Origin of the sequence: Xanthomonas chitinilytica (assembly GCF_026107455.2) — a bacterium.
Taxonomy (GTDB): Bacteria; Pseudomonadota; Gammaproteobacteria; order Xanthomonadales; family Xanthomonadaceae; genus Stenotrophomonas; species Stenotrophomonas chitinilytica.
In genome coordinates this window covers 54,508-110,564 of sequence record NZ_JAPCHY010000014.1, presented here as the reverse complement: position 1 = coordinate 110,564, position 56,057 = coordinate 54,508, and the positions used below count along the sequence as shown (strand labels likewise).

Annotated in this window: 53 protein-coding genes (2 of these 53 only partly in view); 39 read left to right on the top strand and 14 right to left on the bottom strand. The window is 68.9% G+C overall.

From position 1 onward, the window contains the following. Positions 1–285 carry the start of a segregation and condensation protein A gene (locus tag OK345_RS15320; protein ID WP_265128871.1) on the bottom strand. It extends 621 nt beyond the left edge of the window, so only the first 285 of its 906 coding nucleotides appear in the window; it begins with the start codon at positions 283–285; its stop codon lies off the left edge, out of view. A 356-nt stretch (positions 286–641) separates the two neighbouring features. On the opposite strand from OK345_RS15320, the gene OK345_RS15315 reads away from it, so the two are divergent. The 9 genes from OK345_RS15315 to OK345_RS15275 all read left to right on the top strand — a co-directional run bounded on the left by OK345_RS15315 (position 642) and on the right by OK345_RS15275 (position 13,768). Beyond that, positions 642–941: a YciI family protein gene (locus OK345_RS15315; RefSeq protein ID WP_265128883.1), complete on the top strand. Its 300-nt coding sequence runs from the start codon at positions 642–644 to the stop codon at positions 939–941. Continuing rightward, a complete protein-coding gene (locus OK345_RS15310) occupies positions 938–1,201 on the top strand; it encodes a BolA family protein (protein WP_265128870.1) in 264 nt (87 codons plus the stop codon). The genes OK345_RS15315 and OK345_RS15310 overlap by 4 nt, the downstream gene beginning before the upstream one ends. Before the next feature lie 205 nt (positions 1,202–1,406). Beyond that, entirely contained in the window at positions 1,407–2,438 is a 1,032-nt protein-coding gene (locus OK345_RS15305; RefSeq protein ID WP_265128869.1) for a LacI family DNA-binding transcriptional regulator, read from the top strand. 67 nt (positions 2,439–2,505) lie between these two features. Further along, positions 2,506–5,487 (top strand): TonB-dependent receptor, encoded by a 2,982-nt coding sequence (locus OK345_RS15300; RefSeq protein WP_265128868.1) that lies wholly within the window; start codon positions 2,506–2,508, stop codon positions 5,485–5,487. A 99-nt stretch (positions 5,488–5,586) separates the two neighbouring features. After that, complete coding sequence (locus tag OK345_RS15295; protein ID WP_425510978.1) at positions 5,587–7,215, top strand: glucoamylase family protein; 1,629 nt, start codon at positions 5,587–5,589, stop codon at positions 7,213–7,215. Between the two features lie 7 nt (positions 7,216–7,222). After that, on the top strand, positions 7,223–8,521 hold the full coding sequence (locus OK345_RS15290) for a sugar ABC transporter substrate-binding protein (protein WP_265128867.1): 1,299 nt from the start codon (positions 7,223–7,225) through the stop codon (positions 8,519–8,521). Next, on the top strand, positions 8,518–9,399 hold the full coding sequence (locus OK345_RS15285; RefSeq protein WP_265128866.1) for a carbohydrate ABC transporter permease: 882 nt from the start codon (positions 8,518–8,520) through the stop codon (positions 9,397–9,399). Before OK345_RS15290 ends, OK345_RS15285 begins: the two co-directional genes overlap by 4 nt. Positions 9,400–9,445: 46 nt before the next feature. Continuing rightward, positions 9,446–10,282 (top strand): carbohydrate ABC transporter permease, encoded by an 837-nt coding sequence (locus OK345_RS15280; protein WP_265128865.1) that lies wholly within the window; start codon positions 9,446–9,448, stop codon positions 10,280–10,282. Positions 10,283–10,660: 378 nt separating this feature from the next. After that, positions 10,661–13,768: a discoidin domain-containing protein gene (locus tag OK345_RS15275; RefSeq protein WP_265128881.1), complete on the top strand. Its 3,108-nt coding sequence runs from the start codon at positions 10,661–10,663 to the stop codon at positions 13,766–13,768. Positions 13,769–13,867: 99 nt separating this feature from the next. On the opposite strand, the gene OK345_RS15270 is transcribed toward OK345_RS15275, so the two are convergent. From OK345_RS15270 to zwf, 5 genes are all read right to left on the bottom strand, one after another. Then, positions 13,868–14,527, bottom strand: coding sequence for a bifunctional 4-hydroxy-2-oxoglutarate aldolase/2-dehydro-3-deoxy-phosphogluconate aldolase (locus OK345_RS15270; protein ID WP_265128864.1), 660 nt, complete (start codon positions 14,525–14,527; stop codon positions 13,868–13,870). Between the two features lie 65 nt (positions 14,528–14,592). Continuing rightward, complete coding sequence (gene edd, locus OK345_RS15265) at positions 14,593–16,506, bottom strand: phosphogluconate dehydratase (protein WP_265128863.1); 1,914 nt, start codon at positions 16,504–16,506, stop codon at positions 14,593–14,595. A 124-nt stretch (positions 16,507–16,630) separates the two neighbouring features. Further along, positions 16,631–17,350 carry a 6-phosphogluconolactonase gene (locus tag OK345_RS15260; RefSeq protein WP_265128862.1) on the bottom strand — a complete coding sequence of 240 codons (720 nt, stop codon included), beginning with the start codon at positions 17,348–17,350 and terminating at the stop codon, positions 16,631–16,633. After that, the gene (gene glk, locus OK345_RS15255; RefSeq protein ID WP_265128861.1) at positions 17,347–18,351 is read right to left on the bottom strand and encodes a glucokinase; all 1,005 of its coding nucleotides are present in this window, start codon (positions 18,349–18,351) and stop codon (positions 17,347–17,349) included. Before glk ends, OK345_RS15260 begins: the two co-directional genes overlap by 4 nt. After that, positions 18,348–19,790 (bottom strand): glucose-6-phosphate dehydrogenase, encoded by a 1,443-nt coding sequence (gene zwf / locus OK345_RS15250; RefSeq protein WP_265154854.1) that lies wholly within the window; start codon positions 19,788–19,790, stop codon positions 18,348–18,350. Before zwf ends, glk begins: the two co-directional genes overlap by 4 nt. 342 nt (positions 19,791–20,132) lie before the next feature. On the opposite strand from zwf, the gene OK345_RS15245 reads away from it, so the two are divergent. Then, positions 20,133–21,239 carry an ABC transporter ATP-binding protein gene (locus OK345_RS15245; RefSeq protein ID WP_265128858.1) on the top strand — a complete coding sequence of 369 codons (1,107 nt, stop codon included), beginning with the start codon at positions 20,133–20,135 and terminating at the stop codon, positions 21,237–21,239. Here the strand turns inward: OK345_RS15245 and ygfZ are convergent, their stop codons facing one another. Next, the gene (gene ygfZ / locus OK345_RS15240; RefSeq protein ID WP_265128856.1) at positions 21,240–22,109 is read right to left on the bottom strand and encodes a CAF17-like 4Fe-4S cluster assembly/insertion protein YgfZ; all 870 of its coding nucleotides are present in this window, start codon (positions 22,107–22,109) and stop codon (positions 21,240–21,242) included. Positions 22,110–22,148: 39 nt separating this feature from the next. On the opposite strand from ygfZ, the gene OK345_RS15235 reads away from it, so the two are divergent. The 11 genes from OK345_RS15235 to OK345_RS15185 all read left to right on the top strand — a co-directional run bounded on the left by OK345_RS15235 (position 22,149) and on the right by OK345_RS15185 (position 29,458). Continuing rightward, complete coding sequence (locus OK345_RS15235) at positions 22,149–22,322, top strand: DUF1674 domain-containing protein (RefSeq protein WP_265128855.1); 174 nt, start codon at positions 22,149–22,151, stop codon at positions 22,320–22,322. A gap of 56 nt (positions 22,323–22,378) precedes the next feature. Next, positions 22,379–22,771 (top strand): succinate dehydrogenase, cytochrome b556 subunit, encoded by a 393-nt coding sequence (gene sdhC, locus OK345_RS15230; protein ID WP_265128854.1) that lies wholly within the window; start codon positions 22,379–22,381, stop codon positions 22,769–22,771. Next, the gene (gene sdhD / locus OK345_RS15225) at positions 22,768–23,151 is read left to right on the top strand and encodes a succinate dehydrogenase, hydrophobic membrane anchor protein (RefSeq protein WP_265128852.1); all 384 of its coding nucleotides are present in this window, start codon (positions 22,768–22,770) and stop codon (positions 23,149–23,151) included. The genes sdhC and sdhD overlap by 4 nt, the downstream gene beginning before the upstream one ends. A 6-nt stretch (positions 23,152–23,157) precedes the next feature. Next, complete coding sequence (sdhA, locus tag OK345_RS15220) at positions 23,158–24,948, top strand: succinate dehydrogenase flavoprotein subunit (RefSeq protein ID WP_265128850.1); 1,791 nt, start codon at positions 23,158–23,160, stop codon at positions 24,946–24,948. Between the two features lie 12 nt (positions 24,949–24,960). Next, on the top strand, positions 24,961–25,161 hold the full coding sequence (locus OK345_RS15215) for a hypothetical protein (protein ID WP_265128849.1): 201 nt from the start codon (positions 24,961–24,963) through the stop codon (positions 25,159–25,161). A 16-nt stretch (positions 25,162–25,177) separates the two neighbouring features. Continuing rightward, entirely contained in the window at positions 25,178–25,963 is a 786-nt protein-coding gene (locus tag OK345_RS15210) for a succinate dehydrogenase iron-sulfur subunit (protein WP_265128848.1), read from the top strand. Positions 25,964–26,095: 132 nt separating this feature from the next. Then, positions 26,096–26,344 carry an FAD assembly factor SdhE gene (locus OK345_RS15205; protein ID WP_265128847.1) on the top strand — a complete coding sequence of 83 codons (249 nt, stop codon included), beginning with the start codon at positions 26,096–26,098 and terminating at the stop codon, positions 26,342–26,344. After that, on the top strand, positions 26,295–26,747 hold the full coding sequence (locus OK345_RS15200) for a hypothetical protein (RefSeq protein WP_265128846.1): 453 nt from the start codon (positions 26,295–26,297) through the stop codon (positions 26,745–26,747). Before OK345_RS15205 ends, OK345_RS15200 begins: the two co-directional genes overlap by 50 nt. Before the next feature lie 23 nt (positions 26,748–26,770). Continuing rightward, entirely contained in the window at positions 26,771–28,012 is a 1,242-nt protein-coding gene (locus tag OK345_RS15195; protein WP_265128845.1) for a lipoprotein-releasing ABC transporter permease subunit, read from the top strand. Further along, positions 28,005–28,895: an ATP-binding cassette domain-containing protein gene (locus tag OK345_RS15190; RefSeq protein WP_265128844.1), complete on the top strand. Its 891-nt coding sequence runs from the start codon at positions 28,005–28,007 to the stop codon at positions 28,893–28,895. Before OK345_RS15195 ends, OK345_RS15190 begins: the two co-directional genes overlap by 8 nt. 110 nt (positions 28,896–29,005) lie before the next feature. Next, positions 29,006–29,458 (top strand): DUF6491 family protein, encoded by a 453-nt coding sequence (locus tag OK345_RS15185; RefSeq protein ID WP_265128843.1) that lies wholly within the window; start codon positions 29,006–29,008, stop codon positions 29,456–29,458. Positions 29,459–29,465: 7 nt separating this feature from the next. Here OK345_RS15185 and OK345_RS15180 read toward each other — a convergent pair whose 3' ends face one another. The 3 genes from OK345_RS15180 to ftsY form a co-directional block, all read right to left on the bottom strand. After that, complete coding sequence (locus OK345_RS15180) at positions 29,466–29,744, bottom strand: oxidative damage protection protein (protein WP_265128841.1); 279 nt, start codon at positions 29,742–29,744, stop codon at positions 29,466–29,468. Positions 29,745–29,776: 32 nt separating this feature from the next. Beyond that, positions 29,777–30,835, bottom strand: coding sequence for an A/G-specific adenine glycosylase (gene mutY / locus OK345_RS15175; protein ID WP_265128840.1), 1,059 nt, complete (start codon positions 30,833–30,835; stop codon positions 29,777–29,779). Between the two features lie 102 nt (positions 30,836–30,937). After that, a complete protein-coding gene (ftsY, locus tag OK345_RS15170) occupies positions 30,938–32,182 on the bottom strand; it encodes a signal recognition particle-docking protein FtsY (protein ID WP_265128838.1) in 1,245 nt (414 codons plus the stop codon). A 100-nt stretch (positions 32,183–32,282) separates the two neighbouring features. Between ftsY and OK345_RS15165 the strand changes: the two genes are divergently transcribed. Further along, complete coding sequence (locus tag OK345_RS15165; RefSeq protein ID WP_265128837.1) at positions 32,283–32,582, top strand: hypothetical protein; 300 nt, start codon at positions 32,283–32,285, stop codon at positions 32,580–32,582. Positions 32,583–32,710: 128 nt separating this feature from the next. Here OK345_RS15165 and htpG read toward each other — a convergent pair whose 3' ends face one another. Beyond that, positions 32,711–34,612 (bottom strand): molecular chaperone HtpG, encoded by a 1,902-nt coding sequence (gene htpG, locus OK345_RS15160; RefSeq protein WP_265128836.1) that lies wholly within the window; start codon positions 34,610–34,612, stop codon positions 32,711–32,713. A 204-nt stretch (positions 34,613–34,816) separates the two neighbouring features. Here htpG and rsmD point away from each other — a divergent pair, with 204 nt between their 5' ends. The 7 genes from rsmD (at position 34,817) to OK345_RS15125 (ending at position 40,576) form a co-directional block, all read left to right on the top strand. Beyond that, positions 34,817–35,437 carry a 16S rRNA (guanine(966)-N(2))-methyltransferase RsmD gene (gene rsmD, locus OK345_RS15155; protein WP_265128834.1) on the top strand — a complete coding sequence of 207 codons (621 nt, stop codon included), beginning with the start codon at positions 34,817–34,819 and terminating at the stop codon, positions 35,435–35,437. Further along, a complete protein-coding gene (gene coaD / locus OK345_RS15150) occupies positions 35,434–35,940 on the top strand; it encodes a pantetheine-phosphate adenylyltransferase (RefSeq protein ID WP_265128832.1) in 507 nt (168 codons plus the stop codon). Before rsmD ends, coaD begins: the two co-directional genes overlap by 4 nt. Positions 35,941–35,982: 42 nt before the next feature. Continuing rightward, a complete protein-coding gene (locus OK345_RS15145; RefSeq protein ID WP_265128831.1) occupies positions 35,983–36,474 on the top strand; it encodes a hypothetical protein in 492 nt (163 codons plus the stop codon). 172 nt (positions 36,475–36,646) lie between these two features. Continuing rightward, positions 36,647–36,931 carry a YfhL family 4Fe-4S dicluster ferredoxin gene (locus OK345_RS15140; RefSeq protein WP_265128829.1) on the top strand — a complete coding sequence of 95 codons (285 nt, stop codon included), beginning with the start codon at positions 36,647–36,649 and terminating at the stop codon, positions 36,929–36,931. Next, positions 36,928–38,667, top strand: coding sequence for a gamma-glutamyltransferase (gene ggt, locus OK345_RS15135; protein WP_265128828.1), 1,740 nt, complete (start codon positions 36,928–36,930; stop codon positions 38,665–38,667). Before OK345_RS15140 ends, ggt begins: the two co-directional genes overlap by 4 nt. Positions 38,668–38,785: 118 nt before the next feature. Further along, a complete protein-coding gene (locus tag OK345_RS15130; RefSeq protein WP_265128826.1) occupies positions 38,786–39,676 on the top strand; it encodes an MBL fold metallo-hydrolase in 891 nt (296 codons plus the stop codon). Between the two features lie 435 nt (positions 39,677–40,111). Next, positions 40,112–40,576, top strand: coding sequence for an REP-associated tyrosine transposase (locus tag OK345_RS15125; RefSeq protein ID WP_265128825.1), 465 nt, complete (start codon positions 40,112–40,114; stop codon positions 40,574–40,576). A gap of 165 nt (positions 40,577–40,741) precedes the next feature. Here the strand turns inward: OK345_RS15125 and upp are convergent, their stop codons facing one another. Next, positions 40,742–41,374 (bottom strand): uracil phosphoribosyltransferase, encoded by a 633-nt coding sequence (gene upp / locus OK345_RS15120; protein WP_265128823.1) that lies wholly within the window; start codon positions 41,372–41,374, stop codon positions 40,742–40,744. 122 nt (positions 41,375–41,496) lie between these two features. Next, the gene (locus OK345_RS15115; protein WP_265128821.1) at positions 41,497–44,316 is read right to left on the bottom strand and encodes a TonB-dependent receptor; all 2,820 of its coding nucleotides are present in this window, start codon (positions 44,314–44,316) and stop codon (positions 41,497–41,499) included. Between the two features lie 182 nt (positions 44,317–44,498). On the opposite strand from OK345_RS15115, the gene OK345_RS15110 reads away from it, so the two are divergent. The 4 genes from OK345_RS15110 to OK345_RS15095 all read left to right on the top strand — a co-directional run bounded on the left by OK345_RS15110 (position 44,499) and on the right by OK345_RS15095 (position 48,224). Next, positions 44,499–45,635, top strand: coding sequence for an NHL repeat-containing protein (locus OK345_RS15110; protein WP_425510977.1), 1,137 nt, complete (start codon positions 44,499–44,501; stop codon positions 45,633–45,635). After that, the gene (locus OK345_RS15105; RefSeq protein ID WP_265128819.1) at positions 45,632–47,008 is read left to right on the top strand and encodes a purple acid phosphatase family protein; all 1,377 of its coding nucleotides are present in this window, start codon (positions 45,632–45,634) and stop codon (positions 47,006–47,008) included. Before OK345_RS15110 ends, OK345_RS15105 begins: the two co-directional genes overlap by 4 nt. 52 nt (positions 47,009–47,060) lie before the next feature. Further along, positions 47,061–47,684 (top strand): inorganic diphosphatase, encoded by a 624-nt coding sequence (locus OK345_RS15100; protein WP_265128818.1) that lies wholly within the window; start codon positions 47,061–47,063, stop codon positions 47,682–47,684. An 87-nt stretch (positions 47,685–47,771) separates the two neighbouring features. Beyond that, positions 47,772–48,224, top strand: a complete 453-nt coding sequence (locus OK345_RS15095) for a hypothetical protein (RefSeq protein WP_265128816.1) — start codon at positions 47,772–47,774, stop codon at positions 48,222–48,224. 166 nt (positions 48,225–48,390) lie between these two features. Here OK345_RS15095 and OK345_RS15090 read toward each other — a convergent pair whose 3' ends face one another. Then, on the bottom strand, positions 48,391–49,887 hold the full coding sequence (locus OK345_RS15090; RefSeq protein ID WP_265128880.1) for an aminotransferase class III-fold pyridoxal phosphate-dependent enzyme: 1,497 nt from the start codon (positions 49,885–49,887) through the stop codon (positions 48,391–48,393). A gap of 117 nt (positions 49,888–50,004) precedes the next feature. On the opposite strand from OK345_RS15090, the gene OK345_RS15085 reads away from it, so the two are divergent. From OK345_RS15085 to secF, 6 genes are all read left to right on the top strand, one after another. Further along, positions 50,005–50,436: an Lrp/AsnC family transcriptional regulator gene (locus OK345_RS15085; protein ID WP_265128815.1), complete on the top strand. Its 432-nt coding sequence runs from the start codon at positions 50,005–50,007 to the stop codon at positions 50,434–50,436. 145 nt (positions 50,437–50,581) lie between these two features. Continuing rightward, on the top strand, positions 50,582–51,616 hold the full coding sequence (gene queA / locus OK345_RS15080) for a tRNA preQ1(34) S-adenosylmethionine ribosyltransferase-isomerase QueA (RefSeq protein ID WP_265128814.1): 1,035 nt from the start codon (positions 50,582–50,584) through the stop codon (positions 51,614–51,616). Positions 51,617–51,864: 248 nt separating this feature from the next. Further along, positions 51,865–53,004, top strand: coding sequence for a tRNA guanosine(34) transglycosylase Tgt (gene tgt / locus OK345_RS15075; protein WP_265128813.1), 1,140 nt, complete (start codon positions 51,865–51,867; stop codon positions 53,002–53,004). A gap of 124 nt (positions 53,005–53,128) precedes the next feature. After that, positions 53,129–53,455 carry a preprotein translocase subunit YajC gene (gene yajC / locus OK345_RS15070; RefSeq protein WP_265128812.1) on the top strand — a complete coding sequence of 109 codons (327 nt, stop codon included), beginning with the start codon at positions 53,129–53,131 and terminating at the stop codon, positions 53,453–53,455. A 58-nt stretch (positions 53,456–53,513) separates the two neighbouring features. Continuing rightward, entirely contained in the window at positions 53,514–55,367 is a 1,854-nt protein-coding gene (secD, locus tag OK345_RS15065; protein WP_265128811.1) for a protein translocase subunit SecD, read from the top strand. A gap of 19 nt (positions 55,368–55,386) precedes the next feature. Continuing rightward, positions 55,387–56,057 carry the 5' portion of a protein translocase subunit SecF gene (secF, locus tag OK345_RS15060; RefSeq protein WP_265128810.1) on the top strand. Its footprint extends 301 nt past the window's final position, so the window shows 671 of its 972 coding nt (coding positions 1–671); the start codon lies at positions 55,387–55,389; its stop codon lies off the right edge, out of view.

The following is a 56,057-nucleotide window of genomic DNA, read 5'->3' as shown; positions in this document are numbered from 1 at the left end:
GCGCAGCTCCTGCATCACCCCGATGTACTCGACGTACTGCTTGGTGATCTCGGCGACCGGGATGTCGAGGATGTCCAGGTTCTGCCGGCGGATCAGGTACAGCAGCAGGTCGAGCGGGCCCTCGAACGCGTCGAGGATGACTTCCAGCGCATCCGGCGGGATGTACAGGTCCTGCGGGATCTGCAGCACCGGCTGCCCATGCACCACCGCCAGCGGCATTTCCTGCTGCTGCGGAAAGTGGGACTGGGTTGGCGGGTTCGCGTCCTGCGCGAGTTCGGAAGTCATCAGTCAGGTTGACATCGGGTATTGCAGTAGCCGTACACGTTCCGGATTCCCGTCCGGCAAGTGCCTGTGCCCTCGGTATTGCGAGCCACGCCGCGCCTTCGCCAGCGCGATTCCACACATCAACAACAAGGCGCGCCGCAAGGCCGCGGCAACGGAAAACGAGGAGGTCGTCTACGCGGTCCGGCAGGGGGGGGCTGCGGATCGGTCGTCGGGCGGGCTTGGACCTTTGCGCCGACGGGCCGCTACAGTCCGGCCGCGTGCAATGTTGCCAAGGGTAATGCGCCGAACCGGGCGGTGTCCAGCGTTGCGGCGCTAGAATTGGCGGGGATTCATCCATGGGACTGACGGAGCCGGCTGTGTGGTACGTGATCGAGGGCTATGACGGGGAGCAGGTGCTGGCCGCGCGGCAGGCCGCCAGGGCGGCGCATCTGGCGCGGTTGCAGGCGCTGCAGGAGCAGGGCCGGCTGCTGCTGGCCGGGCCGTGCCCGGCGATCGACGCCGAGGACCCGGGCCCGGCCGGATTCAGCGGCAGCGTGGTGATCGCCCGTTTCGACGACCTGCAGGCCGCGCGGGACTGGGCGCAGGACGATCCCTACGTGGCGGCCGGCGTGTACGCGCGGGTCGAGGTGCGGCCGTTCCGCAAGGTGCTGCCGTGAGCCGGGTCGAACGCATCCGCGCGGCGCTGGAGGCCGCCTTCGCGCCGGAACGGCTGGAAGTGGAGGACGACAGCCACCGTCATGCCGGCCATGCCGGCGCGCGCGACGGCCGCGGCCATTTCAACGTGACGATCGTCAGCCCGGCCTTTGCCGGGATGCTGCCGCTGGCCCGCCACCGTGCGGTCTATGCCGCGCTGGGGACGATGATGGAGACCGACATCCACGCGCTGTCGATCCGCGCCGAGCCGCCGCCGGCCTGAGCCGGCACCCAGCGCATGGCGGTCTTGGAGGGCGGTGGTTGCCCGGCGCTGCGGTGACTGGCAGTGGACATGCGTTGTCCCTTCGATGTCCTGTTCAGGTCGAATCGGGACATTCCGCAGTCGCTGAACGGTTGGCGAAGTGTTTACACCCTGTCGTGGAAGCGATTACATTCCGCCCCAACCCGGCCGGCAGGGCAGTATTGCGGTGGCCAAGGCAGCGATCACGATCAAGGATGTCGCCCGCGAAGCCAATGTATCCGTGGCGACCGTCTCGCGGGCGCTCAACGGCCACCACAACGTGGCCGAACCCGTGCGCCGGCACGTGCTGGCGGTGGCCGAGCGGCTGCGCTACAGCCCGCACGCGGCCGCGCGCAGCCTCAGCAGCCGTCATACCCAGACCATCGGCGTGGTGCTGCCGGACCTGCACGGGGAGTTCTTCTCCGAACTGATGCGCGGCATCGACGGCGTCGCCCGTGGCCGCCGCCAGCACCTGCTGGTGTCCAGCTACCACGGCGACCAGGAGCAGCAGGGGGCGGCACTGCGCGCCATGCGCGGCCGCGTCGATGGCCTGCTGGTGCTGTCGCCCTACGCCGGCAACCCGGATTTCCTGACCGACAACCTGCCGCCGGCGCTGCCGGTGGTGCTGATCAACACGCCGCTGGCCTATGGCCGCTACCCGCTGCTGCGGATCGACAACCACGCCGGCGCGATGGCGATGACCCGCTACCTGCTGGGTATCGGCCACCGTCGTATCGCCTTCATCCGCGGCCCGGAACAGAACCACGACGCCGACGAACGCCTGCGCGGCTTCCGCGATGCGATGGCCGCGTTCGGCGACGGGGCGCAGGCGATCGAACTGCCGGGCGGCTTCGACGAGACCTCCGGCCACCGTGCCGGGAAGACGCTGCTGGGTAGCGCGCCGCTGCCCGATGCGGTGTTCGCGGCCAACGACATGATGGCGCTCGGCTGCCTGTACGCGTTCGCCCAGGCTGGCATCCAGGTGCCTGCCGACATCGCCCTGGCGGGCTTCGACGACATCCCGCTGGCGCGCTTCGTTCACCCATCGTTGACGACGATGCAGGTGAGTATCGCGGAACTCGGCGGCCGGGCGATGTCCCATCTGTTGCAGCTCATCGACACACCCGGCGAAGGAGAAACCTTCGCCCAGACCCTCGTGCCGACCCTGGTCGCGCGCGATTCGAGCGCTGTCCAGGACAAGGCCCGCCCCGGCCATTGATGCCGGGTTGCCGTCGCAAACATGCCGGCGACCGCATGCGGTCGCCACCATCTGGGAGAGAAACCGAATGAAGCCATCCGACCACCGCCGCCTCCGCCCGGCCCGCCGACTGCTCAGCTGCGCGCTGGCCAGCTGCCTGTTGCTGGGAGCCGCGCCGGCGATGGCGCAAAGCACCGGCGCCACCATCCGCGGCCAGGTGATGCTGGACTCGGCCCCGGCCAGCGAGACCCGGGTCACCGCCACCAACCTGGCCACCGGCCTGACCCGCAGCGTGCAGAGCACCGCTTCCGGCGGCTATTCGCTGGCCGGCCTGCCGCCGGGCACCTACCGGGTGGACGTCAGCTCCGGCGGCAGCACCACGTCGCAGAACATCACCGTGCAGGTGGGCCAGGTGGCGACGCTGAACCTGGGCGTGGGCGGCGTGGCCGAGTCCGCGGCCGACGGCGCGGCCACCACGCTGGATGCGGTGCAGGTGACGGCGCAGGCGGCGGTGGAGACCAAGACCTCGGAAATCGCCACCTACGTGACCCCGCGCCAGATCGAGGCGCTGCCGCAGGGCACGCGCAACTTCCTGGCCTTCGCCGACACCGTGCCGGGCATGATCTTCGAGCAGAACCCGGCCAACGGCTCCACCAAGCTGCGTTCCGGCGCGCAGAGCGCCAACAACATCAACGTCTACATCGACGGCGTCGGCCAGAAGAACTACGTCATCAAGGGCGGCATCACCGGCCAGGACTCCAGCCGCGGCAATCCGTTCCCGCAGCTGGCCATCGGCGAGTACAAGGTCATCACCTCCAACTACAAGGCCGAATACGACCAGATCAGCTCGGCGGCGGTGACCGCGGTCACCAAGTCGGGCACCAACGATTTCTCCGGCTCGTTCTTCTGGGACTACACCAACCAGGACTGGCGCACCGCGCGCGAGAGCGAGAAGGATGCCGGCGAGAAGATCCGCTCCTCGGAGAAGCAGTACGGCGCGGCCTTCGGCGGCCCGATCATCAAGGACAAGGCGCATTTCTTCGTCAGCTACGAGGCCAAGGAATACAACACGCCGCAGGACCTGGAGCCGGGGCAGGGCTTCCTGATCGAGGAGCTGCCGCCGGAGCTGGCCGACCAGTTCCGGCCGATCGCCAGCCCGTTCAAGGAAGACCTGTACTTCGGCAAGCTGAGCTGGTCGGTCACCGACGCCAACCTGCTCGAACTGAGCTTCAAGCGCCGCGAGGAGAGCGACATCGGCAACGTCGGCGGGCAGAGCGCGCACAGCTACGGTACCGACATAGGCGTGACCGAGGACCGCTACGACCTGCGCTGGCAGTTCTCGAGCATGAACTGGCTCAACGATGCCCACCTGACCTGGGAAGAGGCGTACTGGACCATGGCGCCGGTCAACTACGGCAACGGCTATGTGCTCACCGACGGCACCGCCAACGACGGCGCGCAGATCTTCCGCATGGGCGCCGGCAACGGCGGCCTGCAGGACAAGGGCCAGGAAGGCTGGTCGTTCCAGAACGACACCACGTTCTTCGGCTGGGAAGGGCACACCCTCAAGTTCGGCGTGAAGTACAAGCAGGTCGAGCTCAATACCGTCGAACAGCAGCCCTACAACCCGCAGTTCTACTACGACATCAACGAAGGCGGCGACATCCCGTATTTCGTGCGGTTCGGCAGCCCGGTGGCCGGCACCAGCGGCGGCACGGTCACCTCGAAGAACAAACAGTTCGGCATCTACATCCAGGACGACTGGGAGGCGACCGAGCGCCTGACCCTCAACCTGGGCCTGCGCTGGGACTACGAGAAGACGCCGGCGTACATGGATTTCCGCACCGGCCAGGAGGTGCTCGATGCGCTGGCCATGCAGGATCCGCAGGCCGGCGCCGCGCCCGGGCAGACCTATGCGCAGACGCTGGCGCTGGGGGGCATCGACGTGAACCGCTTCATCAGCACCGGCAACAACCGCAAGGCGTTCAAGGACGCGTTCCAGCCGCGCCTGGGTTTCTCCTACGACCTCAGCGGCGACGAGCGCCATGTGCTGTTCGGCGGCATCGGCCGCGCCTACGACCGCAACCTGTTCGACACCCTGCAGCTGGAGCAGACCAAGGCCACCTTCCCGACCCGGCAGCTGCGCATCAACACCGCCGGCCATCCGTGCGACGTCGCCGCCGCCGACTGCGTGGACTGGACTCCGCAGCTGCTGGACCGCGACTACCTGATGGCGCAGGGCGCCTCCGACTGGGCCGGGCGCGAGGTCTGGATGTTCGACAACGACCTGAAGGTGCCGTATTCGGACCAGTTCAGCCTCGGCATCCGCAACGCGGTCCGGTTCGCCGGGCACGACTGGAACACCTCGCTCACCCTGCAGCACATCCGCTACAAGGACGGCCTGCTGCTGCTGCGCGGCAACCGCCGCGGCGACGGCTCCTATTTCGATCCGAGCGGCAGCCCCTGGGAAGGCGGCGGCGTGCCGGGCATGGGTGGGTTGATCCTGGGCATCAACGGCATCGAGTCGAAGAACAACTCGCTGCTGTTCAGCGCCGACAAGCCGTATTCGGCCGAGAGCCCGTGGAGCCTCAACATCGCCTACACCTTCACCGATGCCGAGCAGAACATCCACGAAGAGAACCCCGAGTACGGCTGGTACTACCCGCTCGGCGGCTGGTATGGCGGCGCCTGGACGCCGAAGCATCGCCTGGTGGTCAGCGGTTTCACCGACCTGCCGTGGGGCTTCAACCTGTCCGGCAAGCTGACCCTGGCCACCCCGGTCCGGCGCTGGAACGATGTGCGGCCGGCCGATGCGGGTCCCGGCAACCCGACCACCATCCGCAGCTTCCAGCCGGACGGCACCCTGGGCTTCAAGCAGTTCGACCTGTCGATCGCCAAGGTGTGGGATACCGGCAGCGACCTGAAGCTCAAGGTCCGCGCCGACATCCTCAACGTGTTCGACTGGACCAACTGGAGGAGCTACGGCATGAACTGGGACACCGGCGTGACCAACAGCTGGGACCAGTACCAGACCCGTACCTTCAAGCTGTCCTTCGGGCTTGATTGGTAAGTGCGGCGCCCGGCCACCCTTGCGCGGGTGGCCGGGAGGTTCAGCATGGAGCATTCCTCCGCGACCCCGGGTCGTGGCAGGATGTAACCGATTCCACGGATATCCGCCTTGACTCTCCGCCGCTTCCTCCACGTTCCGCTGTTGCCGCTGGCCGTCGTGGCCGGTGCCTTCCTCGCCGGCTGCCAGCAGCAGCAACCGCCCGCGGCGGAGAAGCCGCGCCCGGAGGTGATCCTGGTGGAGGCCGAGCTGCCGCCGCGACCGTTGAAGCCGGAACTGCCGCCGTTGTTCGACGACATCGAGCGGCGCACCTTCCAGTTCTTCTGGGACACCACCAACGAGGTCAACGGGCTGACACCGGACCGCTACCCCTCGCGGCCGTTCGCCAGCATCGCCTCGATCGGCTTCGCGCTGACCGCCTATCCGATCGGCATCGAGAACGGCTGGGTCAGCCGCAACCAGGCGGTGGACCGCACCCTGACCACGCTGCGGTTCTTCCGCGACGCGCCGATGGGGCCGCAGCGCACCGGCAGGACCGGCCACAAGGGCTTCTACTACCACTTCCTGGACATGCAGCAGGGGCACCGCTACGACAGCTGGGTGGAGCTTTCCAGCGTCGACACCGCGCTGCTGCTGATGGGCGTGCTGTTCGCGCAGTCGTACTACGACGGCGACGACGCGCGCGAGAAGGAGATCCGCCAGATCGCCGACGTGCTGTACCGGCGCGTGGACTGGAACTGGCTGCAGCGGCGCGCGCCGCTGGTGTCGATGGGCTGGTTCCCGGAAAGCGGCTTCATCGAGCACGACTGGATGGGCTACAACGAGGCGATGATGCTGTACATCCTCGCCCTGGGCTCGCCCACGCACCCGGTCAGCCCGGACGCGTGGACGGTGTGGGCGCGCACCTACGACAACGACTGGGGCGTGTTCCAGGGCCAGGAATACCTGGCGTTCGGGCCGCAGTTCGGCCACCAGTACAGCCATGTCTGGATCGATTTCCGCGACCTGCAGGACCAGTACATGCGCGAGCGCGGCATCGACTACTTCCTCAACAGCCGCCGCGCGACCCTGGCCCAGCGCGACTACGCCATCGACAACCCGATGAAGTGGAAGGACTACGGCGAGAACGTGTGGGGCCTGACCGCCGGCGACGGCCCGCAGAACACCACCCAGGAATACCGTGGCGAGCAGCGCCAGTTCCGCCACTATTCGGCGCGCGGCGCCGGCCTGCGCGAGAACTTCGACGACGGCACCATCGCCCCGACCGCGGCCATCGCCTCGCTGGTGTTCGCGCCGGAGGTGGTGATCCCGGCCACCCAGGAGATGCACAGGCGCTACGGCGATTTCCTGTATTCCAGCTACGGCTTCCTGGACTCGTTCAACCCCAGCTTCAACTACGACATCCCGCTGAAGACCGGACGGCTGGTGCCCGACCGCGGCTGGGTGGCCAGCGACTACATCGGCATCGACCAGGGGCCGATCCTGACGATGATCGCCAACTACCGCAACGAGTTCGTCTGGGACGTGATGAAGCGCAACAAGTACATCCGCACCGGGCTGGAGCGGGCCGGCTTCGTCGGCGGCTGGCTGACCCCGGAGGGCGAACTGCCGCCGTTGCCGCAGCGCGACGAGAAGGCCGCCTCGGCGCGGGCCGCCGGCATCGCCGAATCGCGCGCCGCCGCCGCGCAGGAACAGAAGAACGCCGCGCCGCGGCCCTCGCAGGGCAAGTAGGCGCGCGATGGCCGCCGGCTGCCGGGCCCTGCTGGTGCTGCTGCTCGCGCTGCTGGCCGCCGGCTGCGCGCGCGAGCCGCAGGGGGTGACGCTGCGGTTCTGGGCGATGGGCCGCGAGGCCGAGGTGGTGGCCGAGCTGATCCGCGAGTTCGAGCAGCAGAACCCCGGCATCCGCGTGCAGGTGCAGAACATCCCGTGGACCGCCGCGCACGAGAAGCTGCTCACCGCGTTCGCCGCCGATGGCCTGCCGGACCTCTGCCAGCTGGGCAACACCTGGATCCCGGAGTTCGCCACGCTGCAGACGCTCACGCCGCTGCAGGCGTACGTCGACGCTTCGGCCGAGGTGCGGGCCGACGACTATTTCCCCGGCATCTGGGACACCAACCTGATCGACGGCGAGCTGGTGGGCGTGCCGTGGTACGTCGACACCCGCCTGCTGTTCTACCGCAAGGACCTGCTGGCGCGCGCCGGCTTCGACCAGCCGCCGCGGACCTGGGCCGAGTGGCAGGCGATGATGGCGGCGATCAAGCGCCAGCAGGGGCCGGACCGCTACGCGGTGCTGATGCCGATCAACGAGTTCGAGCAGCAGCTGTCGTTCGCGCTGCAGCAGGACGACCCGCTGCTGCGCGATGGCGACACCCGCGGCAACTTCCGCAGCCCCGGCTTCCGCCGCGCGCTGGCGTTCTACGCCGGGATGTTCGAGCAGGGCTGGGCGCCGAAGATGTCCGAGACCCAGATCTCCAACGTGTGGGACGAGTTCTTCCGCGGCTTCAACGCGTTCTACCTGTCCGGGCCCTGGAACATCCGCGAGTTCAACCGGCGCCAACCGCCGGAACTGGCGGGGCAGTGGGGTACCGCGCCGCTGCCCGGCCCCGACGGCCCGGGCGCCGGTATCGCCGGCGGCACCAGCCTGGTGATCTTCCGTTCCTCGCCGCACAAGGACGCGGCCTGGAAACTGGTGGAGTTCCTGTCGCGCCCGGACATCCAGCAGCGCTTCCATGCGCTGATCGGCGACCTGCCGCCGCGCCGCAGTACCTGGGAGCATCCCTCGCTGGCCGGCGACCCGCTGGCGGCGGCGTTCCGCGACCAGCTGGAGCGGGTCAGGCCCACGCCGAAGGTGCTGGAGTGGGAGCGGATCGTGCAGGAGATGCGCATCGTCACCGAGCAGGTGGTGCGCGGCGGCCTGGGCCAGGACGCGGCGGTGGATGAACTCGACCGGCGGGTGGACGCGATCCTGGCCAAGCGCCGCTGGATCCGCGAACAGGAAGCCGCCGCGGCGGCCGCGCAAGAAGGAGCCGGGCGGTGAAGCGGGGCGCACTGGCCGGCTGGATCTTCGCCGGGCCGGCGCTGGTCGTCATCGGCGTGTTCTTCGGCCTGCCGGTGCTGGCGGCGCTGGCGCTGAGCCTGACCGACTTCGACCTGTACGCGCTGGCCGACCCGCAGCACCTGCGCTTCACCGGGCTGGGCAACTACCTGGACCTGCTGCGCACGCCGATGTTCTGGAAGTCGTTGTGGAACACCACGTACTTCGTGGTGGTCGGGGTGCCGCTGTCGATCGCGGTGTCGCTGGGGGCGGCGCTGCTGCTCAACGCGCCGGTGGCGCGTTTCAAGGCGTTGTTCCGCACCGCGCTGTTCGCGCCGGTGGTGACCACGCTGGTGGCGGTGGCGGTGATCTGGCGCTACCTGTTCCACACCAGCTACGGCCTGGTGAACTGGGCGCTGGCGCAGGTGGGCATCGCCCCGGTCGACTGGCTGGGCGACCCGCGCTGGGCGATGCCGACCATCATGCTGTTCGCGGTGTGGAAGAACTTCGGCTACAACATGGTGATCCTGCTGGCCGGGCTGCAGGCGATCCCGCGCGACCTGTACGAGGCTGCGCGCATCGACGGCGCCTCGCGCTGGCGGCAGTTCCTGCACATCACCCTGCCGATGCTGGGGCCGGTGCTGCTGGTGGTCGGGGTGATCACCGTGTCCGGCTACTTCCAGCTGTTCGCCGAGCCCTACGTGATGACCCGCGGCGACCCGCTGCAGAGCACGGTCAGCGTGCTGTACTTCATGTTCGAGGAAGGCTTCAAGTGGTGGAACCTGGGGCGCGCCTCGGCGGTGGCGTTCCTGTTGTTCCTGATCATCCTGGCGGTGACCGCGCTGATGCTGCGCCTGGGGCGCAGGAAGGAACTGTTGTGAGTCCCACGCAAAAGCAGCGCACAGCCATGTGCGCGGACTCTTTTCCATGAGCCGCGAGATCGGCCAGTCGCGCTGGCATGGCTGGTGGGTGCACGGCGCACTGCTGGCGCTGGCCGCGGTCAGCCTGGCGCCGCTGCTGTGGATGCTGTCGGTATCGTTCATGCCGGCCGGCGAGGCCTCGCGCTTCCCGCCGCCGCTGCTGCCCTCGGCGCTGAGCGCCGCGAACTACCAGGAACTGTTCGCGCGCACCGGCATGGCCCGCAATTTCCTCAACAGCCTGCTGGTGTCGCTGTCGATCACCGCGGGTTCGCTGCTGCTCAACACCATGGCCGGCTACGCCTTCGCCAAGCTGCGTTTCGCCGGGCGCGAGCGGCTGTTCCAGCTGCTGCTGGCGGCGCTGGTGATCCCGGCGCAGGTGGCGATGCTGCCGTTGTTCCTGCTGATGAAGCAGCTGGGGCTGGTCAACAGCTTCGGCGGGGTGATCGTGCCGGCGCTGGCCGGCGTGTTCGGCATCTTCCTGGTGCGCCAGTACGCGCGCTCGATCCCGGACGAGCTGCTGGAGGCGGCGCGCATCGACGGCGCCGGCGAGCTGCGGATCTTCTTCTGGATCGTGCTGCCGATGCTCAAGCCGGTGCTGGTGACGCTGGCCATCTTCACCTTCATGGCCGCCTGGAACGACTTCATGTGGCCGCTGATCGTGCTGACCGACCAGGAGCACTACACCCTGCCGGTGGCGCTGGCCGCGCTGTCGCGCGAACACATCATGGACGTGGAGATGATGATGGCCGGCGCGGTGGTGACGGTGGTGCCGGTGCTGCTGCTGTTCCTGCTGCTGCAGCGCTACTACATCCAGGGCCTGCTGCTGGGGAGCGTGAAGGGGTGAGCCGGCGCGCTTGCGAGGCACTGCCTCGCGCGCCGGCGAACGCCCGGCCACGGATGGCCGGGCAGGAGTTTCCGGAGCCAGCGATGTCGCGCCATGGATGGCAACATGAATAATGAGGACGTGGGAGCTTGCGAGCCACTGCCTCGCGCTGCCGCGAACGCCCGGCCGCGCCGCGGGGAAGCGAGGCGCCACCGAGGTGAACGCGTCGCCACGCGCCAAGGTTGCCGCCGCTTGGCATGGCGCGCCACACCGGCGCAGGCAACGCCGCGTTTTGCGAGAATCCGGCGATGATCGCGGAGTTGGAATGAGGTCCAGTCGATGAAAACGGGTATCGGTGCGTGGTTGCTGGCCGGCTTGCTGCTGTCGGGCGGTGCGCCCATGGCGTCGGCCACCGTGCTCGACGATTTCAACGATCCCTCGGCCTGGCAGCTGGTGGTGTCCAACCAGGTCAGCGGTTCGCTGCGCCCGGTGGCGGGCAGCGGCGGCGGCCGCGCGCTGTGCCTGGACTACAACTTCCACAATGTCTCCGGCTATGCCGGGTTGCGCCGCAGGCTGGACATCGCCTATCCGGAGAACTACCGGCTCGGTTTCGAGCTGCGCGGCGACTCGCCGGCCAACGACCTGCAGTTCAAGCTGATCGACGCCAGCGGCGACAACGTGTGGTGGGTCAACCGGCCCGGCTATTCGTTCCCGAAGGGCTGGACGCCGGTGTCCTGGCGCAAGCGGCACGTGGAGAAGGCCTGGGGGCCGGACCCGGACCCGCAGCTGCGGCGCAGCGCCGCGGTGGAGTTCACCATCTACAGCAAGGTCGGCGGCAAGGGCACGGTGTGCTTCGACAAGCTGAGGATGGAGCCGCTGCCGCCGGTGGACGGCTCGGCGCTGACCGCCACGGTGATCGCCGACACCGCCACCGCCTTGCAGCAGCGCATCGCCGACGGCCGTCCCGACACCTTCTGGATCAGCGGCGGGGTCAAGCAGCAGACCATCAGCCTGGACCTGGGCAAGGTGCGCGAATTCGGCGGCGCGGTGATCCAGTGGATGCCGAGGCTGGAAGCTTCGCGCTACGTGGTCAAGGCCTCCATCGACGGACGCGACTGGCGCAAGCTGCGCGAGGTGGTGGCCGGCGGCGGCGGCCGCGACTGGCTGGCGCTGCCGGAGACCGAGGCGCGCTACCTGCGCTTCGACCTGGTGGATGGGCCGAACTGGCGCTACGGCATCAAGGACATCAGCCTCAAGCCGCTGGAGTTCGCCGCCACGCCCAACGACTTCGTCAAGTCCATCGCGCGCGAGCTGCCGCGCGGTGCGCTGCCGCGCGGCTTCAGCGGCGAACAGCCGTACTGGACGCTGCTGGGCCTGGACGGCGGGCGCGAGCAGGGCCTGATCGGCGAGGATGGCGCGATCGAGCCGGGCAAGGGCGATTTCAGCGTCGAGCCGTTCGTGGTGGTCGACGGCAAGACCCTGGGCTGGGCCGACGTGGCCACGAGCCAGAGCCTGCAGGACCGCTACCTGCCGATCCCGACCGTGGAGTGGCGGCACGAACGGTTGCGGCTGCAGGTGACCGGCTTCGTGCAGGGCAGCCCGGAGCAGGCGCAACTGGTGGCGCGCTACCGGCTGCACAACCCGGACACGGCGCCGCACGACTACACGCTGGCGCTGGCGGTGCGTCCGTTCCAGGTCAATCCGCCCAGCCAGTTCCTCAATACCGTCGGCGGCGTCAGCCGCATCGACAATCTGTCCTTCGACGGCAACCGCGTCGAGGTCAACGGCCGGCCGCGCATCCACGCCGCGCAGGCGCCGGACGCGGCGTTCGCCAGCGCGTTCGACAGCAAGCTGGAGGTCACCCACCTGGGCGATGCGCAGCCGCCGCCCACGCGCGAGGTCAGGGACGCGACCGGGCTGGCGTCCGGCGCGATGCTCTACCGCTGGACGCTGGCCCCGGGCGAGAGCCGCGAGGTGGCGCTGGTGCTGCCGCAGACCGGGGCGTGGCAGATGTCGGCGGCGTTCGACGCCGAGAAGGCGCAGCAGCAGGTGGCGTCGATGTGGCGCGGCAAGCTCGACCGCGTGCGCCTGCGGGTACCCGAGGAAGGGCAGGCGCTGGCCGACAGCCTGCGCACGGCGCTGGCACACATGCTGATCTCGCGGGTGGGGCCGAGCCTGCAGCCGGGCACGCGCTCCTATGCGCGCAGCTGGATCCGCGACGGCGCGATGATCTCCGAGGGGCTGCTGCGGCTGGGACGCGCCGATGCGGTGCGCCAGTACGTGGACTGGTATGCGCCGTACCAGTTCGACAACGGCATGGTGCCGTGCTGCGTGGATGCGCGCGGCAGCGACCCGGTGCCGGAGAACGACAGCCACGGCGAGCTGATCTTCAACATCGCCGAGTACTGGCGCCATACCGGCGACAGCGCGTTCCTGGAGCGGATGTGGCCGCACGTGCAGGCGGCGTTCGGCTACATGGAGCAGCTGCGCCAGAGCGAGCGCAGCGAAGAGAACTTCATGCGCAACCCGGCCTTCTACGGGATGATGCCGGCCTCGATCAGCCACGAGGGCTATTCGGCCAAGCCGATGCACTCGTACTGGGACAACTTCTGGGCGCTGCGCGGCTACAAGGATGCGGTGGAGATCGCCAGCGCGCTGGGCAAGGAGGAGGTGCTCGCCGGCATGACCGCCTCGCGCGACCAGTTCCACGCCGACCTGCAGGATTCGCTGCGCGCGGCGGTGCGCCAGCACGGCATCGACTACCTGCCGGGCGCGGCGGAGCTGGGCGACTTCGATCCCACCTCGACCACCATCGCGCTGGCGCCGGGCGGCGAGCAGGGGCGGTTGCCGCAGCCGTACCTGGACAACACCTTCGAACGCTACTGGACGCAGTTCGTCGCGCGCCGCGACGGCCAGCGCGGGTGGAAGGACTACACCCCGTACGAATGGCGCAACGTCGGCGCGTTCGTGCGCCTGGGCTGGCGCGAACGGGCCTGGGAGGCGGCGCGGTTCTTCCTCGCCGACCGTGCGCCGGTGGCGTGGAACCAGTGGGCCGAGGTGGTGTCGCACACGCCGCGCCAGCCGTTCTTCGTCGGCGACCTGCCGCATGCCTGGGTGGCCTCGGACTTCGTGCGTTCGGCGCTGGACATGTTCGCCTACGAGCGCGAGGTGGACGACAGCATCGTGCTGGCCGCGGGCGTGCCCAGTGCATGGCTGGCCGGCGAGGGCATCGCGATCGAGCGGCTGCGCACCACGCACGGCCCGCTGGGCTACACGCTCAGCCGCAGCGACCGCCAGCTGAAGCTGAGCGTGGGCGAGGGCCTGACGCTGCCGGCCGGCGGCCTGGTGCTGCCGTGGCCCTACGAAGGCGTGCCCGGCGCGACCAGGGTCAACGGCGAGCCGGCGCAGTGGTTGGGCGGTGAATTGCGATTGCTGCAGTTGCCGGCGACGGTGGAGATCGAACTGCCGGCGGCGCTGCGCCGCGCCGAACGCGCCCGGCGGCCATGAGTCCCCCGGCATCTGTAGGAGCGACGTCAGTCGCGACAGGGTTCTATCGGTAAGGCCCCGTCGCGACTGACGTCGCTCCTACAGTGCTGCTGCATGGACTCAGCCGGCGCGGACCCGGCGCACGATGGCGGCGGCGTTGGCGGCGCTGTCGCGTACCTTGTCCCACTGGCCGTTGTCGATCCAGTCGCCGGGCACCATCCACGAACCGCCGATGCAGACCACGTTCGGCTGCGCCAGGTAGTCGGCGGCGGTGGCCTCGCCGATGCCGCCGGTGGGGCACAGCTTGAGGTCGGCCAGCGGTCCGGCCAGCCCCTTGAGCATCGCCAGCCCGCCCACGGCCGAGGCCGGGAACAGCTTGCAGACACGGAAGCCGCGGTGCATCAGCGCCAGCAGCTCGGTCGGGGTGGCGGCGCCGGGCACTACCGGCAGCGGTGCCTGCGCCAGCGCCTCGGCCATGTGCGCCGGGGTGCCGGGCGTAACCAGGAAATCGGCGCCGGCATCGATCGCCTGCTGCATCTGCTGCACATCCAGCACCGTTCCGGCGCCGACCACCACGTCCGGCAGTTCGCGCTTGAGCAGCGCCAGCGCCTCGATCGCGACCGGGGTGCGCAGGGTCAGCTCGATCGCCGGCAGCCCGCCTTCGAGCAGGGCGGCGGAAACGCGGCGGGCCTGCTCGAGGGTGTGCACGGTGAGTACCGGCAGGATGCCGGCGGCGTGCAGCAACTGTTCGGCGCGGTTCTGGTGCTGGGCGATGCTCATGGAACTCCTTCGGTGGATGACCGCGGCGCGGCGCTGGACCGGGCTGCGGGAAGCGATGGCAAGGGTCAGGCGTCCTTGGACTCGTGCGGCGCGAGCGCGGCCGCCGGGGTGTCGCCCAGTTCGTATTCGGCGTCGTAGTCCCAGATGCCGCCGTCGTGGTCCGGAGGGCCGCAGGAGATCGAGATCGCGCCCTGGTCGGCCGGGCCGACCATCGCGCGACTGAACGCGAACAGGTTGCGGCCGAGGTCGTGTCCGGGGCGCGAGGTGTTGGCGGCGCAGTCGCGCGCGTTCCATTCGGCTTCCTCCACCAGCACCTGCAGCACGCCCGATTCGCTGTCCAGGCGCAGCAGGTCGCCGTCGCGGACCTTGCCGATCGGGCCGCCGCGCGCGGCTTCCGGGGTGACATGGATCGCCGCCGGGATCTTGCCGGAAGCGCCGGACAGGCGGCCGTCGGTGACCAGCGCCACGCGCCGGCCCTGGTTCTGCAGCATGCCCAGCAGCGGGGCGAGCGAGTGCAGTTCCGGCATGCCGTTGGCGCGCGGGCCCTGGTAGGTGACCACGGCGACGAAGTCCCGCGGCAGCACGCCGGCGGCATGCAGCTTGTTGAGTTTCTGCGGCGCGTCGACCACCACCGCCGGCGCCTCGACGAAGCGGTGCTCGGGCTTGACCGCCGACAGCTTGATCAGGCCGCGGCCGATGTTGCCGCGCAGCAGGCGCAGCCCGCCCTGGGCCTCGAACGGCGCCGCCACGGTGCGCACCACCGACTCGTCGGCCGACACCGCCGCCGCGGGGACGGAGGAGAGCGCGCCGTCGTCCAGCCGCGGTTCGCGGGCGAATTCGCGCATGCCGCCCGGCGCCACGGTGACGAGGTCGTGCATCAGGCCGGCATCGAGCAGCTCGCGGAACACGAACGGCACGCCGCCGGCGGCCTGGAAGCGGTTCACGTCGGCCTCGCCGTTCGGGTACACCCGCGCGAGCAGCGGCACCACCTGCGAGATCTGGTCCATGTCGTCCCAGGTCAGGACGATGCCGGCCGCGCGCGCCACCGCGATCCAGTGGATGGTGTGGTTGGTGGAACCGCCGGTGGCCATCAGCGCGACCACCGCGTTGACGATGGCGCGTTCGTCGATGAGCCGGCCGAGCGGCCGGTAGTCGTCGCCCAGCGCGGTCATCTGCAGCACCCGCCGCACCGCGGCTTCGTCCAGCGCCGCGCGCAGCGGCGTGCCCGGGTTGACGAACGAGCTGCCCGGCAGCTGCACGCCCATCGCCTCCAGCAGCACCTGGTTGGAATTGGCGGTGCCGTAGAAGGTGCAGGTGCCCGGCGCGTGGTAGGACTGCGCCTCCACCTCCAGTAGCTCCTCGCGGGTGGCCTCGCCGGCGGCGTAGCGCTCGCGCACCTCGGCCTTCTTCTTGTTGGGGATGCCGGCCGGCATCGGCCCGGCCGGCACGAACAGCGCCGGCAGGTGGCCGAACGCCAGCGCGCCGATCAGCAGGCCGGGCACGATCTTGTCGCAGATGCCCAGGTACAGCGCGGCGTCGAACGCGTCGTGGCTCAGGCCGACCGCGGTGGCCTGGGCGATCACGTCGCGCGAGAACAGCGACAGCTCCATGCCGCCGCGGCCCTGGGTGACGCCGTCGCACATCGCCGGCACGCCGCCGGCGACCTGGGCGGTGGCGCCCAGCTGGCGGGCGAGGGCGCGGATGCGTTCGGGATACAGCTCGTACGGCTGGTGCGCCGAGAGCATGTCGTTGTAGGCGGTGACGATGCCCAGGTTGGGGGTGATGTCGCCGCGCAGGCGCGACTTGTCGGTGTCGCCGCAGGCGGCGAACACGTGCGCCAGGTTGGCGCAGCTCAGCGGCTTGCGGTTGGGACCGTTGCGCACCGTCTCCTCGATGCCGGCCAGGTAGGCGGTGCGGGAGGCGGCGCTGCGGCGGCGGATGCGTTCGGTGACGGCTTCGATCTTCGGATGCAGGCTCATTGGCTATCGGCTATGAGTGGAGGGCGGGGAAATGCCCGCCTTGGTATGGAATCCCGCACGGCGGCATGCGGGTTCTTGCCGGCGATGGCCGCGGCCGAGTCCCCGCGCGGGGACGTGCGGGTGCTCAAGCACACCAGTGCACGCGCAGGCGGCTGCCGGGCGCGGCGACCGCGGCCAGTATCGGGTGGGTCAGCTCGGTGCCGACCTCCAGTGCCGCGTTCAGCACGTCGAGCTTCTGCTGGCCGCGCAGCAGCAGCAGGCGCGAGCCGGCCTGGGCCAGGCCGTGCGGGGTCAGGGTGATACGCAGCGGCCAGTCGTTGGCGACGGGGCAGCCGGTGGCGTCGAGCGCGGCATAGGGGTGCGGGCTGGCCAGCGCCCGCGGCAGGTCGCGCGAGCCGGGGAACAGCGAGGCGGTGTGGCCGTCGTTGCCCATGCCCAGCACCGCCAGGCACGGCGGCTGGCTGTGCTGGGCCTGCAGGTTGGCGCTGTGCACGCATTCGGCCAGCGGCTTGCCGACCCGCACCAGCGGGTCGAAATGCGCGCCCTCGGCGCGGTTGAGGAAGCTGTTGCGCACCAGCCATGCGTTGCTGTCGCGGTCCTGCGGCGACAGCCAGCGCTCGTCCACCAGCCCGACCTCGACCCGGTCCCATTCCAGCGGCAGCTCGGCCAGCGCCTGGTACACCGGCGCCGGCGTGGTGCCGCCGGACAGCAGCATGCGCGCGCGGCCGCGCTGGCCGATCTCGTGTTCCAGGATCCGGCGCATCTCCGCCGCCACGTTCTCGATCCACTCGTCCGCATCGGCATGGCGGACCAGGATGATGCGGTCGGAAGCGGCGGCGGTCATCGGCTGGCTCCTTGGTCTTGCGCGGCATCGGCGGCGTAGGCGGCGGCGCCGAGCAGGCCGGGGCAGGGATGGGTCACCGCCAGCGACGGCACCCGCGCCATGATCGGCGAGAACCGGCCCTTGTTCTCGAAGCGCTGGCGGAAGCCGGAGTGCTGCAGCGAATCGAGCATCCGCGGCACCAGCCCGCCGGTGAGGAACACGCCGTCCCAGGCGCCCTGCACCAGCACCAGGTCGCCGGCGATCGAACCGAACACGGCCAGGAACACGTCGATCGCCCGCATCGAGACCGGATCGCCCTGTGCGGCACGGGCGGTGACGTCGGCCGGCTGCAGCTGGCCTGGGTCGGTGCCGGCGATCTCGCTGAGCGCGCGGTGGATGTTGACCAGGCCCGGGCCGCAGATCAGGCGTTCGTTGGAAACCCGCCCGAACTGCTGCGACAGGATCTCCAGGATGCGGATCTCCTCCGGCGTGCCCGGCGGGAAACTGGCGTGGCCGCCTTCGGTTTCCAGCGGGTAGCAGCGGCCGTGGCGGACGATCAGCCCGCCCACGCCCAACCCGGTGCCAGGGCCGATCACGCCATAGTTGCGCGGCTGCCCGGGCGTGCCCGGCTGCCAGACGGCGCCGCCGATCTGGACCACGTCCGCGGGCTGCAGCAAGGCGATGGCCATGGCCTGGGCGGCGAAATCGTTGATCAGGTGCAGGCTGTCGAAGCCGAGCATGGCGGCGGTGCGCGAGCGCGAGATCACCCACGGATGGTTGGTGATGCGCGCCTCGTCGCCGTCCACGCGCCCGGCCACGGCGAACACGCCGCTGCGGGCGCTGGCGCCGAGCTGTTCCAGGTAGTGCCGCGCCGCGTCGCCCAGCGACGGGAAATCGACCACGGCGAACTCGCGGATGCTGGACGGGTCCAGCGGCGTGGCCGCGGCGATGTCGGCCAGCGCGAAGCGGGCGTTGGTGCCGCCGATGTCGGCGACCAGCACCGGCTGCGGGGCCGCGCTCATGCCTCGCTCCGCGGCGTCGCCGGGGCGTGGTCGAAATCGGCCGGCAGAAAGCCATGCGCCGTTTCCGGACCCCATTGCCCGGCGGGGTAGGGTTGCAGCGGCAGTCCGGCTTGCTGCCATGCGCTGCTGATGCTGTCGATCCAGGCCCAGGCGGCGCGCACCTCGTCATCGCGCACGAACAGCGCGTGGTTGCCGTTGAAGGCGTCCAGGAACAGCCGCTCGTAGGCGATGCGGCGATGCAGGCCGGTGGGCACCGACAGCTCCAGTTCCAGCGGCTGCAGTTCCAGCGCGCCCCATTCCGGGCCGGCCAGCGAGCTCATCAGCCCCAGTTCGATGTTCTCCTGCGGCTGCAGCTGGAAGGTCAGGCGATTGGGCGCGGCGTGGCGGCGGTCCGGGCGTTCGAACAGCCAGTGGGTGACCGGCTTGAGCGTGACCACCACCCGGGTGGTGCGCTCGGGCAGGCGCTTGCCGGTGCACAGGTGGAACGGCACCCCCGACCAGCGCCAGTTGTCGATGTGCGCGGTGACACCGACGAAGGTCTCGGCCTCGCTGCCTTCCGGTGGCTGGTAGGCCTGCGCCGGCTGGCCGTCGATGGTGCCGGCGGTGTAGCGGCCGCGCACGCTGTCGCGTGCGGCATGGCGCGCGTCGAGCGGGCGCAGGGCGCGCAGCACCTTCACTTTCTCGTCGCGGATGCGGTCGGCCTCCAGCGAGGCCGGCGGCTCCATCGCCACCAGGCACAGCAACTGCAGGATGTGGCTCTGCACCATGTCGCGCAGCGCACCGGAGCGCGAGTAATAGGCGTCGCGGCCGTCCACGCCCTCGCTTTCGGCCACCAGGATGTGCACCGACTCGATGTGGTTGCGGTTCCACACCGCCTCCAGCAGCGTGTTGCCGAAGCGCAGCGCCAACAGGTTCTGCACCGCGGCCTTGCCCAGGTAGTGGTCCAGGCGGAACACCCGGTCCTCGTCGATCAGCGCGCCGATCGCCCTGAGGATTTCCTCGGCGCTGCGCGAATCCGAGCCGATCGGTTTTTCCAGCATCAGCCGGTTCGGTGCGGCGAGCGCGCCGCCCAGCGCCAGTCCTTCGCAGGTGGAGATGTACAGTCCCGGCGGGATCGCCAGGTAGCTGACGCAATGGCGGTGCGCCAGGTCCCTGACCGCCTCGGCCACCGACTCGGGATTGCGCAGATCGACCGAGCGGTAGTCGATGCGCTGCAGCAGCGAATGGATGTCGTCCTGGCTGGCCTGCGGGATCGCCTGCTGCAGGCGCGGGCGCAGGATCTCGCGGAAAGCCTCGGTGTCGTGCGGCGACAGCGCCAGTGCACGGACGCGGAAATCCTCGGGGAGCAGGCCGTCGCCGAGCAGCCGCAGCAGGGACGGGAACAGGTAGCGTTGGGCCAGATCGCCGGTCGCGCCAAACAGGAGGAGGGTGTCGTGCATGGCTCGAGTTTCGGGTTCTGGTGACATCGTTGTCAATCGCCTGTTATCTGGGTTCCAAGGGTGTACTTGCTGCATCTTGTCCTGCGTCGCCCGGCGCCGCCGCAGCGGATGGCGGACGTGGCCGGATTCCCCGCCGTTGCCGTCGTCGCGCGGGCATTGCCCACGCGCACAGCGGCGACGCCGTCGCCATCCTCGATGGTGCCATGCTGGAACGCCGCCGTGGCAGAATGCCGACACTGTATTCGTATTCGGATGCGGTGCCAGCACCGCGAGAATGGTTGCAATTGATCCGTTTCCGGCCTGGCCGGCGCGCGCAGCAGAGAGAGGCAACGGGATCGGACAATGGCGAAAGTGCAGCTGGACGGCGTCCGCAAGGTGTACGACAACGGCCAGGTAGCGGTACAGGGCGCCAGTTTCGAGGTGGCCGACGGCGAGTTGATGGTGCTGGTGGGGCCGTCGGGTTGCGGCAAGTCGACGCTGCTGCGGATGGTGGCCGGGCTGGAGGAGATCAGTGCCGGCACGTTGCGCATCGGCGAGCGCGTGGTCAACGACGTGGTGCCGAAGGATCGCGACATCGCCATGGTGTTCCAGAGCTACGCGCTGTATCCGCACATGACCGTGGCCGAGAACCTCGCCTTCGGGCTGAAGCTGCGCGGCCACGACAAGGCCACCATCGCCAGTCGCGTCGACGAGGCGGCGCGGACCCTGGGGCTGACCGGCATGCTGGACAAGCTGCCGCGGGCGATGTCCGGCGGCCAGCGCCAGCGCGTGGCGCTGGGCCGCGCGCTGGTGCGCGAGCCGGCGGTGTTCCTGCTCGACGAGCCGCTGTCCAACCTGGATGCCAAGCTGCGCCACAGCGTGCGCACCGAGATCGCGCAGCTGCATCGCAAGCTGGGCACCACCATGATCTACGTCACCCACGACCAGGTCGAGGCGATGACCCTGGGCCAGCGCATCGTGGTGCTGAAGGACGGGGTTATCCAGCAGATCGACACGCCGATGGCGTTGTACCAGCGCCCGGCCAACCTGTTCGTGGCCGGGTTCCTGGGCAGTCCGGCGATGAACGTGCTGCGTGGCCGTTTGCGTTCCGGCGACGGCGGCGTGGTGCTGGAGCGGGGCGACGGTGCAGCGGTGCCGTTGGGGGCCGCGCCGATCGATCCGCGCTGGCTGGAGCGGGAGGTCGTCGTCGGCGTGCGCCCGGAGCACCTGCAGCCGGCCCGCGCTGGCGACGCGTCCGCATTCGCCGCCGACATCGACGGCATCGAGCCGGTCGGCAACGAGATCTTCGTCAACCTGCGCAGGGGCGAGCAGCCGCTGGTGATGCGGGTGGCGCCGCAGGCGTTGCCCGCGGTGGGGCGGTCGATCCGCGTGGCGGTGCAGCCGCAGGCGCTGCATTTTTTCGACGGCGACAGCGAGGAACGGCTGGAGCCGGCCGCCGGCGCGGCATGATCAGCGCGCCAGTCCGTCCAGCAGGGGCAGCGGCGTTGCCTCGGCGCCGCCGACCTGCAGCGGCCCGGCCGGGATCTCCAGTGGCAGCACGGCCAGCGCCAGGTTGCCGGCAACGCTGGCAAGGGTGCCGATGACGGCGTCGCCCTGGCGGACCTCGCCGCCGGCCTCGGCGCCCTCGGCGATCTGCAGCAGCTGCAGCGAACGCTTGGCCTTGCCCAGGAAGTGGGTGCGGGCCACGATTTCCTGGCCCGGGTAGCAGCCCTTCTTGACGCTGTAGGCGGCCAGCCGGTCCAGCCCGAGCTGCTGCGGCGTCCACTGCTCGCGCTGCGAAGGATCGAGCCGCGGCAACCCGTAGCGCAGGTCGGACTGGCGCCACGCCAGCGCGATGTCGGCGTCGCTGGCATCGGCCAGCGCGGTTGCCGGTGCCAGGCGCAGGGTGCGCGGCAGCGCCTCGTTGCCGCCGGCATCCAGTTCGAGCGCTCCGTCCGCAAGCTGCGCCAGCGCTGCACCGGTGGCCAGCTCCGGCGCGGTGAAGCTGCCGGCGACGGCCAGGTCGTCGCGGCGGCCGATGCTCAGCTTGCGGCGGAACACGAAGCGCTGCAGCTGCGCGGCGAAATCGTCGGCCTGGCCGTCGTTCAGTACCAGCAGCAGTTGCCCGTCGTCGATGCGCAGCAGCTGGAACACCGCGGTCACCCGGCCCTTGGCGGTCAGCCAGGCGCTCCACTGCCAATGGCCGTCGGCAAGGGCCAGCACGTCGCTGGCGAACTGGGCCTGGGCGAAGGCGAGGGCGTCGGGGCCGGAAAGCGCCACCAGCTGCGACTGCGGCAGCCGGGAAAAACCGGCGAAAACGGGGGGCAGGTTGTCAGGCACGTGAACGGGGACTAAAATTTGTGCGTTGCGAGACCCACGATGATAGGCCAAACAACCCCCACTCCCGAAACCGAAGCCGAAGCTCCGCTGGTACCGGAGGCGCAGGAGCGCCCTGAACCGCCCACGGAGCAGAAGGAAATCGGTGGTCGCGGCGGACTGGATCCGGTGCGATATGGCGATTGGGAGAAAAACGGACGCTGCATCGACTTCTGATCAGCATTGAGCCAACGCGGCGGTGAGCCGCCCAGCCGAGAAAACGAGCCCAGCGAATGGCGACCAGAGAACGCCCCCTTTCCCCGCACCTGCAGGTGTATCGCTGGCAGATCCAGATGGCCACCTCGATCCTGCATCGAGCCACCGGCATCGTTCTGTCTGTCGGAGCCTTGATCATCGCCGGCGGCCTGCTCGCCCTGATGATGGGCCCCGAATCCTGGAACTGCTTCACCACCCACGCCAGCGCGTGGTACGGCAAGGTCGTGCTGTTCGGCTGGACCTGGTGCTTCGCCTACCACCTGTGCAACGGCATCCGCCACATCGTGCAGGACTTCGCCATCGGCTACAAAGTCTCCACGTTCGTGCGCAGCAGCTGGCTGTCGGTGATCGGCAGCCTGGTGATCACCGCGCTGGTGTGGATCTACGTGTGCATGGGAGGTGCCGCATGAGCCGTTTCCGTACTCCGCTCAAGAACGTGCGCGGCCTGGGTGCCGCCAAGTCCGGCACCGAGCACTTCGTGCACCAGCGGCTGACCGCCACCGCACTGGTGTTCCTCACCATCTGGTTCCTGGTGTTCGTGCTGGGCCTGATCGGTGCCGACTACGTCACCGCCAGCGAGGCGGTGTCCAAGCCCTGGAACGCGGTGCTGCTGGTCGGCTTCCTGGTCGCGATGTTCTGGCACGCGCAGCTGGGCATCCAGGTGATCCTGGAAGACTACATCCACAACTCGCTGCTGGCCCTGGCGTTGCAGACCACGGTGAAGTTCGTCGCCGTCCTCGGCGCGATCGTCAGCGTTTTCGCGGTCGCCCGCATCGCGCTTGGGAACTGAATCAGAATGTCCGCTTACAAGATCACCGAACACAAATGCGACATGGTCGTGGTCGGCGCCGGCGGTGCCGGCCTGCGCGCCACCTTCGGCCTGGCCCAGAAGGGCCTGCAGACCGTCTGCCTGACCAAGGTCTTCCCGACCCGCTCGCACACCGTGGCGGCGCAGGGCGGCATCTCCGCCGCGCTGGGCAACATGGGCGAGGACGACTGGCGCTACCACTTCTACGACACCATCAAGGGCTCGGACTGGCTGGGCGACCAGGACGCCATCGAGTACATGTGCCGTGAAGCCATCCCGGCCATCATCGAGCTGGAGCACTACGGCGTGCCGTTCTCGCGCACCGAGGACGGCAAGATCTACCAGCGTCCGTTCGGCGGCATGACCACCAAGTACGGCGAAGGCCCGTCGGCGCAGCGCACCTGCGCCGCCGCCGACCGCACCGGCCACGCCATGCTGCACACGCTGTACCAGCAGTCGCTGGCGCACAACGCCCGTTTCATGATCGAGTACTTCGCGCTCGACCTGATCTTCGACGAGGAAGGCGTCTGCCGCGGCGTGCTGGCGCTGGACATGGCCGAGGGCACCCTGCACCTGTTCCGTTCCCACGGCGTGGTGCTGGCCACCGGCGGCTACGGCCGCGCCTACTTCAGCGCCACCTCCGCCCACACCTGTACCGGCGACGGCGGCGGCCTGGTGATGCGCGCCGGCCTGCCGGTGCAGGACATGGAGTTCGTGCAGTTCCACCCGACCGGCATCTACGGCGCCGGCTGCCTGATCACCGAGGGCGTGCGCGGCGAAGGCGGCATCCTGCGCAACAGCGACGGCGAGCGCTTCATGGAGCGCTACGCACCGCACTACAAGGACCTGGCCTCGCGCGACGTGGTGTCGCGTTCGATGACCATCGAGATCCGCGAAGGCCGCGGCGTCGGCGAGCACAAGGACCACATCCTGCTCGACCTGACCCACCTGGGCCCGGGCGTGATCGACGAGAAGCTGCCGGGCATCGCCGAGAGCGCCAAGATCTTCGCCGGCGTCGACGTGCACAAGCAGCCGATCCCGGTGATCCCGACCGTGCACTACAACATGGGCGGCATCCCGACCAACTACCACGGCGAAGTGGTACGCAAGGTCGGCGACGACCCCGATGCTGTGGTGCCGGGCCTGTACGCGATCGGCGAGGCCGCCTGCGTGTCGGTGCACGGCGCCAACCGCCTGGGCTCCAACTCGCTGCTCGACCTGGTGGTGTTCGGCCGCGCGGTGGCCAACCGCTGCGCCGAGACCATCCGTTCCGGCGCGCCGCACAAGCAGCTGCCGTCCGACGCCTGCGACAAGGCGCTGGGCCTGCTGGACAGGCTGCGCAACGCCAACGGCGACACCCCGACCTCGGTCATCCGCGACCGCATGCAGCGCACCATGCAGTCCGACGCGGCGGTGTTCCGCACCAGCAAGACGCTGGAAGAGGGCTGCCAGAAGATGGCCGAGGTGTTCGACTCGTTCCAGGACGTCAAGGTCTCCGACCGTTCGCTGGTGTGGAACTCGGACCTGATCGAGACCTACGAGCTGAACAACCTGCTGCTCAACGCCGTGGCCACCATCAACTCGGCCGAACAGCGCAAGGAAAGCCGCGGTGCCCACGCGCACGAGGACTATCCGGACCGCGACGACGTCAACTGGCAGAAGCACACGCTGGTCACCGTCGACGACAAGGGCAAGTGCAGCTTCGATTACCGTCCGGTGCACATGTACACGTTGAGCAACGACGTGGACGTGGTGCCGCCGAAGCCGCGCGTCTACTGAGAGAGCAGCGACATGTCGGCAATGCATCTGGGCTGGGTTGGCGCGATCGCCGCATGGTCGCTGTTCCCGCTGCGGATGCTGGTCGACCGTTCGATGCAGTGGAACGAGCGGCGGGCGTGGGCCCTGGCCTGCGCCGTCGCTCCGATCATTGCCTACGTCGTTTTCCTGATCCATCGTGCTATTCACGCGTCCCCGGACGCGCGAGCCGCCTGAGCCAACGAGAGCAGCCATGGCCGAGTTTTCCCTCCCCAAGAATTCCAAGATCGGAAAGGGCAAGCACTTCCCCGCCAAGACCGGCGGCAAGAACGTGCGCACCTTCAAGGTCTATCGCTGGAGTCCCGACGACGACCAGAACCCGCGTACCGACACCTACGAGATCGACCTCGATGCGTGCGGCCCGATGGTCCTGGACGCGCTGATCAAGATCAAGAACGAGATCGACCCGACCCTGACCTTCCGCCGCTCCTGCCGCGAGGGCATCTGCGGTTCGTGCGCGATGAACATCGACGGCACCAACACTCTGGCCTGCACCCGCGCGATCAGCGACTGCGGCAAGGCCGAGGTGCCGATCTACCCGCTGCCGCACATGGACGTGGTCAAGGACCTGGTGCCGGACCTGACCCACTTCTACGCGCAGTACGCCTCGATCAAGCCGTGGATCCGCACCCAGACCCCGCCGCCGTCCGACCGCGAGCGCCTGCAGTCGCCGGAAGACCGCAAGAAGCTCGACGGCCTGTACGAATGCATCCTGTGTGCGTGCTGCTCGACCAGCTGCCCGAGCTACTGGTGGAACGGCGAGCGCTACCTGGGCCCGGCGATCCTGCTGCAGGCCTACCGCTGGATCATCGATTCGCGCGACGAGGACACCGGTGCGCGCCTGGACGACCTGGAAGATCCGTTCAAGCTGTACCGCTGCCACACCATCATGAACTGCGCCCGCACCTGCCCGAAGGGGCTGAACCCGGCGCTGGCCATTGCCGAGATCAAGAAGCTGATGATGGCGCGTCGCGCCTGACCCGGCATCGGCAACCCGCCGCGGCCCCCGATCCGGGCCCGGGCATCGGCGGCACCGCCCTTCGGGTCCGGTGCCGTCGTCGTTTCCGGCAGGTGCGCATGGCGCGCCGGCATCATCGCAAGGTGCTCGAAGATGGATGAAGCAACCGAACTGAAGAAGCTGCGCTGGCGCTGCCGCCGCGGCATGCGCGAACTGGACCAGCTGTTCGGGCGTTACCTGGACCGGTGCTGGGCCGATGCCCCGGCGGACGAGCGCGGGGTTTTCCTACGGCTGCTGGAATGCGAGGACGATAAGTTGTGGCGCTGGTCCATGGGCTATGAGGCCTGTCCCGATGCGCAACTGGCGGAAATGCTCGCACGTATCCGAACCCTGCCGGCTTGAGTGGCGGCCCTCGCGTTGGCAGCAGGCGGGCCTGCTGCTGCTGACGCTGCTGGTGCCGCCGGCGATCATCCTGTCCGACATCGACGGCGTCGCGGCCATGCTCCTGGTCGTGGCCGCGATGGGCTGGGGGCTCTGGACATTGCGCCGCGAGCGCGGCCGACGCCCGCTGCGCATCGTGATTCCGGCCGGGGAAGCGCCGGCCATGGTGGACGGGGTCGCGGTGCGGGAGATCGAGGTGCAATGGCGCGGGCCGCTGGCCACGCTCGTCTGGCGCGAGGCGGGAGATCGTCGCCGATGGCTGCTGTTCTGGCCCGATACGCTGGCACCGGCGCAGCGACGTGAACTGCGACTGGCCATCGACGCGCGCCGTGTTTCCCGGGCGCGCCCGCAAGTGGCACCATAGCGGCAATCCACCGGCTGAAGCGCATGTTCAAACCCATTCCTGTCGCAATCGGACTGCGCTACCTGCGCGCCAAGCGCCGCAACGGCTTCATCTCCTTCATCTCGATGGCCTCGATCCTCGGCATCGCGCTCGGGGTGACGGTACTGATCACCACGCTGGCGGTGATGAGCGGTTTCCAGAAGGAGATCCGCGACCGCCTGCTGCAGATGTCGGCCCATGCCACGGTGACCAGCGACGACGCGCCGATGGCCGACTGGCAGCGTGCGGTGGACGTGGCGATGCGCGACCCGCGCGTGGCCGGCGCGGCACCCTACATCGAGATCCAGGGCATGCTCAGCGGCCCGCGGGTGCAGGGCGCGATCGTGCAGGGCATCGAGCCGGCGCTGGAGCCGGCGGTGTCGGTGATCGGCGAGAAGATGAAGAAGGGCTCGCTCGACAGCCTCACCCCGGGTTCCTACAACATCCTGCTCGGGCAGGAACTGGCCATCTGGCTGGGCGTGGACGTGGGCGACACGGTGGTGGTGACATTGGCTGAAGTGCAGGGCACTCCGATGGGGGCAATGCCGCGGCTCAAGCGGTTCAATGTCAGCGGCATCTTCGAGGCCGGCTACAACGAGATCGACCGTGGCGTGGCGTTCGCCAACCTGCAGGACATGGAGCGCGTGCTGCGCATCGAGGGCGCCACCGGCGTGCGCCTGAAGCTGCACGACATGGACCAGGCCTACACCGTGGCGCGCGACCTGGCGATCAACCTCAACGGCTTCTACCGCGTCAGCGACTGGACCCGGCAGAACGCCAACCTCTACCACTCGCTGAAGATGGAAAAGACGGTGATGGGCATCCTGCTGTCGCTGATCATCATGATGGGCGCCTTCACCCTGGTGAACTCGCAGGTGATGCTGGTGACCGACAAGCAGGCCGACATCGCCATCCTGCGCACCCTGGGCCTGACCCCGGGCGGGGTGATGCAGGTGTTCATGGTGCAGGGCACCCTGATCGGCGTGATCGGCACCCTGCTGGGACTGATCGGCGGCATCACCCTGACGTTGAACCTGGAGCGGATCCTGGGCCTGATCGAGTCGGCCTTCAACGTCAAGTTGCTGCCGGAGGACGTCTACTACATCACCGGCCTGCCGACCGACATGCAGACGCCCGACGTCGTGGGCACGGTGGTGGTGGCGCTGGTGATGAGCTTCCTGGCCACGCTGTACCCGGCCTGGCGCGCCGCCCGTACCCAGCCGGCGGAGGCGCTGCGCTATGAATGAGAACGACCTGCAGATGGATGCCGTGATCCGCGCCGAAGGGCTGGCCAAGACCTATGCCGAAGGAAGGATGCGCACGCCGGTGTTCGACGGTCTGGAACTGGCGGTGTCCGCCGGCGAGACGGTGGCCATCGTCGGCGCTTCCGGCGCCGGCAAGTCGACCCTGCTGCACCTGCTGGGCGGGCTGGACACGCCCACCGCCGGCGAGGTCTACGTGGCCGGGCAGAAGATGTCCGAATTGTCCGACGCCGCGCGCGGCCGTTTGCGCAACCGCGCGCTCGGCTTCGTCTACCAGTTCCACCACCTGCTGCCCGAGTTCACCGCGCTGGAGAACGTGATGATGCCGCTGTTGCTGCGCGATGACACTGGAGGAACCCACATGCCTGGCCGGAGGATGGGCGTTGTTGCGGCAACGTCGATTTCCCTGGCCGCGATCGCGTCGGCGGGCCTGGGCCACTGGATCTTCCTGTGGCTGACCCTGGGCATGCTCGTGGCTGCGCTGCTGGGTGTCGCGGCCATGTCGTACTGGACCGGGCGAAAGGTGGTTGCCGCCGCTCGCCAGCAGGCGACCACGATCCTTGAATCCGTGGGGCTGGGGCATCGCCTCGACCACAAGCCGGGCGAGTTGTCCGGTGGCGAACGCCAGCGCGCGGCGGTGGCGCGGGCGCTGGTCAATCAGCCGGCCTGCGTGCTGGGCGACGAACCCACCGGCAACCTCGACGACAAGACCGCGGCGACCGTGTTCGAGCTGATGCTCGAGCTCAATCGCGCCCAGCGCACCAGCCTGGTGCTGGTGACCCACGACCGCGGCCTGGCGCGCAAGCTGGACCGGGTGCTGGAGCTGCGCGAAGGGCGCCTGCACGAACTGGCCAACGCCGAAGTCTGAAGGCCGGCGTTCCCGCGCCCGCACAGCGACTGAACGGGTGCAGGCCGGCCATGTGCCGGCCTGGCGCGAAGCGGAGCATCATGGCGGCCTGTTTCCCCGTGGAGCCTGCCATGAAGACCATGTTGCTTGCCGCGGCACTTTGCCTGTCGCTGGCTTCCTGCGCCACCGCCGACCGCCTCTCCAGCAGCGACAAGCTCGCGCTGTACCGCGCCCACGCCGGCGAGCCGGTGCGTGATTTCCGCTATTTCGGCCAGCTCAACGGCTGGACCGAACTGGGCGACAGCGCGCTGGCGGTCTGGACCCGCCCTGCCGAGGCCTGGCTGCTCGAACTCGGTGGGCCATGCATGGACCTGGCCTACGCGCCGACGATCGGCGTGACCAACCACATGGGCACCGTCTCGGCGCGGTTCGACAGCGTCATCGTCTCCGGAGGCAGCATGGGCATGCGCGTTCCGTGCCGGATCCAGAGCATCCGTCCGCTCGACGTGAAGGCATTGAAGGCGTCCGAGCGCGAACTGCGCGAAGCGCGCGTGCAGGAGCGCGAGGCGGCGTCGCAGGAATAGCGCCGGTTCAGTCCTGCGCGTCGGGGGCGACGTAGCCGGCCGGTTTGTCGGCGCCGCCGGCGAACAGGAACTTGCGCAGTTCCTCTTCCAGGAAGGCGCGGTGCTTCGGATCGCGCGGCGACAGCCGGTTCTCGTTGATCAGCATGGTCTGGTGCGCCAGCCACGCGCTCCAGGCCTGCTTGCCGACGCCGGCGAAGATGCGCTGGCCGAGTTCGCCGGGGTAGGGCGCGAAATCCAGGCCTTCGGTTTCGCGTTGTTCGTACTGGCAGAAGACGGTGCGGGACATGCGGGATTCCTGGAAGACGGGGATGGCGCGGCTCAGAGGCCGTCGAGCAGCTTGCGGATGGGCGCAGGCAGGCCCAGCGAGGCCAGCGTCGGGCGCGATACCCAGCGCAGCGCGTCATTGTCGCGCACCGCGTCGCGCAGGGCGACCTTGCGCAGGCGCAGCGGCTGCAGGTGCAGCCGGTAGTGGCTGAAGGTGTGGACGATGGGCGGCAGTTGCTCGGCGCGGTCGTAGTGGCCGTGGATCTCGCGCTCGAACCATTCCTGCATCGCGGCGTCGGTATCGGCCTGCGGCAGCGTCCACAGCGAGGCCCAGATGCCCGTGGGCGGGCGCCGGTTGAGCAGGATCTCGCCGCGTTCGTTTTCCAGCAGCAGGGCCACGGCTTCGCGTTCGGGCAGGGTCTTGCCGGGCCTGGGCGTCGGCAACGAATCGACCAGGCCGTCGCGCAGGGCGACGCAGCCGGCCTGCAGCGGGCACAGCACGCACGCCGGCCTGGCGCGGGTGCACAGGGTGGCGCCGAAGTCCATCTGTGCCTGGGTGTAGTCGGCCAGGCGGCCTTCCGGGACATGCCGCAGGTGCTCGTCGGCGATGCCCCACAGCCGTTTTTCCACCGCCGGCGTGCCGGGATGGCCGGCAATGCCGTGGTAGCGGGCCAGCACCCGCTTGACGTTGCCGTCCAGGATCGCAAAGCGGTCGTTCCAGGCCTGGGCCAGGATCGCGCCGGCGGTGCTGCGGCCGATCCCGGGCAGCGCGTGCAGCGCCTCGAAGTCGCGCGGAAGATCGCCCTCGTGCAGCTCCACGCAGCGCCTGGCGGCGGCCTGCAGGTTGCGGGCGCGGGCGTAGTAGCCCAGCCCGGCCCACTGCGCCATCACCGCGTCGTTGTCGGCCACCGCCAGGTCCGGCAGGGTCGGGAACGCCTGCAGGAAGCGCTGGAAATACGGGACGACCGTGGCCACCTGGGTCTGCTGCAGCATGATCTCCGACAGCCACACCCGGTACGGCGTGCGCGGGTGCTGCCAGGGCAGGTCGTGGCGGCCATGCGCGTCGAACCATGCCAGCAGGCATTCGGCGAAGGTGTCGGGAGGCTGGCTCATGGCGGGCATCGGATGGTGGCAGCGACCGTGGGGGCGACGTCAGTCGCGACCGGGACTTTCCGGTAAAGCCCCGTCGCGACTGACGTCGCTCCTACAGGGGGCTCAGGCTTGCGCGCTGCCCAAGGCCTGCGGCAGCAGCGCGTCGACGAAGGCCTCGGCGTCGAACACGCGCAGGTCCTCCGGGCGTTCGCCGATGCCGGCGAAGCGGATCGGGATGCCGAACTCGCGCGCCAGCGCGAACACCACGCCGCCCTTGGCGGTGCCGTCGAGCTTGGTCACCACCAGCCCGGTGACGCCGACCGCGGCATGGAACTGGCGCAGCTGCGACAGCGCGTTCTGGCCGGTGGTGCCGTCGATCACCATCAGCACCTCGTGCGGCGCGGTCTCATCGATCTTGCCGAGCACGCGGCGGATCTTGCCCAGCTCGTTCATCAATCCGGTCTGGGTGTGCAGGCGGCCGGCGGTGTCGGCGATCAGCACCTCGGTGCCGCGGGCCTTGCCGGCCTGCAGGGCGTCGAAGGCGACCGAGGCGGCGTCGGCGTTCTGGCCCTGTGCGACCACGGTCACGCCGTTGCGTTCGCCCCAGATCTGCAGCTGCGCCACCGCGGCGGCGCGGAAGGTGTCGCCGGCGGCCAGCATCAGGCTGTGGCCCTGGTCCTTGAAGCGCTTGGCCAGCTTGCCGATGGTGGTGGTCTTGCCGACGCCGTTGACGCCGACGGTCAGCACCACGAACGGCCTGGCATCGCGGTCGATCACCAGCGGTTGCTCCACCGGCTGCAGCATCGCGACCAGGTCGGCGCGCAGGGCGGCCAGCAGCGCGTTGGCGTCGGCGAACTCGCGCGCCTTCATGCGCTTGCGCAGGTCCTCCACCAGTGCGGTGGTGGCCGGCATGCCGACGTCGGCGGTGATCAGCGCGGTCTCGATCTCGTCGAGCAGGTCGTCGTCGAGCTTGGGATTGCGCGAGAACAGGCCGCCGAAGCTGCGCGCGAAGCCGCTGTTGCGCAGGCGCTCGCGCCAGCCGACCTTGCCGGCCGGAGCCGCGGGCGCGGCGGTGGCGGGAATCAGCGCATCGTCGGCTGCCGCCTGCGGCGTGGCGGGCACGGTTTCAGGTACGGGGGCAGGAAGTTCCTCCGCCTCCTGGGCCGGAGCGGCCGGTTCCGGGAGCGCCACATCGCCGGACAGCGGCGTCTCGGCCGGGACGACCGGAGCATCCACCCCGGGTTCGGCCGCAGCATCCGCGGACGCCGGCTGCGGGAAGGCCGCGGCCAGTTCCTCGGCGCTGTAGTGCTGGGTCTTGGCGGCCTCGGGGGCGTCCTGGGGCTTCTTGCGGCGGAAAAAACTGAGCATTGGCAAAGGGCACTGGGGCAGGTGGACATGCTACCACCGGCGCCATCTTCGGCCGGTCGCAGCGGGTTAAAGTCGGCGCGTCGGCAGCCGATGTCATGGCATGAACGCGATTTTCCCGATTGCCGCTTCCGGCATGCGCGTGGCCGCGATGGGCATGCGGGTGGCGGCACACAACATTGCCGTGCAACCGGTGCGGCCCGTGGCGCCGCGGCAGGTGCTCACCGTCCAGGCCACGCCCGGCGGCGGCGCCACTGCACGGGTAGATACGGCGGAGAAGGCGCCGGACATGGCGGCCGAACGGATGGCGGCCAAGACTTATGAAGTAGCCTTCGCCGCCAATGCCGTGGTGATCCGGCGGGGCAACGAGATGCTGGGCAGCCTTTTCGATGCGTTTGCCTGACCACCCATCCTTTGTAGGAGCGACGTGAGTCGCGACCGGTGGCTTTCCCGGTGAAGCCCTGTCGCGACTCACGTCGCTCCCACGGAACGGAAAAGCTCCTCTCCGATCGGGGAGAGGAGCCTTGAGCATCAGGCCGACAGCTCCAGCAGCAGCTTGTTGAGCCGGCGCACGTAGGCGGCCGGGTCCTTCAGGCTGTCGCCGGCGGCCAGCGCGGCCTGGTCGAACAGCACCCGGCTGAGGTCGCCGAAGCGGGCCTCGTCGGTTTCGCCGTCGAGCTTGGCGATCAGCGGATGGGCCGGATTGAACTCGAACACCGGCTTGCTTTCCGGCACCTTCTGGCCGCTGGCTTCCAGTATCTGCCGCATCTGCAGGCCCAGGTCCTGCTCGCCGATGGCGAGGATGGCCGGCGAGTCGGTCAGCCGGTGCGACACCCGCACCTCGGCCACGTCGTCGCCGAGCGCGTCCTTGATGCGCGAGACCAGCTCCTGCTTGGCCTTGGCGGCCTCTTCCTGCGCCTTCCTGTCCTCTTCCGACTCCAGCTTGCCCAGGTCCAGGTCGCCGCGGGCGATGTCGACGAACGACTTGCCGTCGAACTCGGTCAGGTAGCCCATCAGCCACTCGTCGATGCGGTCGGTGAGCAGCAGCACCTCGATGCCCTTCTTGCGGAACACCTCCAGGTGCGGGCTGTCCTTGACCTGGGTGTGGCTCTCGCCGGTCAGGTAGTAGATCTTGTCCTGGCCTTCGACCATGCGGCCGAGGTAGTCGGCCAGCGCCACGCTCTGCTCGCCGCTGGCGTCATGGGTGGAAGCGAAGCGCAGCAGCCCGGCGACCTTCTCGCGGTTGCCGAAGTCCTCGGCCGGGCCTTCCTTCAGCACCTGGCCGAAGTTGTTCCAGAAGCCGGCGTATTCCGCGGGCTTGTCCTTGGCCAGCTTCTCCAGCATGTCCAGCGAGCGCTTGGTCAGCGCCGACTTCATCGAGTCGATCACCGGGCCGGACTGCAGGATCTCGCGCGAGACGTTCAGCGGCAGGTCGTTGGAATCGACCACGCCCTTGACGAAGCGCAGGTACAGCGGCAGGAACTGCTCGGCCTGGTCCATGATGAAGACGCGCTGCACGTACAGCTTCAGGCCCTTGGGCGCGTCGCGGTGGTACAGGTCGAACGGGGCGCGGCCGGGCACGTACAGCAGCGAGGTGTACTCCAGCTTGCCCTCGACCCGGTTGTGGCTCCACGCCAGCGGGTCCTGGTGGTCGTGGGCGATGTGCTTGTAGAACTCCCTGTATTCCTCGTCCGTGATTTCGGACTTGGGCCGGGTCCACAGCGCGTTGGCGCGGTTGACGGTTTCCCACTCCGGCTCGGCCGGCTTGTCGTCCTCGCCGTGGTGCTGCTTGACCAGTTCGATCGGCAGGCCGATGTGGTCGGAGTACTTCTTGACCAGGCTGCGCAGCTTCCAGCCGTCGGTGAAGCCTTCCTCGCCGTCCTTCAGGTACAGCACGATGCGGGTGCCGCGCCCGGGTTTGTCGATGGTGGCGACCTCGAACTCGCCTTCGCCCCTGCTGGACCAGTGCACGCCCTCGCTGGCCGGCAGCCCGGCGCGGCGGCTGTACACGTCCACCTGGTCGGCGACGATGAAGGCGCTGTAGAAGCCCACGCCGAACTGGCCGATCAGGTTGGCGTCCTTCTTCTGGTCGCCGGACAGCGCCTTGAGGAATTCGCCGGTGCCGGACTTGGCGATGGTGCCCAGGTGGGTCACCGCTTCGTCGCGGCTCATGCCGATGCCGTTGTCGTCGATGGTCAGGGTGCGCGCGGCCGGGTCGGCCTCGATGCGGATGCGCAGTTCGCCGCCGCCTTCCAGCAGTTCCGGCCGGGTCAGCGCCTCGAAGCGCAGCTTGTCGGCGGCATCGGCGGCATTGGACACCAGCTCGCGCAGGAAGATTTCCTTGTTCGAGTACAGCGAATGGATCATCAGGTGCAGCAGCTGCTTCACCTCGGTCTGGAAGCCCAGCGTCTCTTTGCGGGTTTCTGCATTCATCGGTCTGTCTTGCTCCGTGGCGGTCGGGCCGCAGGAAATCGCGGCACTGGGCAACGGGGTAGGGGTGAATGCCGGAATTTCAAGCCGTCCGGCGCGCCGGGCGTGGCCTGGTCTATCATTCCGCGCCCATTCCATGCGAGTCCGCAGGCAGCCGATGCCGCCGATTTCCCGCCATTCCCGTTCCTGCCGTCCGGCGGTGCCGGCATGAGCCGCGGCCCGCGCGGCGCTGGCGGCGGCGCCGGCCAGGTACGCATCGTCGGCGGCCGCTGGCGCAATACCCGCTTGCCGGTGCCCGATCTGCCCGGGTTGCGTCCGACCAGCGACCGCGTGCGCGAGACCCTGTTCAACTGGCTGATGCCCAAGCTGCCGGGCGCGCGGGTGCTGGACCTGTTCGCCGGCAGCGGCGCGCTGGGGTTGGAGGCGGTCTCGCGCGGCGCCGCCAACGCCTGCCTGGTGGAGCGCGACCCGGCGTTGGCGGGCAACCTGCGGCAGCTGGTGGAGCGGCTCGGCGCCGGCGCGCAGGTGCAGGTACTGGCCGACGACGCGCTGCGCTGGCTGGAAACCGCGCCCGCGGCCGCGGCCGACATCGCCTTCGTCGATCCGCCGTTCGCCGCCGGCCTCTGGCCGCAGGTGTTCGAGCGCCTGCCGCGGCACCTGGCCGCCGATGCCTGGCTGTACGTGGAGGCGCCGGCCGGGCACGCGCCGGTGCCGCCGGGCGAATGGTCGCTGCACCGCGAGGGCGCCACCCGCGACGTGCGCTATGCCCTGTATCGCCGCGCCGCTGCTACACTTTGCGGCGACCATCACGCGGTAACCCACGCATGACCTCGGCCAATCGCCGCATTGCCGTCTACCCAGGCACGTTCGACCCCATCACCAACGGTCACATCGACCTGGTGAACCGGGCCGCGCCGCTGTTCGAGAAGATCGTGGTGGGCGTGGCGCAGAGCCCCTCCAAGGGGCCGACGCTGCCGCTGGAACTGCGGGTATCGCTGGCGCGCGAAGCGCTGGCGCGGCACGACAACGTCGAGGTGGTGGGGTTCGACACGCTGCTGGCGCATTTCGTGCGCTCGGTGCAGGGCGGGGTGCTGCTGCGCGGCCTGCGCGCGGTGTCCGACTTCGAGTACGAATTCCAGATGGCGAGCATGAACCGCCACCTGATCCCGGAGGTCGAGACCCTGTTCCTGACCCCGGCCGAACAGCACAGCTTCATCTCGTCGTCGCTGGTGCGCGAGATCGCGCGGCTGGGCGGCGACGTGTCCGGCTTCGTGCCGGCAACGGTGCTGGAAGCGCTGCGCAAGGCCCGCGAAGCCAAGACGGGCAGCTGATAACCACGATTTCCTGAAAAACTTACAGAGGGAGGAGATTCCATGAAGAACACCATGCGGGTGATGTTTGTCGCATCGTTGGTACTGGCATTCGCGGCATGCAAGAAGGAAGAGGCCGCCCCGGTGGCCGACGCGCAGCAGGCGCTGGTCGCGCCGGCCAAGGACGACGATGCCGGCTGGCGCAAGTACCTGCAGGCGGTGGCCGTGCAGAACATGGGCAACATCAGCAACAGCCCGTTCCTGTACTACCTGCCGCCGGAGACCGACCCGGAGTTCGAGGCCAAGTACGAGCGCCAGGTGGAAAGCGCCACCGCCGCCGTCGGCCGCGGCATCCAGCCGGGCAACATGCTGGCGTTCGGTTCCTCGGCCTCGTCGAAGATGGCCGACATGATCGAATCCGTGTTCAAGGACGTGCAGGCCGACTCCATGAAGGGCGTGCGCGTGGTCTACATCGGCGAGGCCGCCGACAACGCCCGCGTGCAGACCATCGTGCAGCCGACCGGCGCCGATTACATCTTTGTCGAAGCCAAGTGACGTTTCCGCGCGTGGCCGCTCCGGCGGCCACGCCTTTGCGGAAGCGTCGTCCCCGCGAAGGCGGGGATCGCTTTTCGGCAGGACATCTTCAGTGGCCCTGTCATCCATGATTCTGGCGACAGGGCGCGAACAGCAAGAGCGATTCTCGCCCTGGCGGGAATGACGGCCGGAAATGTCCCTCAAAATCAACGAGCTGTGCGTCAACTGCGACGTTTGCGAGCCGGCCTGCCCGAACAAGGCCATCTCGATGGGCGAGACCATCTACGTCATCGACCCGGCGCGCTGTACCGAATGCGTGGGCCATTTCGACGAGCCGCAATGCGTGGTGGTGTGCCCGGTCGAATGCATCGACCCGGATCCCGACATTCCCGAAAGTCATGACGCGCTGCTGGCAAAGCTGCGCCGGCTGCAGCACGATCACCCCGAACTGTACGAACCGGAGTCCCCAGCCGAATGAAGCTGTTTGCGCGTAGTCTGCTGCTGGCGCTGTTGCTGGCCCCGGCGGCCTGGGCAGCCGAGGGCGAGCGTCCGCTGGCCAGCCGTCCCGATGGCGCCGCCATCGCCAGCGGCCACGAGCTGGCCACCCGGGCCGGCATGGAGATCCTGGACAAGGGCGGCAACGCCTTCGATGCCGCGGTGGCGGTGTCCTCGACGCTGGCGGTGGTCGAGCCGATCAGCTCCGGGCTGGGCGGCGGCGGCTTCTTCCTGCTGCACGATGCCCGCACCGGCAAGGACCTGATGCTGGACGCGCGCGAGACCGCGCCGGAATCGGCCACGCCGGAGCAGTTCCTGGACAAGGACGGCGGGCTGGACCGCGACCGTTCGGTCAACGGGCCGTGGTCGGCCGGCATTCCCGGCCTGCCGGCGGCGCTGGCGCAGTTGGCCGAGCAGCATGGCCGGCTGCCGCTGGCGATGTCGCTGGCGCCGGCGATCCGCGTCGCCAGCGAAGGCTTCCCGGTCTACGCGCGCATGGCCCGCGGCTATGCCGCGCGCCGCGAGGTGATGGAACGCTACCCCGGCACCCGCGAGGTCTACCTGCGCAACGGCCGGCCGATCGCCGAGGGCGACCTGTTCAAGCAGCCCGAGCTGGCGCACACCCTGCAACTGCTGGCCGACAAGGGCTTCGACGGCTTCTACCGCGGCGAGACCGCGCGCAAGCTGCTCAAGGGCGTAAAGCAGGCCGGCGGACGCTGGAGCGCCGAGGAACTGGCCGGCTACACGGTCAAGACCCGCGAGCCGATCGTGTTCGACTATCGCGGCTGGAAGATCACCACCGCACCGCCGCCATCGTCCGGCGGCATCGCGCTGGCGTCGATGCTGCAGATCCTCGAAGGCTGGGACCTGGCCGCGCTGGACGAAGCGCAGCGCACCCACCTGGTGGTCGAGGCGATGCGTCGTGCCTATCGCGACCGCACCTTCTTCCTCGGCGATCCGGACTTCGTCGACATCCCGCAGCGGGTGCTGACCAGCAAGGACTACGCCCAGGGCCTGCGTGCGACCATCCATCCGCAGAAGGCCACCCCCAGCGACCTGCTGTCGGGTCAACCGACGCCGCTGGAGGACGACGAGACCACCCACTTCTCGATCATCGACAGCGAAGGCAACCGCGTCGGCGGCACCCAGACGGTCAACCTGCTGTACGGCTCGGGGCTGATCCCGCCCGGCACCGGGGTGCTGCTCAACAACGAGATGGACGACTTCGCGCTCAAGCCGGGCACCCCCAACGCGTTCGGGGTGATGGGTTACGAGGCCAACGCGCCCAAGGCCGGCAAGCGCATGCTCAGCTCGATGACGCCCACCTTCATGGACAACGGCGAGAAGGTGGTGGTGATCGGCACCCCGGGCGGTAGCCGCATCATCACCATGGTGCTGCTGGGCATCCTCGGCTATGACGCCGGCCTGGACGCGCAGCAGGTGGCGGCCTTGCCGCGCTACCACCATCAGTGGCTGCCGGACGTAATCTCGGCCGAATCCGGGGCGTTCAGCCTGGAAGTGGCGCAACAGCTGCAGGCGATGGGGCACAAGGTCGACCTGCCGGGCGACAGCGCCGAGGGCGGGCGCGGTTCCAGCCATGTCTGGGGCAACCTGCAGACGGTGGAATGGGACCGGCGCAGCAATACCCTGAGCGGCGGCAGCGACCCGCGCAATCCGGTCGGCAGTGCCGAGGCAAGGGCGCTCGCGCCTCCCCGCTGAAGTCCGCATCGTCCGTGAGAATCCCGCCGCCCGGCGGGATTTTCCGTTTCACGGAACGGCATGGCGGAGAGCGGCCCGGCTTGCGAATATTTAACGCGGATTACGTAGAATTTTTCATATGAAACTATGGTCGATTCGGGGCAATACCCAAAAACTCGACGGCGGCGCGATGTTCGGCAACGCGCCCAAGGCACTGTGGCAGAAGTGGGCGCCGGCTGACGATCTGAACCGGATCGAGCTGGCATGCCGCGCCCTGCTGGCCAGCCCGCTCGGCGGCAAGACGGTGCTGTTCGAAACCGGAATCGGCGCGTTTTTCGAACCGAAGCTGCGCGAACGCTATGGCGTGCAAGAGCCGCGGCACGTGCTGATCGAATCGCTGCGCGAGGCCGGCTTCGAGCACGAGGACATCGACGTGGTGGTGCTCAGCCACCTGCATTTCGACCATGCCGGCGGCCTGCTGGCGCCGTGGTCGGAAGGGCGTGCGCCGGAACTGCTGTTTCCCAATGCCACCTTCGTGGTCGGCGCCGAGCACTGGGAACGCGCCCGCCATCCGCACCCGCGCGACCGCGCCAGCTTCATCCCGGAACTGCCCGGGCTGCTGGAGGCCAGCGGCAGGCTGGAAGTGGTGGACGGCGAGTATTCGCAGGCACTGGGCGAGTCGGTGCGTTTCAGCTTCAGCGATGGCCACACGCCGGGGCTGATGCTGGCCGAGATCGTCGGCCCGGAGCGTATCGAAGGCCAGGCGCGCGGCGGCGTGGTGTTCTGCGCCGACCTGATCCCCGGCCGTTCCTGGGTGCACGTGCCGATCACCATGGGCTACGACCGCAACGCCGAATTGCTGATCGACGAGAAGCGCCGTTTCCTGGAAGACAAGCTGGCGCGCAACGTGCACCTGTTCTTCACCCACGACCCGGAGTGCGCGCTGGCGCAGGTCACGCGCGACGAGAAGGGCCGGTTCGGCACCACCCATGAGCTGGGCGAACTGAAGGCGCGGCCGCTGGCGGCGTGAAATCGATCCGCGGTGTGGAGCGGCGCCTGCTCCGCTGCCTTCCGGGAAGCCTGCAGCCGAGCAAGCTCGGCTCTACGCGTGCTCCCACAACCCGATCGCCGGCACCGCCGTAGAGCGGAGCTTGCTCCGCTGCCTTCCGGGGAGCCCGCAGCCGAGCAAGCTCGGCTCTACGTGTGCCCGTACAACCCGATTGCCGGCACGGCCGTAGAGCGGAGCTTGCTCCGCTGCCTTCCGGGAAGCCTGCAGCCGAGCAAGCTCGGCTCTACGCGTGCTCCCACAACCCGATCGCCGGCACCGCCGTAGAGCGGAGCTTGCTCCGCTGCCTTCCGGGAAGCCCGCAGCCGAGCAAGCTCGGCTCTACGTAGGCGGTTTCCGACAGGATGGGGTGGAGGAACCCGATTTTCGCGCAAGCCATGCGCCGGTACGGTTCGGACCATGTCCAGCCCACGTCTTCTTCATGGACGCAATTCCCGGATCGGTGCGCTGTACGCAGTCACCACGGTGGTGTTGAACCGGCAGTCCATGTTCACGCAGCACGGTTGCGCCTGTGCCGTGGCCGGCGAGCTGGCGCGGATCGAGACAGAGGGACGGGCGCGCAACCTGGCATGGGTGGTGATGCCGGATCACGTGCACTGGCTGTTCGAATTGAGAACAGACGATCTGAGTCGATGCGTGCAGGCGTTCAAGTCGCGCTCGGCACGTGCGGTCAATCTGGTTCGGGGCACGTCCGGTACGGTCTGGCAGGCCGGTTTCTACGATCACTGTCTGCGCGGAGACGAGGATCTCATCGGGCAGGCGCGCTACATCGTCTGCAACCCCTTGCGCAGTGGGCTTGTCGACGCCCTGGCTGACCATCCCTATTGGTACTGCCCATGGATCAGCACCGAAGCCGACCTGTAGAGCGGAGCTCGCTCCGCTGCCTTCCGGGAAGCCTGCAGCCGAGCAAGCTCGGCTCTACGGGTCCCCCCACGACCCGATTGCCGCTGCCGCGGTAGAGCGGAGCTTGCTCCGCTGCCTTCCGGAAAGTCTTCAGCCGAGCAAGCTCGGCTCTACGGGGGGTGGGGCTCAGTCGATGCGGGTGCCGAAGATGCGGTCGCCAGCATCGCCCAGGCCGGGCAGGATGTAGCCCTTGTCGTTGAGGCGGTCGTCGATCGCGGCGGTGTAGACCTCCACGTCCGGATGCGCTGCTTCCAGCGCCTTCAGGCCTTCGGGCGCGGCCACCAGGAAGACGCCCTTGATGCGGTGCGCGCCGGCGCGCTTGAGCATGTCGATGGTGGCGATCAGGGTGCCGCCGGTGGCCAGCATCGGGTCCAGGATCAGCGCGTCGCGCTCTTCCAGGCGCCCGGTCAGGCGTTCGAAGTAGGGCACCGGCTGCAGCGTCTCCTCGTCGCGCTGCAGGCCGACGACGCTGACGCGCGCGGCCGGGATCAGCGCCAGCACGCCGCTGAGCATGCCCAGCCCGGCGCGCAGGATCGGCACCACGGTGATCTTGGCCCCGGCGATGCGCTGCACCTGCACCGGTCCGGCCCAGCCGGGCTGGGTATGGGCCTCGGTCTCCAGGTCGGCGGTGGCCTCGTAGGCCAGCAGCGTGCCCAGTTCGTTGACCAGTTCGCGGAAATCCTTGGTGCTCAGCGTGGCGTTGCGCAGCAGGCCGATCTTGTGCTGGACCAGGGGGTGACGGACTTCGACGATTTTCATGCGGGTGTGCCGGGAGGGTGTCCGCATAGCTTAAACGAAGCCTTTCCGGGCGATGCGGCGGTCGCTGCCGGTCCTGCACCCCGGGGCCGGATGGCGGCGGCCCCGGGATGCATCGCGGCGGTTCAGAACTCGTAGCGTACGCCCGCCAGCCAGGAGCGGCCGAAGCTCTCCATTTCCAGCACCCGGCTGCGCTGGCCCTGGAAGCGGATCTGGCGGTTGTCGTTGATGTTGTTGATCTCGCCGAACAGGCGCCAGTTCTTCGTCAGCGCGTAGTTGATGGAGAAATCCAGACTGGCGCGGTCGGCCCAGTAGATGTTCAGTTCCGGCGATTCCACGTCGAACGACTGGATGAACCTGGAGCGGTAGTTGTAGGCCAGGCGGGTGTTCAGGCCGTACTTGTCGTAGGTCAGGGCGATGTTGTAGTTGGTGCGCGAGGTGCCCGGAAGCTCGGTCTTGCCCTCGCCGAACGGAAGGTCGGCGCGGGACTTGGCATAGGTGTAGTTGCCATAGATGCCGAGGCCGTCGAACGGCGCCGGGAGGAAGTCGAAGGTCTGCTGCCAGGCCAGTTCGAGCCCGTGCACCTGGCCGCTCTTGCCGTTCTCCGGACGGGTCACCTGGCGGCTGCGGCCGTCGCCGATGCTCTCGGAGTGGCTGGCGACGAACAACGGATCCTCGATGCGCTTGTAGAACGCGGCCACCGAGAGCAGGCCCAGCGGGCGCAGGTAGTGCTCGTAGGACAGGCCCAGGTTGTGGGCGTAGGCCGCCTTGACGTCCGGGTTGCCCTCGCTGACCGGCGAGGTCTCCAGCTCGCCGATGGTGCGGTAGGGCGCGGTGTGCATGAAGTCGGGGCGGTTGATGCCGGTGGAGTACGAGGCGCGCAGGATCCGGTCCGGATCGATTTCGTAGCGGAAGTGCAGGCTGGGAAGGATGTCGCCATAGTCGCGGCTGGCGCGCAGCAGCTGTGCCTGCTCGGTGTCGGTGTTGAACTGGATCGCCTCGCCCTCTGCACGGGTGCGCTCGTAGCGCAGGCCGGTGATCATCGTCAGCCTGTCCCAGGTCGCGTCCAGGCGCACGTAGGTCGCGTAGATGTCTTCCTTGGCGCTGTAGTCGCCGCTGAGCGAGTCGGGGATCAGCCGCTGGTAGTCGTCGCTGTCCCTGAGCGGGCCGGTGTACTTGTCGAAGATGTCGCGGCAGAACCGGCGTCCGGCCAGGAAGTAGCCGAAATTGTTGGAGACGCCGTCGCACATCATGTCGGACATGGTGATGCCGAGCGTTTCGAAATCCGCGGCCGAACCGTTGCGGTAACGCTCGTCGTCGAAGAACTTGTCGCGCAGGCGCGCACGCGCGCCGAACCTGATCTCGCCCTCGGTGCCGAACAGCGGCAGGGCGCGCTGGGCATCGACGCGCAGGCCGGTCTCCTTTTCCTCGCCGTATTCGTAGCGGTCGTTCAGGCGGCGGAACGCGAACCAGCTCTCCGGCAGGTCGACGCCGGTGGCCGGTGCGTCGGTGCGGTCGAGGATGGTCCAGGTGGGGAAATCGTGGTTGCCGTAGTCGTAGTCCATCTTCGGGCGCACGCCGGAGCGGAAGATGTACTGCGAGCGCGGCTCGGTCTCCTTGGTCGCCTTGCTGTGGGAGGCCTGCCAGTTGATCTGCCAGTCGCCGCTGGTGTGGTCGCCGCCGAGGTTGAAGGTGCGGATGTTCTTGTCGTAGGTGCGCTCGCGCAGTTCCTTGTCGAAGGTGGCGCGGACGTTGCCGGTGGTCTGGTCCGAGTCCGCGGTGTGCTGGTCCATCGCGATGATGAGGTTGTCGCGGAACTCGTGGTCCTTGAAGCGCGAGTCGGAGGCGACGAAGTACAGCAGGTTGCCCGGGTCGATGCGGAAGTCGAAGCGGCCGGTGACGCCGGTGCGGGTACGGGTGCCCTCGTAGTCCTTGATCTGCACCTCGGTGGGCATGACGCGGCCGTCGTCGAAGCGCTCGTACAGCGTTTCCACGTTGTCGGTGAAGCGTCCCTGCTTGCTGTACGAGCCGGAGATCAGCACGCCGATGTTGCCGTCCTGGCCGAAGCGGTTGCCGAGGGTGGCGTTGTAGCGTTCGTTGTCGCCATTGCCGAGTTCGTAGCGGCCGGCGCCGGCCGAGGCGCGCAGGGTCATGCCGCTGCGGTCCAGCGCGCTCTGGGTGCGGATGTTGATGTTGCCGGCGATGGCGTCGCCGTCCATGTCCGGGGTGAGGGCCTTGGTGACCTCCAGCGCCGCGATCACGTCCGAGGGGATGGTGTCCAGCTCCACGCCGCGCGAGGTCGAGTCGGGATTGGCCAGCTGCACGCCGTCGATGGTGACGGTGGTGAATTCCTTGGGCGCGCCGCGCACGGTCACGTAGCGGCCTTCGCCCTGGTCGCGCTCGATCGACACGCCGGCGATGCGCTGGGTCGATTCGGCGATGTTGTTGTCCGGGAACTGGCCCAGCAGGTCGGCCGAGACGACATTGACGTAGTTGGTCGACGTGCGCTGCTGGTTCAATGCCATCGCCTGGGCGTCGCGGGTGGCGCGCACGTCGACGCGGTCGATTTCGACCGCGTCGCTGGAGACGGTGGTGCTGCGCAGGGTGATCTCCACGCGCAGGCCGCGGCTGGCGCCGACTTCGATCTCCATTTCCTGCGGCTGGTAGCCGATATAGTCCACCTGCAGGCGATGGCGCCCGGGCGACACGTTGGCGATGCGGAAGCTGCCGTCGCGCTGGGTGACGACCTGGGTGCCGTTCAGGGTCACCCGCGCGCCGTCCAGATAGACGCCGCGCGAGGCTTCCTTGATCCGGCCGATGACGGTGCCGGCGGTTCCTTCCTCGGTGACGCTCGATTGCGGGGATTGGGCCTGCGCAGGCAGGCTGTACGACAACGCGAGCGCGTAGGCGATCGCGGTGGCGACCAGGGAGTGTTTGAGGTTCATCTGGAGACTCTTGCGGGCGTGAGAAATCGGGGTGACGGGCTGCGCGCCGCGTTCACCATCCGCAAGACCTTGAGTCAGAACTGTTGCAGAAAGATGAAGCCGCATGACCGTGAGCCGATGCATCGCGCTGTCATGTGACTGCAACGTGACATCGACAGGCTTGTGCGCTTCCTGTCTTCCCGATGCAGAGTGATCGCCACATGTCGTCCAGACCATTGTTGTTTCCGGTTGCCGTAGCCCTCCTGCTTTCGGCGTGCTCGGCGCGTACTCCGGATGCGGCTCCGGCAACGGCGCGGAGCGGCGTGTCCCAGGCGTCGACCGGGCGCGCCGTGGCCGTGGTCGCCGAGGCGTTCGCGACACCGATGACGCCGGCCGACAACATCGATTCGCCTGCCAGCTGGCATGGGCCCGACGGGCAGGTGTGGCTGATCGCCACTGCCAAGGCCACCGACAGACTGGTGGTGTACGACGGCCAGGACGGCACGCTGCTGCGCGAGGTCGGCGGCACGGGGACGGCAGCGGGTCGCTTCGACCGTCCCAACGGCATCGCGGTGGTCGACGACCTGCTGCTGGTGGTCGAGCGCGACAACCATCGGGTGCAGGTGCTGCAACTGCCGGGTTTCGAGCCGCTGGGCACGTTCGCGGCCGACGACCTGCGCAAGCCGTACGGGCTGTGGGTGAACAAGCTGGCCGATGGCTACGACGTCTACGTCACCGATTCCTACGACGATGGCGAGGACGCGCAGGGCAACGACATCCTGCCGCCGCTGGAGAAGCTGGACCAGCGCGTGCGCCGCTACCGGATGCGGGTATCCGATGGCGCGGCGCGGGCGACGCTGGTGGCCAGCATCGGCGACACCACGCCGGCCGGTGCGCTGAGGGTGGTCGAGTCGATCTGGGGCGATCCGGCCAACGACCGCCTGCTGATCGCCGAGGAGGACGAGAGCTACGCCAACGAGTTCAAGGTCTACACCCTGGAAGGGCGCTTCACCGGCACCACCTTCGGCGGCGATGCGCTGCAGGCGCAGGCTGAGGGCGTGATGCTGCGCACCTGCGGCGAGGACGGCTGGTGGATCACCACCGAGCAGGGCAGGCAACGCAGCGTGTTCCATCTGTTCGACCGGCGCACGCTCGCCCATGTGGGCGCCTTCAGCGGCGGGACCGTGGCCAACACCGACGGCATCTGGATCGCCCGGCAGCCATCGCCGCGCTTCCCGCAGGGCGCGCTGTACGCGGTGCACGACGACCAGGGCGTGGTCGCCTTCGACTGGCGCGACATCGCCGCGGCACTGTCGCTGCCGGCGGAGTGCGGGCAATGACGGCGGTGCGCTGGTTGTACCCGGCGACCCTGCTGCTGGCGCTGGCCACCGCCGGCAACGCGGTGGCCGCAGCGGCCGCGGCCGAGCCCAATACCCAGGTCCCGGCCGGCAGCCGCCACTACGCCGCCACCGGTTTCCCGGACCGCATCGTCGCCTCGCCGGCGCAGGACGCGGCACACGGTTTCGCGGTGGCCTGGCGTACCGATACGCAGGTCTCGGCGCCGCTGCTGGAAATCGTGGTGGCCGGCGACTCGCCGGACCTGGGGACGCCACGCCGGCTCGCCGCGGCGACCCGCACGCTGGAGACCGAGAACGGCCGTTCGCACCACCACCGTGTGGACGTCGACGGGCTGCAGCCGGACACGCTGTACGCCTGGCGCGTGCAGGGCGCCGGCACCTGGAGCGCCTGGCACCAGCTGCGCACCGCGGCCGCGGCGGACCAGCCGCTGACCCTGCTGTACTTCGGCGATACCCAGAACAAGAACCTGAGCCATGTCTCGCGGGTGATCCGCCAGGGCTGGCGGACGGCGCCGGATGCGCGGCTGGCCTTGTTCGCCGGCGATCTGGTCAGCGGCGGCGACGGCGTCGACGACAGCGAATGGGGCGAGTGGTTCGCCGCCGGCGGCTGGCTGCTGCAGGACCTGGCGGTGGCGCCGGCGGTCGGCAACCACGAGTACTTCGAGGAGTTCGAGGACACCCCGCAGGAGCGGCGGGTGCTGGGCCGGCACTGGCCGGTGAGCTTCGCCCTGCCGCGCAACGGCGCCGACGCCGCACCGGACACCAGTTACTGGTTCGACTACCAGGGCGTGCGCATCGCCGTGCTCGACGGCACCTCGGCGCTGGACCTGGGCACGGCGCACGCGCAGGCGCAGTGGCTGGACGCGGTGCTGGACGGCAACCCGCATCCGTGGAGCATCGTGCTGGTGCACCAGCCGTTCTATTCGCCGCGCGCCGACCGCGACAACGTCGAACTGGTCGAGCAGCTGCTGCCGGTGGTGCGCAGGCACCGGGTGGATCTGGTGCTGCAGGGCCACGACCATACCTACGGCCGCCGCGGCGAGGGCCAGGCCGCTGCCCCGCAGTTCGTGGTGACGGTGGCCGGACCGAAGCAGTACCGGCTGTCCGACGAGGCGCGTCGCAGCATGCGTCCGGTGGGCGAGGACACCCAGCTGTTCCAGGTGCTGCGGATCGACCCGCAGCGCCTGCGCTACGAGGCGCGCACCGTCACCGGCCGGCTGTACGACGCCTTCGAGCTGCATCGCGACAGCGATGGCGGCAAGCAACTGCACGAAATCACCGAAGGGCGCATTGCCACGCGCGACTGCGCACGCGCGGCCACGCCGAAGGGACGCAGCGACCGCTGCTGGGAATGACCGTGACCAATCATCGCCGGGCAACTGCGCCCGGCAGGGGAGAATATCGACAATGAACCACCGCATCCTGCACGCCTTGCTGTCGGCGGCGTTGTTCGCCGCCGCCGGCGCCCATGCCGGCGAGGGTATCCGCCATCCATTCGCCGTCGAGCAACCGGTTGCGGCGCCGGCCGAAGCGCTGATGGTGGTGGAAATCCCGGCCGGCAGCTTCATCAAGTACGAGATCGGCGACGACGGCCTGCTGCATGTCGACCGCTTCCTGTCGATGCCGATGGCCTATCCGGCCAACTACGGCTCGCTGCCGCGCACCCTGGCCGGCGATGGCGATCCGCTGGATGCGCTGGTCATCACCCGCGCGCCGTTGCACCCGGGCGTGCTGCTGCGGTTCCGGCCGATCGGCTACCTGAAGATGGTCGACCGTGGCGAGGCCGACGAGAAGGTGATCGGCGTGCCGGTGGACGCGGTGGACCCCAGCTATGCCGGCATCCGCGAACTGGCGGACCTGCCGCAGATCGAGCGCCAGCGCATCGAAGCGTTCTTCCGTGTCTACAAGGACCTGCCCGAGGGCGGCAATACGGTGGTTCTCGACGGCTGGGGCACGGCGGAGGAGGCGCGTGCCCTGATCCGCGCCGCGCGGGAGCGGTTCGACCATGGCGGTTCCGCGGGCGCCCGATGATCGAGGCGTCGCCGCACCAGGCGGCGGGGGATGCGCGAGGGCCGCCATGCGGCCAAGATGGGGAACCTGCCGCCGTCACGGAACGACATGGGATTCAACCCCTACCAGCCCCCTGGATCGCATTCGCCATCGCTGCGCGCCGGTCGCCGGGCGTGGCCGGGCCGCTGGTATCGCTGGCCGAACTATCTCTACGCCGCCGTGGTGGTGGCAGCCACGGCGATCCTGGCGATCGACGACCCGTCCAGGTTCGACCTGCGCGGATGCTGGGCGCTGCTGTACTTCCAGGCGCCGGTCCTCTGTTTCGCGCTGCTGCGCTGGGGGCGGCCGGCCTGGTTCCGCGGTGTGCTGGCCGGTTACGGCCTGTACCTGCTGGTGCTGGTGGGCGTGTCCATCTGGAACTTCGTTTCCGACGCGCCGATGCCGGGCCTGGGGGCCTACATCGTCGGCAGCAACGCCCTGGCGCTGGCGGCGGCCGGATGGCAGGTGCGGGCATGGCGGATGCGTGGGCCGGCGGGGGAGGCCGGCGGTCCGCATCGGTAGCGCGCAAGGCCGTGCAGGCGCGCGGCGATGGAGATGAGCGGAGGGTGCGCCGCGTTTTCCGTCGACGTTGCCGGCCTCGGACGGCAACGCCGACGCATGGCCGGCCGGTGCGCAGGCGGCGTCCATGCCGTTCCCGTGCGTGGCGGTTGCCGTGGTGGAGCAGGCCTCAGGCCGCGGCAGCCTGCTCGCGGCGCGGGCCTTCGCGCAGGGCGCGGCCCACCAGCGACACCAGCAGGTCCAGTTCCGCGCTGTCCATCATGAACTGCGGGGTGAAGCGCAACGAGTTCTCGCCGCCATGGATCACGTTGATGCCGTGCCGGCGCAGCCATTCCTCGGTGGAGCCGGCGCCGTAGCACTTGAACTGCGGGGCCAGTTCGCAGGAGAACAGCAGGCCGGTGCCCTGGACCTTGGTGATCAGCCCGCCCAGTTCGTCCTTGAGCTGCTCCAGCTTGCGCAGTGCCTCGGCGCCGCGCTCGCGGATGTTGGCGCGGACTTCCGGGGTGAGCTGGGCGAGGGTGGCGCAGGCCACGTCGAGCGCGCGCGGGTTGGTGGTCATGGTGTTGCCGTAGATGCCCTTGCGGTACAGCTGCGCGGCGCGTTCGCTCACGGCCAGCACCGACAGCGGGAACTGCGCGGCATTGAGCGCCTTGGAATAGGTTTCCATGTCCGGCGGGTCGAGCCGCTCGAATCCGGGGTAGTCGATCACCGACAGCACGCCGTGGGCGCGCAGGCCGGCCTGGATCGAATCCACCAGCAGCAGGCTGCCGTGGTCGCGGGTCAGTTCGCGCGCGACGGCATAGAACGCCGGCGGCAGCGAGCGGCCGGGATCGCCTTCGCCCATCACCGGCTCCAGGAACACCGCCTCGATGAACCAGCCGTTGGCCTCGGCCTCGGCGAACGCGCGCTTCAGCGCCTCGGCGTCGTACGGCGCGATGGCGATCACCGAGTCCTCGCCGCGGTAGCTGGCCAGGTGCTGCTGGTAGGTCTTGCGGGTGGAGTCCGAATACAGCGCCGGGCGCTCGGTGCGGCCGTGGAAGCTGCCCTTGACCACCACCCGCTTGATCGCGGCGCCGGCATGGCGTGCGCCCGGGTCGGTCTGCAGCTTGGCGTTGACGTCGACGATGCGTGCGGCCAGGCCCACCGACTCCGAACCCGAGTTCAGGCACATGAAGTGGCTGAACGGACAGCCGCCGCGGGTATGCCCGATCTCCGCGCGCAGGGCGCGCACGAAGCGCTGCTGCGACAGGCTCGGGGTCATCACGTTGGCCATCACCTGCGGCCTGGCCATGGCCTCGAGCACCGCCGGCGGGGTATGGCCGAAGCCGAGCATGCCGTAGCCGCCGGCGTCGTACAGCACCGCGCCCTTGAGGGTGACCACCCACGGCCCGCGCGCGGCCAGCGCGACGTAGGGCGTCACGCAGTCGTCGGCATAGAAGTTGACGAAGCCGTCCTGCAGGACCCGGATCTGTTCGGATTCGTCCAGGTCGAGCACCGCGGCGAACTCGTCGCGCACCCGCGCATACTCCTCGGCGGCGGCCTGGATGGCGGCGGCCAGCGCCGGGTGGGCGGCGGCCAGACGTTCGACGGCAGTGTCGTCCAGCCCTTCGGTGAGGCGGTTGCCGGCGTGCGCGCGCAGCGGGGCGAGGGGGCCGAGTACGGTCATGCTCATCTCCAGTTCGTGGCTGAACGATCCATTATCAGGAGCCGTTTGTCATTTGGCAGATATGATCTGCGCAGGAAATCGGATAATTTCGTCGATTCGACGAAACATCCTGCGCAAATGAAAACTTCCGCCTCCGACGAACAACTGCTTTCGCTGCTGCGCGAGGATGCGCGCGCGTCCACCGCACAGATCGCGCGCCGGCTCGGCCTGTCGCGCACCACGGTGCAGAGCCGCATCGACAAGCTGGAGCGGCAGGGGGTGATCCGCGGCTACACCGTGCGTACCCACGAGGACTACGAGCAGGGCGCCATCCGCGCCCACATCATGATCACCGTGCTGCCCAAGAAGATGACCTCGGTGGTCATGGCATTGCGGGAAATTCCCGAGGTCCGCGAGCTGCATTCGGTCAGCGGCGAGTACGACCTGATCGCGCTGGGGGTGGTGCGCGCGGTCAACGACATGGACGTGCTGACCGACAGCATCGGCGCCATCGACGGGGTGGAGCGCACCATGTCGTCGATCATCCTGTCGACCAAGTTCGAACGCTGAGCGTCGATGGGGACGTTGTAGGAGCGACGTCAGTCGCGACGGGGCTTTCCCGGGAAGGCCCCGTCGCGACTGACGTCGCTCCTACAAGGGGCTGCGTGGGGCCGAGGGACTACAATGTCCGGCTTTCCCGCCTGATGCCCCGGCCTTGAAGAAGTCCGATTTCCACTACGACCTGCCCGAATCCCTGATCGCCCAGGCGCCCTTGCCGGAGCGCTCGGCCAGCCGCCTGATGGTGGTGCCGCCGGCACCGGCGGCCTTCGCCGACCGCCATGTACGCGACCTGCCGGAGCTGCTGCAGCCCGGCGACCTGCTGGTGTTCAACGACACCCGGGTGATCCCGGCGCGGCTGTTCGGGCAGAAGACCTCGGGCGGGCGGGTGGAGATCCTGATCGAGCGGCTGCTCGGCGGGCAACAGGCGCGGGTGCAGATCGGCGCCAGCAAGTCGCCCAAGGCCGGCGGCCGGATCCTGCTCGACGCCGGCGGCGAGGCCGAGGTGCTGGGCCGCGACGGCGAGTTCTACCTGCTGCGCTTCGAGGTGTCCGAGCCGCTGGAGAAATGGCTGCTGCACGCCGGCCGGCTGCCGCTGCCGCCCTACATCCAGCGCGAACCCGGCGCCGACGACCGCGAGCGCTACCAGACCGTGTTCGCCCGCGAGATCGGCGCGGTGGCCGCGCCCACCGCCGGCCTGCATTTCGACGAGCCGCTGCTGGCGCGGCTGCGCGAGCGCGGTATCGATTTCGGCCACGTGACCCTGCATGTCGGTGCAGGCACGTTCCAGCCGGTGCGGGTGGACGAGCTGTCGCAGCACGTGATGCACCGCGAATGGCTCAACGTCGGCGCCGCCTTGGTGGAGCAGGTGCGCCGCACCCGCGCCGCCGGTGGCCGCGTGGTCGCGGTCGGCACCACCGTCGTGCGCGCGCTGGAGAGCGCGCTGCGCGACGGCGAACTGCAGCCGTTCGCCGGCGAGACCCAGATCTTCATCGTGCCCGGCTACCGCATCCGCAGCGTCGATGCGATGGTCACCAATTTCCATCTGCCCGAAAGCACGCTGCTGATGATGATCTCGGCATTCGCCGGCAAGGAGCGCGTGTTCGCCGCCTACCGCCACGCCATCGCCGAGCGCTACCGCTTCTTCAGCTACGGCGATGCGATGCTGCTGTTCCCGGAAGCGGGCGCCTGACGGCAACGCCGGAAGCCGGTCCCGCACCGGGTTCCGCGGCAGCGGCCGCGGTCTATAACAATGATGTGGGAGCGACGTCAGTCGCGACCGGGGCTTTCCCGGCAAGGCCCGTCGCGACTGATGGCCCGGGACCACGCAACGTCACTCCTGCGCGTCGGTCCGGGCGCCACCCGGGGCGCCGACGCGCGGGCTGGGACTGGCGTCGCCAATCCGCGACAATGCGAGGCTTGTTTCCGCGCGTGCCTCCCATGTCCCGACTCCAGTTCCAGCTCCAGACCACCGACGGGCGCGCCCGCCGCGGCCGCCTGACCTTCCCGCGGGGGACCGTGGAGACCCCGGCATTCATGCCGGTGGGGACGTACGGCTCGGTCAAGGGTGTGCTGCCGGAGCAGATCCGCGCGCTGGGCGCCGAGATCATCCTAGGCAACACCTTCCACCTGTACCTGCGCCCGGGCCTGGACGTGATCGCCGACCACGGCGGCCTGCACGGCTTCGCCCGCTGGGACGGGCCGATCCTCACCGATTCGGGTGGCTTCCAGGTGTTCTCGCTGGCGCACCGGCGCAAGATCACCGAGCAGGGCGTCACCTTCGCCTCGCCGACCGACGGCGCCCGGGTGTTCCTAGGGCCGGAGGAGAGCATGCACATCCAGAAGGTGCTCGATTCGGACATCGTGATGATCTTCGACGAGTGCACCCCGTACCCGGCCACCGAGCAGGTCGCCCGCACCTCGATGGAGCTGAGCCTGCGCTGGGCCCAGCGCAGCCGCAACGCCCACGACGAGCTGGGCAACGACGCGGCCCTGTTCGGAATCGTCCAGGGCGGGGTGCACCACGCCCTGCGCAGCCGCTCGGCCGAGGGCCTGCAGCGGATCGGCTTCGACGGCTACGCCATCGGCGGACTGGCGGTGGGCGAGCCCGAGCACGAGCGCAACGCCATGCTCGACCACATGAACCCGCTGCTGCCGAAGGACCGCCCGCGCTACCTGATGGGGGTGGGGCGCCCGGAGGACCTGGTGGAAGGCGTGGCCCGCGGCGTGGACATGTTCGACTGCGTGATGCCCACCCGCAACGCCCGCAACGGCCACTATTTCACCTCGTCCGGCACCGTGCGCATCCGCAACGCCCGCTACGAGCGCGACCTGGACCCGATCGAGCCGGGCTGCGGCTGCCATGCCTGCAGCAGCGGCTACACCCGCGCCTACCTGCGCCACCTGGACCGCTGCAACGAGATGCTGGCGCCGATGCTGGGCACCCTGCACAACCTTTTCTACTACGAGAAGCTGATGGCGGACATGCGCGCGGCGATCGCCTCGGGAACCTTTGCCGCCTTCCGCGAGTCGTTCTACGCGGCCCGTGGCATGCCCACCCCGGCGCTCACCGGGGAATAGGCCGCCGCGCCGGCCCCGGGGGACGCATGCCCGGGGCCGTGGCATACTTCACGGCTGACCCCTGTTTCGCGGCAGCACCACCGGCCCCGCCCGGGACCGCCGCCGCCCAACCCAAGGACACAAGATGAACCTGATCGCCACCCTGATTCCCGTCGCCCAGGCCAACCCGCCGGGCATGGCGATGAGCACCCTGCTGTTCCCGATCATCCTGATCGCGATCATGTATTTCCTGATGATCCGCCCGCAGATGAAGCGCCAGAAGGAACACAAGGCGATGCTGGAGAAGATCTCCAAGGGCGACGAGGTGCTGACCTCCGGCGGCATCGCCGGCGTGGTCACCGACATCGGCGACAACTTCGTCACCGTGGAGGTGGCCGACAACGTGCGCATCCGCGTGCAGAAGGGCGCCATCGGCAACGTGCTGCCCAAGGGCACGCTGAAGTCCGCCTGATCGAATCCCCCGACTGCCACGTCGTGGCGCCGGTACCGGCGCCGCGCAGGACCCTGCAATGCTCGAATTTCCACGCTGGAAGTACTTCCTCATCCTGATCATTCTGGCGGTCAGCGCGCTGTACGCGCTGCCCAACATCTACCAGAAGGATCCCTCCGTGCAGATCACCGCCAACCGTGGCGGCCAGATCGACGGCCCGCTGCGCGACAGGGTCGCCGCCGACCTGGCCAAGGCCGGGGTCGAGCCGTTGTCGGTGGCGCAGGAGGGCGACAGCCTGATGGTTCGCCTGCCCAGCCTGCAGGCGCAGACCGCGGCCAACGACATGCTGCGCGCGGACCTGGGCGAGGACTACACGGTCGCGCTGAACCTGGCCTCCACCGTGCCGGACTGGCTGAGCAACCTCGGCGCCAAGCCGATGGTGCTGGGCCTGGACCTGCAGGGCGGCGTGCACTTCGTGCTGCAGGTGGACCAGAAGGCGGCGCTGGAAAAGCGCCTCGACGCCTATGCCGAGGACATCCGCAGCAGCCTGCGCGATGCGCGCATCCCGTACCAGTCGGTCGAGCGCCGCGGCGACAACAGCATCGTTGCCACGCTCAGCCCCTCGGCCGGCGCCGACGCGCCGGCCAATGCCCGCGGCGTGCTGGCCAAGGCGCAGCCGACGCTGGGCTACGACATCTCCGGCAACCGCATCGTGGTGAGCGTGCCCGATGCCGAACTGGGCCAGATCGCCAGCGGCGCCATCGAGCAGAACATCGCCACGCTGCGCAACCGCGTCAACGAACTCGGCGTGGCCGAGCCGATCATCCAGCGCCAGGGCGAGGATCGCGTGGTCGTGCAGCTGCCGGGCGTGCAGGACACCGCCGAGGCCAAGCGCATGATCGGCGCCACCGCCACCCTGGAGTACCGGGCCGTGGTGGACGGCAACGCGCAGGATGCGATCGCCACCGGTCGCATCCCGCCGGAAGCCAAGGTCTACCACCGTCGCGACGGCGGCGGCCCGGTGCTGCTGAACAAGCGCGTGATCGTCACCGGCGACCAGATGGTCGCGGCCAGCGTGTCGGTCGACCAGAACGGCATGCCGGCGGTCAGCGTGACCCTGAACAACGTCGGCGGCCAGCGCATGTTCGACTTCACCAGCGCCAACGTGAACAAGCCGATGGCGGTGGTCTACACCGAGCGCATTCCGCAGGTGTCGGTGGTCGACGGCGAGGAGGTGCGCAGCTTCCGGGTCAAGGAAGAGGTGATCTCGGTCGCCAACATCAACGGCGTGTTCGGCAAGAACTTCCAGACCACCGGCCTGGAGAAGACCGAGGCCGACAACCTGGCCAAGCTGCTGCGCGCCGGCTCGCTGGCCGCACCGATGGACTTCATCGAGGAGCGCATCGTCGGTCCCAGCCTGGGTGCCGAGAACGTGGCCCGTGGCGTCACCGCGGTGCTGTACGCGTTCCTGTTCACGCTGCTGTTCTTCACCGTCTACTACCGCATGTTCGGCGTGCTGACCTCGATCGCGTTGATGTTCAACCTGCTGATCGTAGTCGCGGTGATGTCGCTGTTCGGCGCGACGATGACGTTGCCCGGTTTCGCCGGCCTGGCGCTGTCGATCGGCCTGTCGGTGGACGCCAACGTGCTGATCAACGAGCGCATCCGCGAGGAGCTGCGCGCCGGGGTGCCGGCCAAGGCCGCCATCGCCGCCGGCTACGAGAAAGCGTCGGGCACCATCTTCGACGCCAACCTCACCGGCATCCTCGCCGGCGTGGCGCTGTACGCGTTCGGCACCGGCCCGCTGAAGGGTTTCGCGGTGACCATGATCGTCGGCATCTTCGCCTCGATGTTCACCGCGATCACCGTGTCGCGCGCGCTGGCGGTGCTGGTCTACAGCCGCCGCAAGAAACTCAAGTCCCTGGCCATCTGACGGGAAGAAGAGCGAATCCATGAAACTGTTCCCGTTGCATCTGATCCCGAACGACACCCAGTTCGACTTCATGCGCACCCGCTGGGTGGCGGTGGGCATCGCCGTGCTGCTGTTCTTCGCCTCGGTCGGCCTGATCGCCTTCAAGGGCTTCAACTACGCGCTGGATTTCACCGGCGGCACCGTGGTCGAGGTCCGGTTCGAGAAGCCGGCCAACGTCGATGAAGTGCGAGACCACCTGGAAGGCGCCGGTTACGGCGGCGCCCAGGTGCAGAACTTCGGCAGCGGCAGCGACCTGCTGATCCGCCTGCAGCCGCTGGAGACCGAAGGCGCCAACGACGGCGAGGCCAACAACCGTACCGCCCAGGCGGTGCTGGCGGCGATCTCGGCGCAGGACAACCAGGCCACCGTGCTGCGTACCGAATTCGTCGGCCCGCAGGTGGGCAAGGAACTGGCGATGAACGGCGTGTACGCGGCGCTGTTCGTGATCGTCGGCTTCCTGATCTACATCGGTTTCCGCTTCGAGCTGAAGTTCGCCATCGTCGCCACCCTGACCACGATGTTCGACGTGCTGCTGGTGGCGGCCTACTTCTCGCTGAGCGGGCGGGAGTTCGACCTGACCGTGCTGGCGGGCCTGCTGTCGGTGATGGGCTTCTCGATCAACGACACCATCGTGGTGTTCGACCGCGTCCG

What these genes read in the sequence shown, in the direction of transcription:
- OK345_RS15300 (WP_265128868.1), top strand. Translation starts at nt 2,506, where the DNA reads ATGAAGCCATCCGACCACCGCCGCCTCCGCCCGGCCCGCCGACTGCTC.
- edd (WP_265128863.1), bottom strand. Translation starts at nt 16,506, where the DNA reads ATGAGCCTGCATCCGAAGATCGAAGCCGTCACCGAACGCATCCGCCGC.
- sdhA (WP_265128850.1), top strand. Translation starts at nt 23,158, where the DNA reads ATGTCCGCTTACAAGATCACCGAACACAAATGCGACATGGTCGTGGTC.
- OK345_RS15275 (WP_265128881.1), top strand. Translation starts at nt 10,661, where the DNA reads ATGGCGTCGGCCACCGTGCTCGACGATTTCAACGATCCCTCGGCCTGG.
- OK345_RS15095 (WP_265128816.1), top strand. Translation starts at nt 47,772, where the DNA reads ATGGGATTCAACCCCTACCAGCCCCCTGGATCGCATTCGCCATCGCTG.
- zwf (WP_265154854.1), bottom strand. Translation starts at nt 19,790, where the DNA reads ATGCACGACACCCTCCTCCTGTTTGGCGCGACCGGCGATCTGGCCCAA.
- OK345_RS15165 (WP_265128837.1), top strand. Translation starts at nt 32,283, where the DNA reads ATGAACGCGATTTTCCCGATTGCCGCTTCCGGCATGCGCGTGGCCGCG.
- glk (WP_265128861.1), bottom strand. Translation starts at nt 18,351, where the DNA reads ATGAGCGCGGCCCCGCAGCCGGTGCTGGTCGCCGACATCGGCGGCACC.
- OK345_RS15270 (WP_265128864.1), bottom strand. Translation starts at nt 14,527, where the DNA reads ATGAGCATCGCCCAGCACCAGAACCGCGCCGAACAGTTGCTGCACGCC.
- coaD (WP_265128832.1), top strand. Translation starts at nt 35,434, where the DNA reads ATGACCTCGGCCAATCGCCGCATTGCCGTCTACCCAGGCACGTTCGAC.
- ggt (WP_265128828.1), top strand. Translation starts at nt 36,928, where the DNA reads ATGAAGCTGTTTGCGCGTAGTCTGCTGCTGGCGCTGTTGCTGGCCCCG.
- OK345_RS15195 (WP_265128845.1), top strand. Translation starts at nt 26,771, where the DNA reads ATGTTCAAACCCATTCCTGTCGCAATCGGACTGCGCTACCTGCGCGCC.
- OK345_RS15205 (WP_265128847.1), top strand. Translation starts at nt 26,096, where the DNA reads ATGGATGAAGCAACCGAACTGAAGAAGCTGCGCTGGCGCTGCCGCCGC.
- OK345_RS15090 (WP_265128880.1), bottom strand. Translation starts at nt 49,887, where the DNA reads ATGACCGTACTCGGCCCCCTCGCCCCGCTGCGCGCGCACGCCGGCAAC.
- OK345_RS15215 (WP_265128849.1), top strand. Translation starts at nt 24,961, where the DNA reads ATGTCGGCAATGCATCTGGGCTGGGTTGGCGCGATCGCCGCATGGTCG.
- OK345_RS15145 (WP_265128831.1), top strand. Translation starts at nt 35,983, where the DNA reads ATGAAGAACACCATGCGGGTGATGTTTGTCGCATCGTTGGTACTGGCA.
- yajC (WP_265128812.1), top strand. Translation starts at nt 53,129, where the DNA reads ATGAACCTGATCGCCACCCTGATTCCCGTCGCCCAGGCCAACCCGCCG.
- OK345_RS15140 (WP_265128829.1), top strand. Translation starts at nt 36,647, where the DNA reads ATGTCCCTCAAAATCAACGAGCTGTGCGTCAACTGCGACGTTTGCGAG.
- OK345_RS15185 (WP_265128843.1), top strand. Translation starts at nt 29,006, where the DNA reads ATGAAGACCATGTTGCTTGCCGCGGCACTTTGCCTGTCGCTGGCTTCC.
- OK345_RS15110 (WP_425510977.1), top strand. Translation starts at nt 44,499, where the DNA reads ATGCAGAGTGATCGCCACATGTCGTCCAGACCATTGTTGTTTCCGGTT.
- rsmD (WP_265128834.1), top strand. Translation starts at nt 34,817, where the DNA reads ATGAGCCGCGGCCCGCGCGGCGCTGGCGGCGGCGCCGGCCAGGTACGC.
- OK345_RS15200 (WP_265128846.1), top strand. Translation starts at nt 26,295, where the DNA reads ATGCGCAACTGGCGGAAATGCTCGCACGTATCCGAACCCTGCCGGCTT.
- OK345_RS15210 (WP_265128848.1), top strand. Translation starts at nt 25,178, where the DNA reads ATGGCCGAGTTTTCCCTCCCCAAGAATTCCAAGATCGGAAAGGGCAAG.
- OK345_RS15105 (WP_265128819.1), top strand. Translation starts at nt 45,632, where the DNA reads ATGACGGCGGTGCGCTGGTTGTACCCGGCGACCCTGCTGCTGGCGCTG.
- OK345_RS15235 (WP_265128855.1), top strand. Translation starts at nt 22,149, where the DNA reads ATGATAGGCCAAACAACCCCCACTCCCGAAACCGAAGCCGAAGCTCCG.
- OK345_RS15100 (WP_265128818.1), top strand. Translation starts at nt 47,061, where the DNA reads ATGAACCACCGCATCCTGCACGCCTTGCTGTCGGCGGCGTTGTTCGCC.
- htpG (WP_265128836.1), bottom strand. Translation starts at nt 34,612, where the DNA reads ATGAATGCAGAAACCCGCAAAGAGACGCTGGGCTTCCAGACCGAGGTG.
- OK345_RS15180 (WP_265128841.1), bottom strand. Translation starts at nt 29,744, where the DNA reads ATGTCCCGCACCGTCTTCTGCCAGTACGAACAACGCGAAACCGAAGGC.
- OK345_RS15280 (WP_265128865.1), top strand. Translation starts at nt 9,446, where the DNA reads ATGAGCCGCGAGATCGGCCAGTCGCGCTGGCATGGCTGGTGGGTGCAC.
- mutY (WP_265128840.1), bottom strand. Translation starts at nt 30,835, where the DNA reads ATGAGCCAGCCTCCCGACACCTTCGCCGAATGCCTGCTGGCATGGTTC.
- OK345_RS15115 (WP_265128821.1), bottom strand. Translation starts at nt 44,316, where the DNA reads ATGAACCTCAAACACTCCCTGGTCGCCACCGCGATCGCCTACGCGCTC.
- ftsY (WP_265128838.1), bottom strand. Translation starts at nt 32,182, where the DNA reads ATGCTCAGTTTTTTCCGCCGCAAGAAGCCCCAGGACGCCCCCGAGGCC.
- OK345_RS15085 (WP_265128815.1), top strand. Translation starts at nt 50,005, where the DNA reads ATGAAAACTTCCGCCTCCGACGAACAACTGCTTTCGCTGCTGCGCGAG.
- secD (WP_265128811.1), top strand. Translation starts at nt 53,514, where the DNA reads ATGCTCGAATTTCCACGCTGGAAGTACTTCCTCATCCTGATCATTCTG.
- OK345_RS15125 (WP_265128825.1), top strand. Translation starts at nt 40,112, where the DNA reads ATGTCCAGCCCACGTCTTCTTCATGGACGCAATTCCCGGATCGGTGCG.
- OK345_RS15260 (WP_265128862.1), bottom strand. Translation starts at nt 17,350, where the DNA reads ATGACCGCCGCCGCTTCCGACCGCATCATCCTGGTCCGCCATGCCGAT.
- OK345_RS15290 (WP_265128867.1), top strand. Translation starts at nt 7,223, where the DNA reads ATGGCCGCCGGCTGCCGGGCCCTGCTGGTGCTGCTGCTCGCGCTGCTG.
- upp (WP_265128823.1), bottom strand. Translation starts at nt 41,374, where the DNA reads ATGAAAATCGTCGAAGTCCGTCACCCCCTGGTCCAGCACAAGATCGGC.
- OK345_RS15190 (WP_265128844.1), top strand. Translation starts at nt 28,005, where the DNA reads ATGAATGAGAACGACCTGCAGATGGATGCCGTGATCCGCGCCGAAGGG.
- tgt (WP_265128813.1), top strand. Translation starts at nt 51,865, where the DNA reads ATGTCCCGACTCCAGTTCCAGCTCCAGACCACCGACGGGCGCGCCCGC.
- OK345_RS15245 (WP_265128858.1), top strand. Translation starts at nt 20,133, where the DNA reads ATGGCGAAAGTGCAGCTGGACGGCGTCCGCAAGGTGTACGACAACGGC.
- sdhD (WP_265128852.1), top strand. Translation starts at nt 22,768, where the DNA reads ATGAGCCGTTTCCGTACTCCGCTCAAGAACGTGCGCGGCCTGGGTGCC.
- OK345_RS15130 (WP_265128826.1), top strand. Translation starts at nt 38,786, where the DNA reads ATGAAACTATGGTCGATTCGGGGCAATACCCAAAAACTCGACGGCGGC.
- sdhC (WP_265128854.1), top strand. Translation starts at nt 22,379, where the DNA reads ATGGCGACCAGAGAACGCCCCCTTTCCCCGCACCTGCAGGTGTATCGC.